The sequence below is a fragment of the Veillonella sp. T14073-2 genome (assembly GCF_002959875.1).
GTDB lineage: Bacteria > Bacillota > Negativicutes > Veillonellales > Veillonellaceae > Veillonella > Veillonella infantium.
The window spans coordinates 749730-807400 of the sequence record NZ_PPDC01000006.1; the positions used below are offsets into that span (position 1 = coordinate 749730).

Sequence of the window (57671 nt, forward strand, 5' to 3'; positions counted from 1 at the left end):
CATCATTTGTACTATCTGCTAAAGCTTCGGCATTGTGGAAGAATGTAATGCGATCCTTGTATGGTTGACAAGGTTCTACGCAATGACATGCACAGTTACCACATTCATTACAGCTTTGATCAATATGGATAATCAATTTAGCATCATTTACAGTAACGACTTCATTACATCTATTAGGACATACGCGAACACAAGAGCCACATGTTACACGGCAGTGATAGTCAGAACTACGTGTACCTGGGAAGGATGGCATTGTTTCACGTTTTTTCTTCATTGCCTCGCTCTTCTTGAAGATTTTATTTTCACTAATATCTTTAGCAAGTTTAGCGATTAAATCTTTATGTACTTTCAAAGCAGCGTTGTAATCAGTAGATTCTACTTCATCGGCTAAACCTTTAAATGTATTGTAGCCTTCACCTTGAAGAAGAATTGTACATACTGTTACAGGCCAGATACCACAATCAAAGATAGCTTTGATATTTTGTTTTACAGCGCCACCGCTGTAAGACATTGGTAAGCGTTCGCCGAATTGAGCACTTAAGAGCTCAGCTACACCAATTGTTACAGGTAACAAGGATTTACCAGACATGTACATTTGCTCACCTGGCAATTCATTGTTGTGAATTTGTACAGGGAATGTATTTGTCAATTTAACGCCAAAGATCTTGTTGTGTTTTTCACCAAGAGCGATAAGACGTTCTAACATTGGAACAGCTTTATCAAATTGAAGGTCAACTTCGAATTGGTGATCTTCAAAATCAATGTATTCAAAGCCTGCATTATCTAATAACTCTCTAATGCGTTTTGGACCTAACAATGTAGGATTGCATTTCAAGTATAAGTGAAGGCCTTTTTCACTGATAAGGTAAGAACAAATGGATTCTATTTCTTCAGCTGGGCAACCGTGCATTGTGGACAATGTGATTGCTTGGCAAAGTTCATCGCTAATGGAGTTGATGAATTCAGCATCGATATGTTCAAATTCATCTACATGATCAAGACACCATTGTTTGCATTCATCCCACATAGGAGATTGAGATGCGCTGCGCATTGTGTTGATGAATTTATCAACCATTGGGCTCTTAATACCAGCCAAGTTGTAACCAACACTCATAATGAATAAGAAGCCATCTGGATCGCCTAAGCCTAATTCTTTAGAGATTAATTTTAATGCGAACCAAGCTTTGATGTATTCATCAGCAGCTTCATCACAGCTATATTCAGAAGACCACTCTACGTTGTATGCTTCGTCTACAGAGTAGATACAAGGTCTAGGAATACCTAATTCTTCACCGTACATAATTTGTACAGTTTTTAATTCGATGCAACGAGCACCAGCTACATAAGATGCCACAATGTTTTGTGCCAACTGTGTATTAGGGCCAGCTGCAGGACCTACAGGGTTTTCAATGGATTTACCAAAGATAGATAAGCGTTGATCATGATTAGTACGATGAATTTTATTTACATTGTAAATACGATTGTACATCTTGTACTCAGTCATAATGTGGTTCATCAAATTTCCGAAACTTACCGGATACATAATGTCACTCATAATGTCACACTCCTTTAAAGCGCTTGCGTTATGGGTTTAGTCGTTTCCATAAACCTTTAGATGTTGCTAAAACTTCATTCATTACTTCAGCTTTGTCGATGCCTTGTAACTTACGATCGATCATACGTGGTACACCATCACTAATAGTTGTTACCACATACATACCATTAGCACCGAATAATAAGTGACCATTGATGTTATTTTCATCAAGTGGCGTTGGTGCTGCGTAATCAAGAACGATTACGTCAGCGGCGGCACCTTTTTTTAGGATGCCAACTGTAGTATCGAAGAATTCATTCGCCATTTTACGGTTGTTTTCAAATAGCATATGAGGAACTTCGCCCCAACCTACATATGGTTTATGTTGCTCATGTTTTACAAGGCAGTTTGCCACTTTGTAAGATTCGAGCATATCATTTGTATAACCATCTGTACCTAGACCAACTGTGATACCTGCACCTAATAGTTTTAAGATATCTGTTGTGCCTACTGCATTACCCATGTTACTTTCTGGATTATGTACAACCTTGGCTTGAGATTCTTTCAATAATTCCACATCTTGATCAGTTACATGTACGCAGTGACCTGCAATACTCTTAGGACCTAAAATTCCTGCCTCTACAAGTCGTCTCACAGGTGTCATGCCATATTTTTCTTTACTATCTGCCACATCTTCAGGGCCTTCAGCAACATGAACGTGATAACCTAACTTGTCTTCATTTTGTGCTTTTACATAATCTAATGTGTCAGAACTTAACGTGAAGGATGCATGTAAGCCCATCATAGCAGCGAGTCTAGATGGATCTTTTTTCGCTTCTTTACCAAAACGTACATTTTCTGCAACAGCTGCTTTCATTTTATCAACACCGTTACGATCAGATACTTCATAGCATAAGCAAGAACGAACACCAAACTGTTTAGCCACATCAGCAATTACAGATAAACTATTAGCGGTTTCTCCATAACTTGCATGATGATCGAAGATAGTAGTGACGCCGTTTTCGATACATCCTAAGTATGTAAGCAATGCACTAGCCTTCACATCTGGAGCTGTTAATTTATTATCTAAATAGAACCATAAGCCTTCTAAAATTTCACCAAAATTAGTTGGTGCTGGTCCTGGCAAGGATAAACCGCGTGCAAGAGCGGAATAAATATGGTGATGTGCGTTGATAAAACCTGGCATAATCAAGCCGTTATGAGCGTCAATAATTTCTGCATTTGTGTAAGTTTTACATAACTCATCATATGTTCCGATATCAATAATTTGAGTTCCATCAATAGCAACGGCACCATCATAAATGATAGGTCTATCAGTGTCGCGAGTAATTACAGTACCTTTTCCTAATATAATCATACGGGCACCTCCCCAACGAATCGTTGGATGTATACTTATAAATCTATATATTATTATAATACGATACGCGTACCTGTTTTTCCTGCTATACCATCCTTAGATTTTTCTAATAATGTAATAATGGAAACACGGCCTTTTTTAGATTCTGCAAAGGCAATAGCTGCTTCTACCTTAGGTTTCATAGAACCTTCTGCAAATTCGCCTGCTGCTGCATATTTTTTCGCATCTGCCACGGTTATTTCATCTAGCCATTTTTCATTTTCTTTACCAAAATTAATAGCTACTTTTTCAACAGCTGTTAAGATAACGAGAACATCTGCATCAATTTCTTGTGCCAATAAACTACTTGTCCAGTCTTTATCAATAACGGCTGCTGCACCATGAAGTTCATTACCTTCTCTAGTAACAGGGATACCGCCACCACCACAAGCAACGATTAGTTGTTTACCTACTAAGCCTTTAATGGCTTCAATTTCGATAATCTCTTGAGGTGCTGGAGATGCTACTACACGACGATAACCACGACCTGAGTCTTCTTTTACAACGTAATCGTAATTTTTTTCTGCATATTCAGCTTCTTCTTTAGTCATAAAGTGACCGATTGGTTTTGTTGGATTTTGGAATCCAGGGTCATTCTGGTCAACTAATACTTGCGTAACCATTGTCATAGTTGGTAAATGTTCAATACCACGATTCAACAACTCTTCGTGAAGGGCATTTTGTAAGTCATACCCGATATATGCTTGGCTCATGGCCACACATACGGACAATGGTGTATTAGGTTGTCCTTCTACTTCTCGTGTCAATGCAGCCATCGCATTGTTGATCATACCAATTTGAGGGCCATTGCCATGAGTTACTACCACATCACAATCAGCTTCTACTAAATCAATAATAGTTTTAGCTGTACTTTTTACTGCAATTTTTTGTTCCGGAAGGGAATTACCTAATGCATTCCCGCCTAACGCTACTACAACTCTTTTTTTCATGTTATGCCTCATAACAAACTATTAAGAATAAAAAGGAGCCATCAACACGGATGGCCCCTAAAGTTTACTTTACGGTTGAACTCGGTCAGTTCCCTTCCGTTCTAATTCTTTTAAGGTTTCTACAGGATTCTTAAATTTGCTTAAGAAGATCATAGCTGCAATAACATATGGTTTGTAGCTTGCTTCTTTATAAAGAGGTACGCGATAGCGATCGAATACTGTTGCGTCTACTTCGCCTTCTTCACAACTTACACCTGTAATATCTGCTGGTAAGCAATGTAAGTAAAGAGCTTTACCGTCTTTAGTGAGACTCATCATCTCTTCAGTACATGCCCAATCTTTATGTTTACCATTTTCTTCAAGAAGAACTTTTTCTAATGCTTTAATGCCTTCATGGTCGTTTTCGCCATACAATTTCGTACGTTTTTCCATTGCACCAAATGGAGCCCAGCTCTTAGGATATACGATATCTGCATCTTTGAAAGCATCCTTCATGTCGTTAGTTCTACGGAAGGAACCGCCGCTTTCTTCAGCTTGTTTCTTAGCAATTTCTTCAACTTCTGGCATTACTTCATAGCCTTCAGGATGTGCTAATACAACTTCCATACCTAAACGAGTGAATAAACCAATAGCACCTTGAGGTACGGATAAAGGTTTACCATAAGATGGAGAGTAAGCCCAAGTCATAGCAATTTTTTTGCCTTTAAGATTTTCTACACCACCGAATTCTTTGATGATATGAGCCGCATCAGCCATAATTTGTGTTGGATGGTCGATATCACATTGTAAGTTTACAAGTGTAGGACGTTGTTCTAATACGCCATCTTCATGACCTTCTTTAACTGCATCAGATACTTGATGCATGTAAGCATTACCTTTACCGATGTACATATCATCACGGATACCGATAACGTCAGCCATGAAGGAGATCATATTCGCTGTTTCACGAACTGTTTCACCGTGAGCAATTTGGGATTTACCTTCATCCAAATCTTGAACTTCAAGACCTAACAAGTTACAAGCGGAGGCGAAGGAGAAACGAGTTCTTGTAGAATTATCGCGGAATAAAGAAATACCAAGGCCACTGTCAAATACTTTAGTGGAAATATTGCGTTCTCTAAGAGCTCGTAATGCATCTGCTACTGCCCAAACACCTTTTAATTCATCTTCAGATTTTTCCCAGGTAAGGAAGAAATCTTCGCCGTACATTTTGCTAACGTCTAAGTCTTTTAAAGTTTCAATACTTTTATTGAAGTCTGTCATCTGTAAGTCCTCTCTTTCAATTCCCTAAAGGGCTACTTAGGATCTAACTTTATACGGTACCTCATCAAATGGTGAGGTACCATATTAAATTTGTAGTTATGAACTATGTTCTAGTGATTTCCGTTTTAAAGAGATCTAATTCAATGTATATGATATTAGTCTTTACAGTATACGGATGGCAATAATGCATATACAGCCGCACATGTTACAAGGTCTTGTTTCCATGTAATTTCGTTAGGAGCATGTGCTTGTGCTTCTGCGCCAGGACCGAAGCCGATGCAAGGGATGCCGTTACGACCCATGATGGATACACCATTTGTGGAGAATGTCCATTTATCAGTCAATGGGCGAGCTTTACGCATTTCAACTGTATCTTCGGCGCCGATACGTTCGTTACCATATAAGCTAGTGTATGCTTCTTCCAAAGCTTCTGTTACTTTGTGATCTTTAGGAATTACCCAAGTTGGGAAGTAACATTCGATTGGATATGTCAAACCAGTCCAGGATGGACGAGCATATTCGTACATGGATACTTTTGCACCATATTCTTTAACATGTGGTAAAGCTTCAATTTCTGCCAAGCAGGATTGCCATGTTTCGCCAGCTGTCATACGACGGTCCAAAGAAACGGCGCAAGAGTCAGCTACTGCACAACGGCTTGGAGAAGTGTAGAAGATTTGGGAAGTAGTTACTGTACCGCGACCTAAGAAGCGAGCTTCTTCGTAGTGGTCTGGGTTGAATTTAGGATCAAGCATTTTTACAAGGCCTTTAATTGCTGTGCTTTCATCAGCAGAGTTAGCATTCAAGTCACGAATATCTTGAAGAATATCTGCCATTTTGTAAATTGCGTTGTCACCGCGTTCAGGAGCGGAGCCATGGCAAGATACGCCTTGTACGTCAACGCGGATTTCCATACGACCACGTTGGCCACGGTAGATACCGCCGTCAGTTGGTTCAGTGGATACTACGAATTCAGGACGAATATTGCGTTCTTTAATCATGTATTCCCAGCAAAGACCATCGCAGTCTTCTTCTTGAACTGTACCTACAACAAGTACGCGATATTTATCACTTAAAAGACCTAAGTCTTTCATGATTTTAGCGCCGTATACAGCGGATACGATACCACCTAATTGGTCGGATACACCACGACCACCGATTTTAGTTTCATCTTCGAAACCTTCATAAGGATCGAAATTCCAGTTATCGCGATTACCAATACCTACTGTATCGATATGAGCGTCGAAGGCAATAAGTGTTTTACCAGTACCCATGTAACCAAGAATGTTACCCATTGGGTCTACTTCAACTTCGTCGAAGCCAAGATCTTTCATTTCTTTTTCAATGCGTTGAACGTGCTCTTTTTCTTCTGCACTTTCACCAGGGAATGCTACGATTTCACGTAAGAACTTGGTCATCGCTGGTCCATAAGTTGCTGCTGCTTGTTTAATTGCTTGTAAATCCATAATTAATGCCTCCTAACGATCTTCACCATACCACATAATGTTTTTATATCTTTCAGGGTCTGTATCACCTTCAGTGGAGAAGCAGAGCACCTTTGAAGACGCATCTAATTCTAATTCCTTGCGTAAGTCTTCATATTCTGGCATTGTCATAATTGCCGTTACAAGACCTAGTGGAACTGCACCAGATTCACCTGTAGTGATTGGTGTATCACCTTTAATCGGTGCACCACCAACGCGCATCCCAAGTCTTGCTACCCAATCAGGAGCAGATACGAATACATCCGCATGGTTTCTCAAAATATCCCATGAAACTGTATTTGGTTCACCACATGCAAGTCCAGCCATGATTGTTTCTAAATCACCCTCAACGATACGAGGATTACCATCATCAGCTACAGCCCCTTTATATAAGCAAGCTGCTGCTTCAGCTTCTACAACCACTAATTTAGATTTCTTAGCTGCATTGCTGTATAAATTAGTGAAATAACCTACTACAGCACCTGCTAGGGAACCTACACCAGCTTGTACAAATACATGAGTTGGTACCTTACAGTTTTCAGATTCTAACTGATTTGCCGTTTCCATAGCCATTGTGCCATAGCCTTGCATGATCCAGTTTGGAATTTCTTCATAACCTTCCCATGCTGTATCTTGAACTACAACACCATTTGGAACTTCTTTAGATTTTTTAGTTGCTAACCGTACACATTCATCGTAGTTGAATTCTTCGATTGTTACGGTAGCACCTTCATTTTCAATTTGTTTTCTACGATATTCTGTAGAGCCTTTAGGCATGAACACTACTGCTTTTTGACCTAATTTATTAGCAGCCCAGGCTACGCCACGTCCGTGGTTACCATCAGTAGCTGTAAAGAATGTAGCTTGTCCGAATTCTTCTTTTAATTGTGGAGAAGTTAATACATCATATGGTACATCTTCAACATTTTTACCAGTTTGTTGAGCTACATATTTTGCCATTGCATAAGAGCCGCCTAATACCTTAAACGCATTTAAGCCAAAGCGGTAAGATTCATCTTTTACAAAGAGAGAATTAACACCGATATAATCTGCTAATTTTTCTAGCGATACTAGTGGAGTTACACTATACTGTGGAAAACTTTCATGAAACGCTTTTGCTTTCTTAATTTCTCTAACATCCATAACGGACAAAAACTTGTCACTAGATGGTGCCATCGTATTACGTTTCCACTGAATTCGGTCCATATTTGCCTCCTAGGATTCTTCCTTTACAGTATTTAAATCACTATAAAGAGTAAACTTAGAAATATTGAAATACTCCGCAATCTTTTCTGAAGATTTAGAGATAAGAAAAGCCCCTTTTTCATTTAAGTAGCTAATAGCTTTTAGTCGCTCTACTTTATTCATGAGTGGTCCAGGTTTGCCAACTAATCGTTCTGCTTCTAGTAGTAAATCATCTAATAGTTCCGATACACTTGTAGTAATTTTTTCAACAGTGCCATTCTCTGCTTGGCCTATCCCTATAAGACTTTCAAGTGATCGATGCATCATAACAAACTCTGTGATATCCTGATTAATTCCTAATAGGTAATCAATATTGCCATTATCATCACGGATATACATTGTAGAAGATTTTAATATTCGTCCATCCTTAGTTTTTGTTAGATACCCAAATCTACCTTCACTACCATCATCATAGTTGAGTACATCTAAAACCACATGTGATGGACCATCACCAACATGACGATTTGTTATCGTACCATTTTCTATATATACAAGTGATGTATCGAGATCTCCTTGTAAGTCATGTATTAGTACTTCACAAGATGGTCCGAATTGTATGGCCAATCCATGGGCTATTACTTTTAGCCGTTCCAATGTACTCATTGAGATAACCTCCCTCTCATCGGTATCGGTTAACTTTATGGTCTAAATAACTTCAGTCCGCTTACATAGTTAGCATTATGAGAATAATTCTAACTATTTTTGTATCAACCTAATTTTTTGTTAGGTTCCTTACTTAAATTATAGGTCTATGTATACAAAAATGCAACGCTATTATGCATTAAAGTTATCAATAATTATTCAACCATATACGTGTACTGATATAAACACATATAAACACTATGATTTTTATCACATTATTTTATTGTTATAAAAAATTTTGATGACCTATTCATCATCATATCTACATAAATAAATATAGTAAAATTCTATAGAGACATGCAGACTTATAATTAATACCAATACAAACAAAAAAGGCTGTAATAACGAATTACCGTTATTACAGCCTTTATATACTGTTAACTGTTAGGATTTATGTTAATGGTTAAGCGTAAATTATGCGTTTGCTAATGTTTTACCCAATTCTTCACATTGTGCTTTGCCATCATCATCAGGTTCACCCAAGATAGCTACACCATCAGCTACTAATTCACCGCCAGCATCTTTAATTCGAGTGCCCCAGTCTTCTAACCAAGTACCACCCCAACCATAGGAGCCAAAGATTGCTACTTTTTTACCACCCAATTTGGATTCTAATTCAGTATAGAATGGTTCAAATTCGCCTTCTTCTAATTGTTCTGCACCCATATCAGCACAGCCAAGAGCTAATTTTTCGTAAGCTGCTGCGTCATCTACGGATACTTCAGAAACAGATTTTACTTCTACATCTTGACCTGCAGCTTTGATACCTTCAGCTACTGCTTGAGCCATTTGTTCTGTATTGCCTGTACCGGACCAATAAATTACACCAATCATCTTGTACCTCCTAGGCCGTTCTTGCGACCAATGAACTAAATGTTTTTCCCAACATCAATTGAGTTTGACAAAATTCACGACATGCTTTGTAACATAAGAAAGAGCGCTTAGCATCTACCACGTCATGGTAAACTTTCCATTCCCCACACATACGATATCCACTGCCACGACGGGAAATAAAGTATTTCACATCATTCAATGGATAGCCTAGAAATACGCCGATTTCATGTGGAAAATCAATGCTTGCCTCCATACGGTATCGTAGATGTTCTAGCATCTCCATAATGCTCATACGATCATGATAACCGTAGGCTTTCAAAAATGTCATTACCGCAGGTTGCCGTACATAGTCTCTTAATTGCTTCTCACGGAATACCAATAACAGTCTACGCGCTTTACAGCGACATAATTCAAAGAAGAACAAACCTTTTTCATTGAACGCTTTATTATATTCTGTCAATACAAATTGGATTTGTTCATTCATGTCCCGTGGAATAGAAACCAAATTCGAAAGCTTAATCCCTCGAATTGCCGGTGCACAATGATATCCAATGATATGGTCAATTGAATTCATCATAATAGTACCTGCCTGTTGCATATCGTTAGAACCACCCCTAATGAGAATAATTCCTATATGCACATAGTACTCTTGATGAGAAAAATTGTCAAGAATAATTGATATATATTTTCAATAATTATTTATTTTTTAGCTGTTAGCAAAGACTTAACTTTAGGGAATATCGCAGCATCATTAGCTTCATCTATAGCGATAAAGCGTGCATTAGGGCCAGTGTACTTATTGTCAGACAAACTAATATGTAATACTTCATTATAAGAATTATTATTAGCTATACTTTTATATTTTAATGTTCCTTCATATACATTACCTTGTTTAGATAATGGCGTCACTACTGTGAAAGTACCAAGAATTGGGCTATCACCCTTATTAATAGCAGATGCAAGTGCACCTAGTGCAGATGGATCTGAGTTAACATGCTTTGTTTCACTAATCTGACCAGATAATTGTTTACCTAATACTACATCACCATATACAGCATAATTCATTTCATTTTCGTTTTTAATGTTTAGCGTATATACATTGGCAGATGTAGCACCGGCTTCGATAAATACAGATTTTATATCCTTTTTAGCATCTCCTGCGAAAAGCGCTTTAGGATTATTTGGATACATAGTAACGCCTTCAGGTAATTTAACACCTTGATATGTTACTGTTTGGCTTCTATTCAAAATGGACTTAATATTTGCTGCAGAGCCCATCGCCGGAACAGATACTAATACAGCTGCTACAGTAGCAAGTAATACTAATTTTTTCATATATCTCCTCGAATAAAACGTTAATGTCACAAACTCTCAACATTATGTCTAGTAACAACACAGTAGTAAAGAACCGCCCTTAACGGAGCGGTTCTTTATCATTATCTTAACAATGTAGGATACATTATTTCTTTTGTGCCTTAGCCCAACTATCACGTAAACCAACGATACGGTTCATTACGATATGATCTGGTGTGCTATCTTTATCAGTTACAAAATAACCTTGACGCAAGAATTGGAAATGGTCTCCTGGTACAGTTGTACCGAGACATGCTTCCCCTTTACTGTGGAATACTTGTAAGGACTCATGATTAAAGTCACCTAAGAAGTCTTTACCGTCAGAATCTTCTTTTAGTAAGTAGTCATATAAGCGAGATTCAATATCTACTGCAGTAGATGCTTCAACCCAATGCAATGTACCTTTTACCTTACGTGTACAACCGCTACCGCTCTTAGTTTCTGGATCATATGTACAGTGAATTTCTGTAATATTGCCATTTTCGTCTTTAATAACATCAGTACATGTAATGAAGTATGCACCTTTTAAGCGTACCTCTTTACCTGGTGCCAAGCGGAAGAATTTCTTAACTGGCTCTTCCATAAAGTCATTGCGTTCGATGTAAATTTCACGACCAAATACAACTTCACGGTTACCCAACTCTTCATTTTCTGGGTTATTTTCAACGGTACAAAGTTCAGTTTGACCTTCTGGATAGTTTGTAATAACAACTTTCACAGGATCAATAACAACCATAGGACGTGTAGCTTTGAGTTTCAAATCTTCACGGATACAGAACTCTAGCAAAGCAATGTCAACAACACTGTCAGCCTTAGCTACGCCAATACGGTCACAGAAATCACGAATAGCCTCTGGAGTATAACCACGACGACGTAAGCCAGAAATAGTAGGCATACGAGGATCATCCCAGCCAGCTACAAGGCCTGCCTCAACAAGAGCACGCAATTTACGTTTAGACATAACCATTTTAGTTACGTTCAAGCGCGCAAACTCAATTTGTTGTGGAATTTCAGTGTCATCCCAGTCTTCAAGTACCCAATCATACAACGGACGGTGAACTTCAAATTCCAAAGTACAGATGGAATGTGTAATACGTTCGATAGCATCTTCAATAGGATGAGCAAAATCATACATAGGATAGATTTTCCACTCATTACCTGTATTATGATGTTCTGCATTTACAATACGATAGATAACAGGGTCACGCATAACGATATTAGGATGTGCCATGTCGATTTTCGCACGCAATACCTTTTCACCATCAGCGTATTTACCATCCTTCATTTCTTCAAAGAGTTTCAAGTTTTCTTCTACGCTACGGTCACGGTATGGACTATTGGTACCAGGTGTAGAGAAATCGCCACGTGTTTGTTTAATTTCATCTGCTGTTTGATCATCTACATAAGCCTTGCCAAGAGTGATTAATTTCTTAGCATATTCGTACATTTGACCGAAATAATCAGATGCATAGCGAGGCTCTCCAGCCCAATCAAAGCCGAGCCATTTTACATCTTCCATAATGGAGTTTACGTATTCAACGTCTTCTTTTGCTGGGTTTGTATCATCAAAACGAAGGTTTGTTAAGCCATTATATTGCTTGCCAATACCAAAGTTAAGGCAGATAGATTTAGCATGCCCAATGTGTAAGTAACCATTTGGTTCTGGCGGGAAACGAGTTAATACGCGTCCGCCGTATTTACCAGTTTCATTATCTTTGTTAATGATAGCTTCGATAAAGTTAACGGATACAACTTCTTCAGGAGCTACAGTTTTTTCAATATCTTTATGTTCCAACGTTCTAACCTCCATAGGATAAATATTCTTTTATTTTACCATATTTTGCATAATATCGCATATCTTTTGAGGTCTTGTGATATTAGTCGAAATCAGCTAAATCAACTCCTGCCTTTTTAAGCTCTTCTAAAGCAGATTCAACATCCATTTCTGTTTTTTTATAGTTAACCTCTTCATTAACACAAGTTTTTAATGGTTTCTTATGAACACCAGCAATAATATTATCGGCTGTCAAAATAGACATATCATAACGCGTGCGGTCAGTATAGGAACCAATATGTGGTACGATAAGACAGTTTTCAACACTTAATAGTGGGTGATCTGCTGGTAATGGTTCTGGATCAGTTACATCGAGTGCCGCATAATCAATTTCACCTGTTTGTAAGGCATTAATGAGAGCATCTGTATCAACGATAGGTCCACGGCCTACATTTACAAATAAAGCGGTATTTTTCATCTTCTTGAAGAATGCTTCATCACACATGTGATAGGTTTCATCTGTTAATGGAGCCATTACACAAACTACATCACTAGTAGCCAAAAGATCATCTAACTCCATATAAGTTGTTTTATAAATTTTATCATCTATACGCTGGTTGCGATTATGGTATACAACGGTCATCCCAAAGGCACGAGCGCGACGTGAAATAGATACACCGATAGCACCCATTCCGATAATACCAAGAGTGCGGCGACTTAAATCAAAGCCTTTAATATTAGAAGGTCTTTGAGCCCAACGCCCTTCTTTTACAAAATTAGCATTTTCTAAAATACGGCGACTAGCTGTGGCGATTAATGTAAAAGCAAGTTCTGCTACAGTTTCGTTGAGAACACCCGGCGTATTGCCATAAGGAATACCTGCTGCCGTTAATTCATCAATTTTTACATTATCATAACCCACAGCTGCTTGAGCAATAACCTTTAAATTAGGTGCATTTTTTACAAGATCACCGTCTACATCTAAAGGGCGAACACACCACAAACCATCCGCATCAACGAGCCATTCCTTTAATGTCTCACGAGGCATTACAGTCTTTTCAGTCCATTGGCGCACATCTACGTGCTCTTTTAAATAAGCAATTGCATCTTTACGGACTAAACCGTTTACAACAACTAGAGGTTTTTTTTCCATATGTATAAGTCCTCCAAAAACGTCTTATAATACACGCCCAAGAATTTCGCGTTAAAGTTAATATCATATATTTCTATTATATACTTATATTTTATACTAGAAAGCTGGCGTAATACAACAAAAAGGAGTAAGGCCTAGGCCTTACTCCTTTTATGTAGCTTTAAATTTGAATTATTTCAAATCTGCTGTACAGTTAGGACATTTAACTGCATCAATGTGAATTTCTGTTTTACAGAATTGACATTCTTTAGTTGTAGGTGCTTCAGCAGCTTCTTCTTCTTTCGCACTTTTCATCATTTTAGCTAATGCGCGAACCATCAAGAATACAACGAACGCCAAGATTAAGAATTGAATCAAATCAGTAATGAATGTACCGTATGGCAATACAGAACCAACTGCACGAGCTGTATTAATATCAGCACCAGCCATGAATGCATCTTTAGATGCAGCATTTAATGGCAAGTACAAGTTACTGAAATCAATACCTCCTGTGAACAAGCTGATAATAGGCATGAACAAGTTGCTTACAACGGAGTTAACCAACGCTGTGAAAGCAGCCCCAATAATCATACCAATAGCTAGGTCCATCATGTTACCTTTGAATGCAAAAGCTTTAAAATCGTTCAAAAATTCTTTCATTTCTCACTACTCCTAGATACACTTAATTGAGAATGCGTTAATAACTGTACTAATCATAAAGTAAAGATGAAGAGATGTCAATATTTTTCGATGTAGTTTTTCGAATTTATTTAATATAGTTTTTCATAGGTCAATCTAAAATTGTAATAAATCAGTATTTATGCGTACTTTTCGCACCATGTTAAAAGGTGCCAATCACGAATGTGATTAGCACCTCTACTGTCATACAACATCTATTATTGTATAGATTCGACAATTATTTAATTTTATCCTCTATAACCTTTCCTTCTTGTAAAGGTCCACTTTGTTCTTTGAGGCGAGCCAACATAACAGAAGATACGAACATCGCCACACCAGCGCCTATCGTTTCAATAGATAAGCTTTCACCAAAGAACAAGAAGCCATAGAAGGAACTGATGAATACACCAACATATTGTAAGAATTGTGCCACTACAGCGTTAGTTGTAACAAAGGCACCAGTCAAGAAGAACTGAGCCACTACACTAATACCACCAATCGCCAAGATGATAAGCCAATCTGTTCCCTGCGGCATAACGAGCTTATCAGTTGTAACGAGCCCTGCAATCATCCCTGTAATCATGAAATAAGCCATAATTTCGAAATTGCTATGTTTCCCTCGTTTAGATATAAGGCGAATGGTCGTATACGCAGCTGCAGATAGAGCAGCCCCTAAAATAGCCACCAAGGCAAACCAAGTAAAGCCAGTAAAACTAAATGGATTTACCATAACCATAACGGCTACAAAGATCAAGAGTAGCCATTTTCCTGCCCCTTTAGGCACTCGTTCTTTAAGAAATAAGGCACTAAAAATCAGTACGAATATACCTGATGTTTGAAATAAAATCGTCGCATCGGATAACTTTAAATGCACTAGGGCAATAAAGTTACATACCATGCCAAAGCCGCCATATAAGCCACGCATAACAAGATGTCCTCTATCCTCTTTCGAGAATCGGATACCTCGGGTATACATAACGATGAGAACAGCAATGGTTCCAAATAAACCACGGAAAAAGGCAATTTCCCCAGATGGAATATTAGAGCCGAGCATCTTTACAAATAAATTCATCGTACTCAACAAGAGTGCCGACAATAGTGCATACATAAGGCCTTTTCTAGCCATACTACCTCCCTATACACTTTTACCATAGTATAACTAAATAGTTACTACCCCTGTATTATCTATATGAGCAATCTAATATACAGGAGATACGGAATATATAAAATCAAAATATATGCCGCCCTTCTAGCGAAAGGCGGCACCGTATTATTTAGAGAATGTATCTACAAAATCAAGAATTTCTTGTTTCATATTCTCTTTATCGATTGCTTTTGTGAAACGCAATGGTTTAGATTTCAATGCTTCCAATTGTTTAGGGAATGCTACACCCGTTACAGCAGAAATATTATCTAAGCTTTCATATGGTGTATCACCAACTTTAATATCTAAAGCTTCACAAATAGCTGTAGGGAATTTAAATGGATGTGCAGTAGATGCAATAATTGTATGACGCGCACCATCTTCTGGGTGTTTCTCTAATTCCTTCATGTATGCACCCATAGCTACCGCAGTATGAGGGTCCATTACATAACCATAGGAATTGTACACTTGCTCAATGATGACTTTTGTTTCTTCATCATCAACATAAGCACCTGCAAAATTAGCTTTAACACGACTGAACTCTTCTTCATTTACAGTCAATTTACCTGTTGCTTTAAGATCTTTCATCCAACCAGCGGTACGTTCACTATCTTCACCAGAGATATAGTACAAGAAACGTTCAAAGTTGGAGGATTCAAGAATATCCATAGATGGAGAAATCGTTGTATAGAATGGACGATTCATATCGTATGTGCCAGTTTCAAAGAACTCAGTGAGCACATTGTTTTGGTTGGATGCACAAATCAATTTACCAATAGGAATACCCATTTTTTTAGCATAGTAAGCAGCCAAGATATTACCAAAGTTACCTGTTGGCACTACTACATTGAAAGCTTCGTCTTCGTGAATAGCACCTTGTGCTACAAGCTCAGCATAGGCATTTACATAGTACACCACTTGAGGTGCTAAGCGGCCGATGTTAATGGAGTTCGCACTGGAGAACATCACACCTTTTTCCGCAACCTCTTCTGCTGTAGCCTTATCAACGAATAAGCGTTTCAAGAATTGTTGAGCATCATCAAAGTTACCATGAATAGCCGTTACGTTAACGTTATTTCCTTCTTGCTTTTGCATTTGCTCAGCTTGCATAGGACTTACACCATCTGTTGGGTAGAAAACTTGGATATGTGTACCAGGTACATCTTTAAAGCCTTCCAGTGCGGCTTTACCAGTATCACCAGATGTAGCCGTTAAGATAAGAACCTCTTTTTTCTCACCTTCTGCTTCTTTTGCCGCCACCAATAGATATGGGAATAAGGACAATGCCATATCTTTGAAAGCTTGTGTACGGCCGTGGAATAATTCCAATACAGAAACCTTTTCTAATAAGGAATGTAATGGTGCAATATCACGAGTACTGAAATTAGCATCAGAGTATGCAGAATTGATCATTTCATTTAAATGAGCTTCGGAGAAGCATGGGAACAACTTAGCTAATACAACAGCTGCTACCTCTTGATAGTTTTTATCTTTCACATCATTGTAAGTTAAGCAGTTCGTAGGGAATAAAGATGGTACATATAGACCACCATCCTCTGCTAAGCCGTGCAACAATGCATATGTTTCATTTACCGCAACGGTACCGCGGGTGCTAGTATAATTCATGGAATACCTCATTCATAACTACAATGGATTTTACGAGTTTAATAGATTTATTATAGCATAAAAGCGCCCCCAAAAGGAGCGCTTCTATAGAATTTATATGATATTTTCACTCAACTTATATGATATTTTACTCAAATTATATGCTGCTAACAAAACTGAGCATCACAAACCATATAAATCATGCATAAACTAGCTATGCGGATTATAACTCACCTTCTGCAATAGCATCCAATGTATCAAGGGATGGAATGAAGAAGAGCATGCCTGTAATAGGTTTGGAATAATCAAGCAATTTATCATTTTGCGTAAACATATTAGTAAGCATAGTTTTAGTTACATCCCAGTAACGAGCATAGCCAATAAAGTATGTACCACGTACACCTTGGCCTGGTTGTGCAAACGGCACATTCATGCGCACGATTTTATGTTCTTTATCATCCCGATTATCTTGAGCCACTACATTATGAGCTGCTGGATCTTTTTCATCATCTTCTAACTCAATATCGCTGAATTTACGACGGCCAATGAACTTTTCTTGCATTTCTGTAGGAAGAGCACGCCACGCATCAAGATCGTGTTCATATTTTTGAGCAAATGCATAAGAACCATTAGTGAATTCAGGATCTTCATCACCAATAGCGCCCCACTCTACAGCTTCTTGACCAACAGGGTTTTCAGTACCATCTACGAAATCAATGATGGCGCGACCTTGTTCATAATGGAAGCCATGAGTTTCATCTACTACAGATGTAATAGGACGTAAGAACTCCATAATTTGATCCACTACAGTATATGTAACGGACTCATCATTGGAACGTACATGTAAGAATAAATCAGCTGCTACAGCTGGTACGTCTTGTTTATCACCTTTAATACCTTGGAAGTCTTCTAACTCTTTTGGTATAGGTGCATTAGGGAATAAATAATCCCATGCTTTACGGCTGAAACCAAAAGCAATGCCCAAACCTGCACCATTTGCACGAATACTTACAGAACGTTTAATGGCTTGAATACGGTCCGCCATATCTTGAATTACTTCTAGCTCTGCATCACGATCTTTACGATTTAATAATAATGTTGTAAAGTTTACACTTTGTCCAGCATCTTTATACACATCTTGTGTTCTAGAAACATCTACTGCCATTCGTTACCTCCTAATGAGAAAAATTATTATATAGCAATCATAAGCTATTAAGCCCGTATTGTCTATAAGATATAAAACATTCCATATCTAATAAACTCATCTCAGCTATTACAAACCTTTCAGAAAAGGAGAAAACTAAAAGCTTAAAATATCAATTGGTCATATATTCTTTTGGTATTTGTTCTATAGGCTTATTATTTACCTATATTTCTACATATTTTTTAATAAAATGATGTCAAAATGATGTCATATATAATATATTCATTATATAGAACGATCCTTTTCTTCCCCGTATAGCCTTTCCATCCCTTGACGGGTTACAAGCCACATTTTACCCGACTTTCTAGCTTCATCATCGGAAAACTGTTTGTTTGCATATCGCTTTAAGCAGCATTGCTTAATAGAATCAGCTGGTACATTCCATCTTTCACCAGCCTCTTGTGTTGTCATTACATCATCTAATTTCATGTCAGTACTCCTAATATTACTAATAAATTATAAACGGATAATATAAATGCAATAACAAGAAAAACCCGCACTACTGTGCGGGTTTATTTGGTGGACCACCAGGGGTTCGAACCCTGGACACCCTGATTAAGAGTTTACTTATATACTGCTGACAAACCCTACAAATACAGTATTTTACTGTATTTTATACTTTCTTATTTGTCTATATTTCTACATATTTTTTAATAAAATGATGTCAAAATGATGTCAAACACAAAAAGCCCCAGGTAGTATTTACCTGGGGCTTGCCTTACGTCCACCCTCGCAAGGCTAGGGAGATAATTGGATCACCTCTTTACCGATGAATCACTACTCCGATTACTGCTCCCGCTCCCACCATCTGAGATAGGTTGCGCTGCATCCGTAGTCGTTTGATTGTTCTCTTGTCGTTGTCGATTTGCCCTTTCAATTCGGTCAATGAGTTCTGCATTTCTGACAAGGTAACCTCTTGCTTCATGGATAGCATTTTGGCTTTCATCAATTCTGTTTCCAATGTCGATATTGTATTGTGTGCTTCGTTCAATTCTTCCCTTTGCTTCATGACCAAGCTTTGAGCTTCGGTCAATGGAAGACTGGATGTCTCGATTAAGCTCAAGGCTTTCTCGTTGTTGGCTTTCAATTCGTTCCACTGTGTTAAGGGAATCGTGATTGTTGCTTCCACTTGGCTCGTGGAAGATGTACCAGCAGCAAAAGACGGAGAGGAGCACAATACCACAGATAGCAGCATGGCGGTAACTAAGGTTATTAAGTAAAACTTTGATTTTGTCATACATTATACCCCTCCTGCGTAGTCAGTAATCCCCCTAGCAATAGCGCGAACGATAGTATCAAGGTCGTTAGATAACATAGTATGATCTTCTTCGTTATCGATGAACGCCATTTCAACTAATACTGCTGTTGCATCTGTACCATTAAGCACCCAAAGGTCATCACGTTTCTTAACGCCTCGGTCTACTGTATTAATGCTGCGGATAATTTGGCTTTGAATGTCATTCGCTAGGCGTTGTCCGTTAAAGGACTTATACAGTGTTTCAGTTCCTCGAGCTTCCGTGTTAAACGCATTACAATGAAGCGATACGAAGATATCTGCGCCCCAAGAATCAGATTCAGAACATACTAGGCCTAAATCATCATCTTGTAACGTACGAACTTCACATCCTGCTGTTTCCAAATAGCGAGCTAACATCTTACCCGCATCACGGGCCACATCACATTCACGTGTCCCATATACAGGATTGACTGCGCCACTATCTAAGTTAATATCGTGGCCCGGATTAATAAATACTTTCATCGTTTATCCTCCTCTTCTAATCTATCAGGAATGCCATTGTTGTTTTGGTCTATCCAAAGCCCTAAGAACCCTACAATAGCCGTTAAAACACTAGGTATGAATATGTGGTCAATAATATTGATGCCGACATTAATCAGCTTATTCGCATCGTCCGATACATATCCGCTAATAAACGACATAATATATTGAGTGACCACCAATAAAATAGGCACTAGCATTGTTAGTACTAGCGCCCTTGTTGCCCACATCCCTGTTGGATGAATATTTGCTATCTTTATAGAATTGTATGATTTTTTAATTGAATTAATGAGCTTTGGCGGTATGTTCATGAAGTTCTTCCTTTATATCATCAACACGCACTTCTAATGCTTCAACCTTTGCAGATAGTAATACTTGCTTGCTTTCTGCTTTAATTCTCTCTGCACGTGATAATTTAATTTCGTCCTTTAAATCTTTAAGAGTGTCAGTAAGAACACCCCATTTTTCTTGAAAGATAAGATTATCTTGCATCCGTTGTGAGTCTAATTGCTGTAGTAATGGAATAATCAATAATCTATATCCTGCACCTGCAACCACCCCTACAATTGTAAGAGTGGTTAATATATCATTCAGTTCGAATTGCCATGTCCACATCCCTTTACGCTTTCCTCCAATATCCGATAATATCAATAATATAACGTGTGTTCGCTGGTACACCCCAACCCTTAATTATACGGCTGTTTCGTTCAACATAAATACTATTGTTGTTTACATCAACGCTTCTTTCTATTAGTCTTACTGCAACTGGTGCATTCGGCGGAAGTGATGCGACCATATTGCCATTACCAGAAGGGGTTTTCAATTTAAAATCAAAATGCAAGTATCCCCAGCCTGTTAATGGGTCAAATGCTAAGTAACCTCTATCAGCACCTGGATTGCTGGCTATAGCGTTTCCCCAAACCACTTCATATATTTCAATAGGTTGTGAAGTTGCTTGTCCACCACCGCTTCCATGGTCTCCTTTAGGGCCTTTTAACGCTTGAAGTTGTTCCTCCGTAAAATCAGAATATCTAAAGGGTTCGCCTTTATCACCCTTTGGCCCTTTAAGTGCGTTAAGTTGTTCCTGTGTAAAGTCGCTATATCTAAATGGCTCACCTTTAGGGCCTTGTGGCCCTCTTAATTTTTCAAGCTGTTCTGGAGTAAGTTGTACATTAGATGCTGAAGTATACTGATTAATTTCAGATTTTTTAACATAGTTATCTAATTCAGTCTTTTTGCTATATTTAGTTTCAGCATCGGTTTTTAGTAAATAACTAGTTAACTCTGTTTTGTATGCATACTTGGGGTCGCCTAACATTGTTAGATAGCTTCTTAAATCTACTTTCTTTAAATAAAGATTATCAGCATCTGTCTTTGTTGTATATCCACTAAGGTCTACATTAGCACCAGTACCAGGAGGACCTGGTTCACCTTTATCTCCTTTAGGGCCTTTAAGTAATGCTAATTGCTCAGCAGTAAAATCGGAATATTTGAACGGTTCACCTTTAGTTCCGTCTCTTCCTGGTGGCCCAGGAGGACCTTGCAAGCCTTGTTCACCTTTTGCTCCGTTAACTCCGTCCTTACCAGGAGGTCCTGGTGGCCCTTGAATACCTCGCTCGCCATTTACACCATCAACACCATTTTTACCAGGTTCACCTGGAGGACCTGGAGGTCCTGGAGGTCCTTGTAGTCCAGGGTCTCCTTTTGGTCCTTGCAATTTAATAATTTGGGTATTATCTTTGACAATGATTTTATCATCATCATTAGACTTTATATGAATATTTTCATCACTCATATTATTTCCCCCTATTGCTGATGCCTTCAGCTATTGTTATTTCACCTTTTATCAGACATTTAATAGGCTTTTCGCCACTCCACAGGAATAAATCCCAATAGTACTTGCCATAGTTCAATGTGTTGGTATCCAATGATAAGATGATTTTACTTAACTCATCACCTTCTAATCCATCTTGTGATACTGCCACATCAAACTTTGCCTTGTACTCATCATCCGTTGGATATTTTCTGACACATGCAAATAGGCTTTCACTATCTACTGCATTTGTATATCCCACATTTAGAGTGATTGTTTCTCCTTTAATGACATTAAAGTTGTGTTGGACTGGTAACATCCGCATCATCCTCTTCCAAATCCATTAGATCATTATGAATACAACCCTCTGTAGGGCAAGTGCCATCTTCGTTTAATGTTGCGTAGCAAAATTCACAGAATTTCATAACAGGAACATCACTTTTAATTTCGAACGCTTCCATTATTTCACCGCCTTAATTTTTAATAACATTTCTTGATTTAATTTCTTAAACTGTTCTTGCAAGTCGGCAATATCGCCGTTAATCAATCGCCGTCTTAACACCATTTGTTCTAGCGTTTCAAATCGTTTATCATAGTAATTTTTAATTTCTGCAATTTGTTCAGCCTTAGTTGGTGCTTTTGGTTGTGGTACAACAAACTCACCATTTACATATAACTTGCCAGCCATAAATTCATCTAGCATACTATCGCCGTCTGCAGAGTAAATATAATCCGCTGCATCTGGCCATTCTTTTTTAGCATGATCTAGTAATTCATCTTTACTAATCATATTATCCACAAAGGATGTAATTCTTTCGCCCATTTCGTTTAATACAAATACATATTGGTTCATGTGTTTTCTCCTTCTATTATGCCATTCCTAATGCAAACCAGTAATATGATGCTGCATATCTATCGCTTGCTGTAAATACTGCTTTTGCATTGTTGCTTTCATTGACAGAATTTGCAAAATATCTAGGTGTATCGGAACCGCTCCAATATGCATCAATAGCATTAGCCATGAATAAAGTTGTAAATCTAATTGGGAAGGTTACCTCTGTCTTAGTTACGTTGTCTTGTCCGCCTACTCCCCATTGAATAGTAAACCCATTCGCAAATTTAACATACCCACCATTCCCAGTTAGTTTAGAAGCAACTATAGCACCTTGCCCTAGTAAGTTTTTAATTGTAACAAGCGTACTTGCTGGGGAGTCTTTCCAGTTAGCACTGCCGAGGATTGCTTTGATTTGGTCTGTGATAGGAGCGTGCGCACTTGTGTCACGGCTATGGGCCTCTAATGCACCTCTAGTTAGATATGCCGCATCAATCTTCTTAACGGTTACATTTGTTGAGTTGCCAATTACAACATCTAAGGAGAATACTTTAGAATTAATCGGTGTCTCCTTAGACGGAATATAGGATGCGTAGTTACCGCCATTACTATATGCAATTAATCTAGCAGCGGAATCAGATTCACCTTCTAAATTGGCATATACGCCTAATTCCCTAGCGAAGAATCCATTGGTTACTGTACTATTGCCTACTGCAAATTCAATTCTAAATTGACCATCTCCAACGAATTCACCATTAGAGGTAAACGGACACTCCAATTTTGGAGCTATTACAGAGGTCATAGTATCGATATTTTGATTATCGAGCTGTCCATCCCCAGTTACTAATTTAATGTACTGCAACTTCTTACCAGTTGCTTGCGATCTTGCGATTAACTCACGGCCATAATTGGTTAATCGTGTATTTGGATAAATAGAAGCCATGTGTTCTCCTTATACTTTAATTGTTTCTAATACGTCGAAGCTCATGCCTATATTAATGTCAGAGCCTACTTTGAAGTCAAACTTATCTAATGCCGCCCCGACATGGAAGGATTCATATACATCGGAGATAGCGCCGATGTATATTTCGCCATTAAGGTTTGTAGTACTTTTAGTTTTGATGATTAGGTTCTTAGGAATTAAAGGCTCAACATAATCAATGATATTGTTGAGTTGTGTTTCAAACCCATCTACTACATCTAGCCAGTACTCATACCTATCAGATACAACAGAGTGCTCTACTACGTGATTACCGAATTTAAAATTAAGCATTTCTTGTACTTTAGGCATAGTAAAAGGACGCTGTCCGATTAATACCGATAGTATTTCGCTTCTGCGTCCTTCTGTATCCGTTAAATCCGGAGGATTGATGCCTAATATTTGTTCCCATGCTTCAAGTCCGTAATCTGATGCGGTATAGATGTATTCTTCCTTAAAGATATCTAGCATGATATCCCATAGTAGTTGTAATTCAGCCGATTCCACTCGATACACTTCTTGGATATCCCGAGAATCTCGAGTTAACGGAACGGCGAATTGTGAGATATCAATATCTCGCTTAAAAATACCGAAATCTGTAATCATACTGCCACCAAAGTAATCGTCCCTAATACTGGGATTTGATTATCCTTCAATTCAAGTTTTGATACAGCTGCACCGTTTACAGTAATTCTGCCTACATCAAGAACGTTAGGAAGTTCAACCATCAGAGCTGTTACAAGGCTAGACCGAAGAATAACATGATCCTTCTCGTCTTGATTACACCATTCTTTAGCGCGAATAAGTAATCGTTGCTTGATAGCGTTTTCTGCAAGTGTTTGAATTTCGTTAACGTTATGCCCGCTCATCATAGTTACTTCAATTCGGTAGTTGACTGTCACAGGTTCTGCCTTTTCGATTGTTACAGTATGACCGATAGGAGCGAGCCCATAGCCTTTGCCTTTCGGTGCGGGGTCTATAACATTTTCTACTTCCTTAATCAGTTCATCTGCCGCCGGCTTGTAGTCACTATTTAAGACGACTAACTTAACTGTACCGCCTCCATTCCAACAGCGGTATACTTTAACACCACCTACACCAGGGATAGCTAATACCTTTTCCTTGTAATCAGCACCGTTGCCACCATAAGCTTTTGATTTCAAAGCATCAAAGTATCGTTTTCTAAATACTTCTGTATCTTCTTCATCTTCACCCGGCGTGATATTTTTCAATATCTTAGCAGAGGTAAGGCCATTAATACCTTGAATTGGCGTAATATCACCTGTAGTCGCATTAGGAGTGCGTCCGTACTGTTCGCATTTGAGCTTGTACTTATGTTCCGTGTCGTCGATTAACTCTATTACAACAAAGTTGTATTCATTGTAATTAAACCTGGAGCCAATCGGTACTTCCATATTGAACTGGGCTTCAAATTCGCCTTGCGTGGCTGGTTCCGGGTAAATATTAAACTCTGCTGCACGAAGTATCAAGAATTCACGGTCTGCCGTAGTTGCAAACGCTTGTTTCAAAATAACATCTGCCAGGATATAGAGTTCTGCAAACTCAACACTTGCCGGAGCTGTAGCATCGTATATAACACTACCTTCACGCCTATCGAATTCATCTTTAACTCTATCGAGCATTCGTTTTTCAATTCGATTGGCCGTCATATGCTCATACAATACCTTTCACCCCTTTCTTGATTTTTTGTAGCGTACCATAGATGGTATCTACGTCAAACTCAACCATGACGTCACCACCTTCGTGGCTAAAATCAAAGTTGTATACTTTAGTGATTCTATCGTCAGCCAGTAATGCCTCTTCTATGCGACGCTGTAACTCAGCGTACACATACGGAATTGGCTGTCCGAATAAGTCTTGTAGCTCGATGCCGTAATTCCAACTGTAAATAATATATTGGTACCGCTCCGTATTGATAATTTTATAAATCGCTTGCTCCATAGCTCGCAACTTATCCGCATATCCTCTAATTTGGCTATCCGTTCTAAAATCAACGTCATACGTATGCGACGGTTCAATATAATTTACTGTATCAGGAATAAGGGCATCGTTATTTTGTTTTGGTAATAGTAAATTATCTGCCATTACTTAGTCGTGCACCCCCTGTTCGGGTTATACCAACGGTCTAACGCTATGTAACGCTGTCCGCCGGTCTCTTTTAACATAATGACTTTGTCGCCCATTACTAATTGGTTATGAACGAGATACTTCTTACGCCCTTTATAGTCATGGTTATGGCTTGCATATTCAGCCATGCCGCCTCCACCTGCTCGGTTTTCTGTAACATGATCAACACTCATCTCCATAGTCCATTCACAGGTGTTTTTAGTAAGAATAATATTTTCTTCAGGTACGGTTAACTTAGGGTCAATCTTAATAGCAAGCGGTGATACACTAACAACTTCGCCGACGATCACTTCCATAGGTTCGCCATTCGATATAACGGTGCTCGCTATTTCTTTAATCGTATTAACGATTTTCATGTACTCGCTATCCATTATTTAGCCCCCATTCGAATAATCTTAGTTGGCGCTTCATCATTGTGCCATGCATAATTTGCGTTACCATATTTCATAGCATAGCCGCGTTTAGATGAATTGCCGAAGCATCCGCCTGCACCATCTGCAATAACAACGTGTTCATCATCACCATAAATCAACAAATCGCCTTTATTAGCGTATCCGTTGAATTGTTCCGTTGTATAACCTTTAGCCTCGAGATTTTGGCGAAGCGTATCAACTCTTGCCGTACCTTTGTTGTACTCATCTTTCAAATCAGAATTGTACCAAGACCCAGTAGCGCATACTGTGTCAGCACAGCCCTGACTACCATATTGAGATACTCGGCCGTCATTGGCGCTGAATGCGGTATCGACTTGGCCTGCTGTACCGCCTGCCCCAGTAGTGACTGCAGAGCCTTTGGTTTTCTTAGCAGCTTCAATCTTCTTAACCGCTTCCGCATCTTCGTCTTTTGCAACTTCATAGGCTGCGTCATTATCAACGTATCGTAAATCTAAATCCATTCCGTGAAATCCTGTTTTAAACGTATGAGTAACAGATGTTACCATCATGTAATTATTAACAATCATATCGCCAAAGTTTCGATTGATGTACACCAAGGATCCACCGCGTACACGCACATCACCAATGACATTTTTGAGTTTAATTTCACGGCTTTTCTTGTTTTTGTGAGCCATGATTGCCTTGGCTTGCGCTACTGCGTTGATGTCCTTCTCTTTAGGAATGAGCAGATACTGTAATCTGCCCCATTTCTCGATGTTCTTATCGTCCTTAGCTATGAAAGTGTTCTCCAACTTACTTGATGCGCCGTTTGGAACTGTGCGGACGATTTTAACATAGTTGTATGTTTCCTTGTCTATGGAAGTTGTGTATTGCACATCTTCCATGCACTCATCATCAATGTAAATATCTGTCTTCATAGTCTCAAACGATGCTAGCCGTAACTCGCCCGCATCATCGTACAAATGGTAGAACGCATGATTAGGCGTGTATATAGCCGTTTTATCGAGCAGTTGGCATATCATTTCTTGCAGTGACTTATCTTTGAATATGGTTTGCGGTTTCTCCGGAGTTTTCCATACGGTGTCATCCATATAACCACATTTCAATCCAAAGTCATCGGCCACCATTTTGATGAACTCAGTCGCCGTCATAGCTCCGATAACATAGCAGTCTTTATTCTTGAGATAACGTATCTGATCATAGCAAGTAACTGATATCGAATTCTTGCCGTCACGCTGTTTCTCAAAGACGTACCCAAAGAATACCGCCCCTCCGTTTAACGTGAACTTGGCGGTATCGCCTTCTTCAAAATTGAGGTTAGGGTCTTTAGGCACTTTGAAAGTCATCTTACTTGGAACGCAATCAACTGCTCTCGTAATTTGTACGCTATCTTCAGGTTCTATGAGCCACAAATCACCAGTGCTTTTATTTCTGATGGTTAGCTCATAGTGAAGTTGATTAGGCATGGGTAACGGAATGATAGTGCCATTGATTTGAGATTTCTCGACTGTTTTCTTTTCATCTATAGCCATTCGTTATTACCCTCACGTTTAAGCTGGACTACTTGGCCAACTCCCAAGATAGCCGGTACAGCGATTTTGTTAAGTGCTGCAATTTGAAATAGGTTATCCGTATTGCCTAATTGCTTCTTAACAATTTGCTGTAAAGTCTGCCCTTTGGATACTTTAGCAGTAGATGCCGCCACCTTGCCGTTCGTTGGTCTGTCCGACTTAACGCTACCTTTAGCAGTACCGTCCTTATCGGTTTTTACCTCAATCCGTTTAGCGCCCCAATCTTTCCATTGTTTCAACGTTACGTTAGCATACGAGTCAAAGCCATTGTCTGCATCTTCTTCAATGACGTAGTTTTCGAGCGTACATTTCATGTTAGTCATGGCTAACATCTGTCCGCCTGGTTTCATTCGAACTACGATAAATTGGAAGATCGTCTTTGTAGTTTTAAGCTTTTCGAGTTCATCGATGTAGTACTTAGCCTTCTTAGACTTAAAGAGCAAGGACTCATTAAATGGATAATCAGAGTTAGGCAACAAGAATTTAAAAGCAATGTCAGTAAGCCCTGCAGGCTTAATAACATTAACTTCACCCTTTCCTAATAACTCCATTGTTTCGTTCTTGCCATTGATAGTAGTGGTTAATTCTTTAGGGGGAATCGGTATCTGCATCGCCCCCATATAGAAGTAATACATTTAGATTCCCTCCCTTTGAATTGCGAATGCATCTTTCAAGCCTTTCGAGATTTGACTTGTAAAGCCATCTAGGTCAGTGCCGTTATTGATTTCCACATCGTTATTCATTTGGATGTGAATTACATTGGCATCTTGCCATTTCTTCAAGGACTTATCGATAGCACTTTCACGGAGTGCCTTGATTTCCTCATTTGTCATGTCGATAGACTTGGCAATCTTGCCTGTGTTTTTGGCAGTCTTACCTGTGTTTTTCTTAGTCTTATCGGCCGCATCATGATCAGCACCTGGAGTAATTTTGCTAGCGTCAAACTCTTGAGGAGTTTTAACACCAGGCATGCTAGGCATCAAATCACCAAGGCTAAGGTTAGCCCCAATGTTATAGCCTTCGCCGAAAGCTCCTGTAACGCTAGAATAATCCATCTTGCCCATGACAGTAGTTTCACCGCCGGCAATCTCAAATCGTTCTATTACGCCAGTAGACCCGCCTACCTTATCGATATTTACGCCTGGGATTTTATTAATCGCATCGATAATATCGTTAATTCTAGCTTTCACGAATTGCCAAATACCATTCCATATATCGATAAACAAGTTAGCGACTGCATGTAATGGGTCTTTAAATACGTTGGCCAAGAAATTAACAAATGCTGCGATAATGTTCCATCCCAATGCGAACACATTGAAAATAGCGGAACCGAACGCCCAAAAAGCACCAACTACGATTCCTAGTACGCTAATATTCGCATCACAGAAATAGTTAATAGCTTCTACAGCTAAGTAGATTATGACTATAACTGCAACAATCAAGCCGATTACCCATGTTAATGGACACGCATATAATGCAGCGTTCAATCCTTCTTGAGCTACAATCATTGCTAACAAGGCAGCAGTTTCCGCCCAATCCGCTACGGCCTTAATCGCCATAGCACCTGCAGCGAGAATCGTTCTTCCGGCTGCTATACCGGCTTGAATTGCATAGAACGCCATAACGCCACCCAGTATTATCATTGCTGTATACATGATAGACGAGTGCTGTCTAACAAAGTTAGATAACGCGTTAAACGCCCATACTGCGGTATTAATCGTTTCGCCTATAACGCCTACGAGCCAATAGAATACAGGTGCTACTGTTTGGATAGCTCCAGTTACGTTGTCTACTAACTCACGGACGCCCTCGCTATTAGCAAGGTCAGATATTCGTTGGAACACAGGCTCAAACGCTCGAATAGCTTTATTCTTAATCGACTGCATATGATCGCCCCAAGTTTTAGGAAGTGACTCAAACTGCTTTTCAATCTCAGGCAAGTTATTCATAATAGCGTTTTTAATGACTTCAGCAGTAATCTTACCTTCCGAAGCTAGCTTTTTAAGTTCGCCACGAGATACGCCCATTGATTTAGCAATGATGTTTTCAATCATAGGCGCATTTTCAGCAATAGACCTGAATTCGTCACCTTGTAATTGCCCACTTGCTAAACCTTGCGTTAACTGAAGCATGGCGTTCTTTTGTGCTTCTTTCGATGCACCGCCAATGGCGAATACTTTTTGAATACCTTCCATGAACTCTACAGCTTTTCTTGGGTCCGGGAACGCATCATGCGCGGATTGAGATACCTGGATTACAGCGTCAGCCATTTCTAAGTACCCGCCTCTTGCACGCTGCGCGGATTCAAATATCTGCTTGTTCAGATAAATAGCATTTTCCTGGCTTCCGGCTACCAATTTAAGGCGAGCTTGCACCTGTGCCCATTCAGTAGCAGTATCTTGAATTGATTCGATAGCACCTTTTATAGCGCCAATACCGTTCATTACCGTACTAGCCAACAGATTACCTGCAAAGCTGTTCATGATACCACCCATGCTAGCTTTCAGCGTTTCACTAGCACTCGATACACCGTTCATCTTATTATGTAGCGTGTTCATGGATTGATAGGCTTTAGTTGTTGCGTTTGCGGCTGCGTTCATAGCATTAGGAATATTAGTAGAGAGGCTTATATAGTTAGAAAGTGTAGCCATTCATTACCCCCTTTTTGCCTTATTCATTTCATCTTGCTCGTCTTTGGCATGTTGCTGAATAAAGGCAATTACTACAGCCTTTTCATTCATGTCCATATCCGCAAAAACAGAAGGTCGCATATGGTATTTAACAAATGCCAAATATGCGAACATCGTTTCTGTTTCATTGGATTCTAGGAGTTTTTTACTTCTTTTACCTTATCTTCCATGCCTACGTCATAGCCTTGGGCTTCTGTTACTGCTGCCAAAAGGTCAGCGTATTCACCTGGTGTGAGCATTGCTTTTACGAGCTCAACCGGTTCAGTTACGCCCCAGCTATCTTGAAGTTCCGCATCATAAAGATTAGGGTAAGTGATTGCCTTAGATAGCACATCTTCGTTGTATGCAGTCGCATCAAAGCGTTCTTCAGATTGACGAGTGATGCGGTCAGTAATACGTTTAGTGTATTTCTTACGCATTTTTTCAGTTTCATCTGTTGCCAATGTTTTGATTTTCCATGCAACAGGCTCGCCATTCACTTTGATACGTTTAGATGCTACGTATTCTGTTTCATTGACTACATCAACGTTTTGTTTAAGGAATGCGCTCAAATTTTCAGCCATTATAAAAACCTCCTAAAAAAAGGGAGCAAGCACTAGGCTTGCATCCCGTCTAATTCATTAAAGTGTTGAACGTATTTAACACCTTCGTAGGTGAAGTTGTGTTCTTGTTCGATGTATTTGCCTTCAGCGTCGAACTCAGCTGCTGTTAATTCATCAAGGTTCACGCCTTTTAGAATTACAGAACGGCGACCAGCTTTAGAAGTTGGATCGTTGTTAACTACTTGCATATCAAAGTATGTATCCACACCCGTTTTCAAGTATTTTTCAACCATCTTATCGAATAAAGCTGTGTTGTGGTAAATGGTTAAGCTACCGCTGTATTCTACGGAGGTAGACTTATTGCCCGCACCGATACGGCCCAAAATTGCCACTTTTTCTTTATTCTTTTTGATTTTTGCGCTGAGTTTCTTCGCTTGAAACAGTAAGTATCTGTTCCCGTTCTCTACGATATAGCAAGACGCTAATTTAGAAGAAACAACGTCAGCTGCATCCATCGTTTTCAATGCATCTAAAATTTCATTTTCCATACGTTATCCTCCTAGGCCACTACAACAGTCATGTACAATTTTTCCATAGCCACAGTTGGCTGTAATTGTACGTTAACCAATACATCTTCCTTGTTATCGCCTTGTGTAGGTACTGGGATATCCTTATCATCGAAGTTTTGGATAGCACGTACTTTTTGGTACTGTTCAGCAAGGTATACAAGGTCGCCCCATAAGGACTCACGACCAGCTTGGTCATTAGGGGATTTATCAAGATGTGTTTTATTAAACAATCTAGCGCCGTCAACTGCCCAGTTATCCAATACACGAATGACTTGGTTAAGGGAGAAGTCGCGGTTTTTAGTTTTGCTGAATTCTGTAAATGTGTTGATGTCTTTCAATACGCGAACGTCGCCTTGGATATTACCACCAACGGAGTCAGTAACATTGTGGAACATAAACATACCATCTTTGATAGCTTGTTCAAGTTCGAACTGTTTGTACTTAACGTTGACTGTGTATTCACCATCATAAACCATGTTGCCTACTGTAGCATTGATATTGCAAGATGCTTCTCGACCTAATGTCCAGTACACCAAAGAGCCTTTTTCAGCGCCTTCGTCGGTTACGTCATTAAGGATGGAGATAACACCTTCATAGTTGACCTTAGTCTTACCATGAATCACTAATTGGATTTTAGCACCACTTTGTTCACGACAGCGTTTAGTAAATGCAATAAGCAAGTTCTTAATTGTGTCGTCCGCACCTGCGTAACCTAATGTATTGAAGTAGTAAGGTTCAAGCATATCGATGCCGTCTTGGTAGTTTTTAACGGTAATTGTGGAACCATTAGTACCACCGGATAGTGCAGTATAAGCTGTAGTAGTTAATGCGCCAGTTTTAGTGAATACGATATAATCGTTATCTTGTAATTCTGTTGCATCTTTCAAGTTCTTTTGAGTGTCTACTACTTTACGAACATCGCCAGTAGTAAGGTAAGTAGTTACGATAAATTTACCTGTATTGTCCGGATCAGCTTGAACAGATACACCCAAATCGTTACCACGAATGCCCTTATATTTAGCTTTGCCGATTGTGCCTGTAGCTTGCGCACCATCAGAATTTAAGCGGTAGAAGTAGCCAGTTTTCAAGCCACGGAACAAGTCACGTAAGCCCTTCATTTTGTCATGGCCGTAGTCATAACCAAAGTATTTTTGGCAATCCTTTTGGAATGTGTCGTTATCTACACGGAACACTTCACCACTTGGGCCCCAATCAAAGGAGAGCAGCATCGCACCAAAGCCGCGGTCAGATACTTCTGCATATGCTCGGTCTTTGGATACGAAGTTAATATAAGTACCTGGCAATACTTTATTGTGGAATAAGAATGTGCCACCACCTAATGCCATATTTCACTAACCTTTCACAGGCGTTGTTAATGCCTGATTTAAAATTCTATCAATGTCGCTTTCCGTATACATTTCATCTTCGTTAAGAAGGCAAGTGAGTAAATCACGATACCGTCTATATTTGTCAGATGCAATGATAGCGTAAGCATCAAATTGTTGTTCAGTCGTTACTTCGACTGTTTCTTTTTCATCTGCCATCTTTTACCCTTTCTGTTAATTCCATGTGCTTCATCCGCTCGACAGGTTTGGCCACTCTCCGGAGTATGTTTTCATACGTCACGAAGAAGTGCAGCACACCGTCTGAAATCTTGTATTTCATGCCGGTGCCCATAATTGTACGTTCCCTAACTTGTACAAATTCGAGTAATAGATACAGCACGCTAGGAATATCAATGAGTTTTCGCGTATCAGTAACCACATCAAGATTATTGGCGTAATACATGATGTCTAAATCCAAAGAAGTGTTATAAAGATCACCGACATGTCTGCCCATACTAGGCTCAATCACCTTGATATATGCACAAGGGAATGTCATATTGTTTTCTTTGAATTCTAGGTATATAGGCACCTTAAGTGCCGTATGTACGGCTTTAGATACAGCTGTTAATACATCAGAATCCACCATGCTTTTCAATCCATTTCTTCAATGTAATTTCCATAATACGTTTAGCGTTTTTACTGAGTGCCTTTTCGGCTTTTTCGTGCATGTACGCACCGTCTACCCAAGGCTTTTTCAGTCTACCGCCTTGCATAACTCCGCCTTTAGATTGACCTATCCACTGAAGAAATCTCCCAACTTCTTGCCGATGGCCATCATTAAGGAACGAGGCGTAAGAGGATGTGTTAAATACCTCAATCCGTCCGGTTTTTTCGTTCAGTTGATATCTACCAACACTCCACGATTGGCGGGTATGCTCACTATCAAAGTACTTTGTTTGTACTTTGCCGTTTTGCATGAATTTAACCGATCGTTTACCGACTGGTGTATTCAATTTAGCTTCACGCACATACACATTGGCCAATTCCTTCACAACTTGTTTGTTGAAATTCTGAAGACTACCTGACTGACTCAGTTTAACCAAGCTGCGATTAAATTCAGCAAATTCGTCCATATCAAATTCAACGCCCATGTCAATGCACCTCTAAATTTTCGAGTTGCACCTCTTGATGGGTGTCATATCGTGCCGAAATCGATGCACTGCGAAAAAGTTGCTTCGTATTTCGCCCTATAAGCTCGATTCGAGCCCCTTTGGGTATGATTACATCCGGAGCGGTGAAAAGTACCGTGGTGGTACTAAATTTCGCAATCTCAGCGTTTTGACCTGTAGAGAGAGTTTTATAGCTAATTCTACAAGCAAAAGGACCCTCTCTACTGGCAGTTTTACTCATAATTCCAGTATCGGGGTCCATTGCATCCACTTCGGAGATAACATAACACGTACAATCGTACAATCGTTCTAACTGCTTTCTAGCAGCATCTACCATCTTAGCCGTCGGAAGCATGCTAGGTCACCCCTTCCATATCCACTCAAAGCGGTGGCCAATTCTTGGAGACGAGATGCCTTGTCGGGTCCTTTAAACTGAACTTCAGTGTCGCCCATTTTAATGGAGCTCGCCATTTCTCCGTCAGTTTCAATCAATTTATTTTTGTTTGTGGTGATATAGCTGCCAATTACACGATATACGAGAACGTGCTGTAATTCGCTAGGCAATTCTTTCTGATTGATATCATTGAGGATATGTTGTGTTTCCGCACCAATCATATACTCAATGATATTTACATCAGAAATTGCATCATACCCGAGCCACGATTCAAGAATTTGTAAAACTGTCTCTTTCGTGGTCATACTATTCACCTACTATTTTTTGAATGTAGCTTTTACAACTTTGGATTGGTTAGTCAATGCAACAGTATAGTGTTCGTTAGCAACGATTTTGTCTAAACCTTTTTCAGGAACACGATCAGCTTCAATCATAACGTCGCGTTTAATGTAAATTGTTACAGCAGGTAATACAGGTGTACCATCTTCCACTTCTGCAGTTACACCAACGATGAAGTTATCAACAGTTGCGCCTGTGTCATTGATGCGGCGAGATGTTACAACACGACAGCCTGCAATCATACCGATTTCACCTGTCATCATAACGTCGTTACCGTATTTTGTTTTATCAATGAAGTTAGCGTCTTTACGAAGAGCAGTAATTTGAGAAGGTGCTACGAACAAATATTTTTCAACGTAGTCTTCTTCGTTCAATTTATCTACTGCGTTGACTACACCTTCATAAGAAATAACTTTAGTATCAGTTACAGTAAGAGTAGCACCGCCAAGAGCTGTTACTACGTCTTGGTCGATTTTAGATGCCAAGGACAGACGTAATTGATGAGTAGCTTCACCTACTGGGTCGCCATAACCGGACAATTTAGCTTCGTCTGTGATATCAACGCGTTTCATTGCTTTTTTAATCTTAGCTTTAGTGACGGATGTGGACATTTGAGTTGCAAGTACTTCTACGCCTTCTGCAATGTCTTCCGCATCACCAATGTAGCCCCATGCTGGGATAGTGATTTCGTTACCAGGTACGCCAGCCAATGTGTTATCGATTTTAGCGATTGGAGTAAATTTAATAGCTTTAGGTAAGCCTGCGGATACCATGTCCGCCATTACTTGAGGGTTAACTACATTAGCAACTTGCGTAGGACCTGCTGCGAATGTTTGTAAATTAAAAGAGAATTGTTTATTCATTAGCGTTTCCTCCTGTTAATGAATGGTAAAGTTCAACATCGTTTGCGAATAACTCCGCCCGTTGAGAGTACGTCATTTTAGCGAAGTCTTCTTTAGTTATTGCGCCACTTGGTGTTTTACCGCCAGGGTTACCGGGGGCTACACCTTTAGGGGCGGACGCTTCCCCAAATAAATAAGGATTAGCTTTGGCAACTTCAGCAAGTTGTTCATCTAACCCTTTGATTTTGCCGTCCTTCACTTTTGCATCGGTTAAATCCAATAGCGCACGGACTGCAACGTTGTTTTTAGCTTTTGCGTTGGACAATGCTACGTTCACAATATTGTCGATTTCAAGTTGTGCGATTTTGCCCTCGTATTCAGCTTTACGAGTTTCGGCATCAGCTTTCATCGTTTCAATTTGTTTCGCAAGCTCCGCATTATCTGCATTAGATTTTTTGAGGTTATCAATCTCACTGTTAAGAGTCGTGAGTTCCCCTTTTACGGATTTGAGTTCCTCGTTCTTAGCATTGAATTGATCCTTAGACACATAATTCTTACCATAGTCTTCAACGACCTTAGCAGTCTGTTCTTCAGTTAATCCTAGTGCTAACAATTCTTCCTTAGTCATAGTGACCTCCTTAAAAAATACCCATTTCGCTTTATTTTCGTGAGCCACACCTCACGGCTACGGTCTTGTTAGTTATCGCCCAACAATACTAAAATGGCAATAAAAAAGCAGCGTTTCCGCTGCTAATTGATATATTCTTTTTCCCATTCCTCGTAGGTAATCGCTCCGTCAAAATCAGTACTCTTGTCATTCTGATTTCTACCTGTGCGAGTTCCTCCTTCGAGTCCTGGGATATATGGAATTGTAGTGGACCGGCAATAGCAATGGAATGGCGGAACAGTTACACCTGGTTTAGCATCGACGAGACGAACACGTTTACGATCCATGTGTCTGCAGATGGAAGAAGTATGACTATCGAGTGTAGCCAGTATCTCTAACTCCTCGACATCTAGGTCTTTCATGCTATCAAGAAACCCTTGCTCGTGCACCCTTGCCGTCTCAGTTTCGATTAATCGCTTAGCGTTACTGTATGATGTCTTCATCCGCTTATGCAGATTATCTGCCATCGTGTCCGCCCCTTGCCCGATAATAAGGGCTTGGGTGAAATCATTCTGCAAGTTAGCTACTAACTTACTTGTATCTCCCCAAATCCTACTGCTGAAGTCCTTGCCATCACTCGCCCATTGACTGTGAACCACGCTATCAACGCGCTTGCTATCAATCGTATTAATAGGTGAATATTCTCCGCGTTGTGTCTGCACGGTATATGCGGACTTATACGCGGAGGACTGATACACATCCTTCAATAAATCATTAAGCGAAATACTCTGCTTTTGAGCCAGTATTTCAAGCTCATGAACCACATTGATATACAGCATCTGCTCACGGCTTAATCGTTCACGAATGGACGCATTTGATAGCATTTGTTGATGTTCTTCTGATACACCGAGTTTCTTAGCTTCTGCCTTAAACTCAGCCAAATCCATTTTAAAGGCTTTCATCTCGTAGGCGTTCAGTAGTTTCCTTGCTTCGGCCAATTGGATGCCGTTTTCTGTAGCAAATCTACGATACCAATCGTTGATAGCCTTTTCTATCCGACGTAACGCCCTGACGTAGTTAGCTTTGATTTCCGCATCAGTGAGATTCGCTTTTTGAAACGATTCATCTAGTAACCGCTCATACCGTTTCTCCCAGTAATCATTCGCCATCTGCCTCACCGCCGTTCGGTACAACAAAATCTGCTGTTACTTCGGACTGCTCCTTTTTAACTTTTGCGAGTTCTTCCGCAGCATCAGTTGTCCACGGATGATTTGCGATAATGGTTTCATTAGAGATGATACCAACGGAGTTTTTACAGTTGTTGATTGTATCGCCTTCATTGATAGGCAAGTCACGATTGAAGATGAAGTCCACTTCTTCAACTGCATTTTGATTAGTTAAGCCACGATACGTGTTAACGAACCACATCAAATCGTGCAAGCTAGATTTGAACTCCAGCTCCATTTCATTGGCATCTAAATCAATATCAGAGTACATCGACATGATGTTCATCTGATTAGGATTGTTGGCCATACGATCGTCCTTAGCATCAAAGCCCCGGCCGTTCTCGATAATAGCTTTACGCAAAATATTAATAAGTAATTGGTAATTGTCGCTATTCACCTCTATTTTTAAGGCCTTAACATCGCCGTTAACACCATCTACTGTACGAACCTTGATTGCCCCATACGAAGCAAGATTTTGACGGAACTCAGCGAGATTTTCACCGTCATAGTTTTGCAAAATCAAAATTGTGCTGCGGATATCCTCTTCCATATTATCTTGGAAGTTGGATAGTAACCGGTTAAGTGCATCCTGCAAGGATTTAACCTTAACGATAAGTGGTTGCTCAAATTCATTCGCACGGAACATAATGAGAGGAATACGTTCCCAGTTATACGGTTTATCAGCAATAGCAAAATTGGCAGTATTTTCTTTATCCGGATCAGGAAGTAAACGTTCCATATCCCATATGTAATACTGAATACCATTCGGTGTGTAGTATTCCACTTTGTGAATGGTCTTAGTTTCTAGTCCTGTGTAGTACTCAATGTCGTACAAGTAAAGGAACGCATCTAGTTGTGTGTGCTCCTCATCTGCCCAAAATGGTAAAACCTGATGCGGTTTCATCAACTTAAACTTTAGCGTACCATCGATGCCTATGTAAGGGTGTATATACGCCTTGCCGGCCATTGTTGCGAATTTACCAACTGACTTTAATAAGCGTTGGAACTGAATACCAAACATCTTATCGAGCTCGTCATCATCGGTGTTAATATCTAATGGCTTAGACAATAAGTAGTTAACCTTTTGGTCTACTAAATCATCAAATCGGTTATCCACAATCTGATTATTAGGAACGCCCTGTAACGCTATTCGCGTATTGCCTTCACCTACAACGTATCGTTGCTTATTCAAAATGTCATGTTTACCGTCGTAATAATCAATAGCAGTACACATCGTTTTCCGCTGCTCACTACCTAGAAAATTACGCAGTTGAACTTGCAGGAACTCTCGTTCCGACATAGTCGCTGAACCTTTTATGATGCGGTCCCATAGCTGAGATAATATCAATCAAACGACCACCTTTCTACATTAATATCTTCTAAACCATACCGCATAGCATCCATAGCATGGTTGTTTTCGTCTTCAGGTTTCCCTGTGTATTTCTCAAATCGGTCTTTGGCCCATTGGTACGTGGATAATTCACGCAGCACGTTAACGCATCTTGGGTGAACGATTAATTCGTAGTCTTGAATCCTCTGAATGCCGTTTAATATGCTGTCCTTACCTTTACGTGCCCTGGTTATCCCTTTTAATCCTGCTTGGTACAATTCCTCAATAGATTTAGGCTCGGCGCTATCAGCCCTTATCTTTTCTTTTGCGTACCCCATATCCGTGATACGAGATGCTAATTGTTGATTCGTAAGCCCTGTTTCATACAGCTCATCGAATATGTAGATTCTCTTATTAGCCATATCGACTAGCATACACACTAAGGCTGTAGGGTCTACTGTATAACCAAAATCAAGGCCAAACGCGGACTTGATACCGGTTTGACCTCTAATTTCATCAACACTAAATTCTTGTTCTTTCCAGTTTTCGTAAACCAGGCCTTCAACAACGCCCCAGTTACCGAGCCCCGCTACCTGGTACCGCTTAGGGTTCTTCTTCATTTCTTCGAATAACACTAAGTCCGATTCACTCAGGAACTCGTTACACAGGTAATTCGTAGTCATGGCCAATACGTTTTCGCTGGATTCATCAAAAAAGCGTTTCTTTAACCAGTGCCTATCAGACCACGGGTTAAACGTAAGCACTACCTGGTGATACATGCCGTCGGGTAACTGGCCACGAATAGATTCATCCAGTCTGTTGAATGCGTCTTCACTCATAATCTCGTAAGCTTCTTCAATCCATAGCCTGCACAGTGCACCAACTTCTACAGTAATGGATGTAACCTTCAAAGGATCATCGAGTCCACGAAATAGAATCTTCTGCCCTGTTGGAATATACGTTATCTCAAGTGGCGATACGGAACATTTAAAGTACCGCTCCACCTTCAACTGGCGCATAGCCCATTTAAGCTGCGCGAAACAACTGTCACGCAAAGTCCGTTCTGTCTTACGAACGACTAACCAGTTTATACAAGGGTTCTCCATTATCTCTATAATGACTTTCAGAGACTGCGTAGATGACTTCTTACTGGCACGACTGCCCTTGACTACTTTATAACGCCCTTTAAAACGCCAAAAAGCACCGTATCCCTTGCCTACGATATCAGGCAAGTACACTCTGTTAGTCTGCAATATCGTCACCACCTACGATGAGTACAGGCTTAATATCGATAGTCGTATCACCGCTGAGTATTCTATGGCGTTTAGCCATAAGCTCCAGGGCTTTCAACCTAGATTTCTCGTCCGGCGGTTTATCGATAATTCGAGCTTCGGAACATCCTTCCCCTGTGCCCTCGATAACCACTTGTTTTTCATTTGAGAGCCCCAGGGCAATTCTTGTTAACTCATACTCAACCTGTTGAGCCGTCATGATGTTTTCATTGAAGTAGGCGTCGCGGAGCTCGGCAACCCGTTTTTTAACCTTGTCATTCCTTAACAGTCTTGAGGATTGCGACTCAGCAGATTTCTCAGAGTAACCAGTTCGAATAGCAGCCTGTTTCGCATTCATATCCTTGATGTACTCATGACAAAATTTTTCATGTCGTTTATTTGCTAATGCAGCCACTACCTCACCTCCTGGCTATCTTAATACATCACGGCTGTTTCTCTTAAATCGGCCGTGCGAACGAGTGCATAATCCACAATTACTTTTGTGTGCGTGGTCATGTGTGATATACGTTTGACACAGGCCGTCGTATTCAATTAGTTTTGCTGTGCAAACGCCGTTCTTGTTATTCAGGCATTTACGTTTAATACATTTGACTTCTGTGCTCATACCTTATCACCTTTAATACGTTTGTACGCTCAAATCCGATGACTAGTTGGTTGTTGTTAGGCTATATAGTTATTGGAGGACTACTAGTTCTAGTCATCAGATGTCAGCGTACAACGATACAGGGCGAGCTCATAATGTATAAGCTTTGAAATGTATGTGGACATATTCGGCTCGCCCTGGTTTCATTGTGCAGTAAATTTCATTTTTACATATTCCCTCTCCTTAGCTTACGCGATCGCCTACATCATAAATACGGGCCCCTGTATTTACAATGCTACATACAACAAAAAAGCACGGTCTTCGTCACCGTGCTTTTTTGTTGAGTTGTGTATAAGAGAGGATTTGTGTTAGTGACTAATGACACCTTTCACAACTACATTATACTATGTCAAGTCGGTTCATTTAAGTCCAAAATACTCCAAAACACTCCAAAGTACTCCACTATGAAAGGAGTTCCCCTAATTCGTTCAACGCTTTATTTTTTAAATTGAAGTAACTGCTCTTTTCGTAATATATCATCGCTTGTACTTTCTTAGGGAATGCCCCGTTAATGTACTCTTGCGCTAATATAATACGCCCTGGTATACATTCTATCTTTTCAATTAAAGCCCTTGCTTCTTCCCTTTTAGCAATAAGCTTTGCTATCTCCCGTTTTTTGGTGTCCACTGTATCTACGAGTCTTGCCACATCGCCTTCAAGACCTACTGGAGTACCGCCCCCGGATACTCGGTCTTTGGAATAATCAATCGCCGATAAGGTGATGATATCATACTGCAGTTTGCGAATATCTTGCCGTAGCGATTGGATACGTATGGCTATCATCTTTATATCTTGCAGATACGCCGATGCCTTTTCTTTATAGTCACTCATGCCGCATTACCTCATTGATATACCGGTCTAAGTACCACCGTGCTTTTTTTAGGTCTTCGAGTTTGTCACCCTTATACCCTGCTCGTGCGATGTACTTGATAACATTACCTAGATGGTATGGAAGCTGTTGATCCTCGATAAAATCGATAACCTCAATCTTACCTCGTGTATAGTGTGAAGGATGATTGATAACATCTTCAGTCTTAGGCTCAGAAATAGCTTGCGTTACCTTTTCTGCAATAGCCTGCATTACCTCTTCCTCGATAGTTTGCTCTACCGGTTCCGCGGTCACTTCCTTCTTCTTAGGCACCTTAGAGTATTTAGGCAAACACTCTGGGCAATATTTAGGCCAACGACCTTGCGCTTTTTCTTTTTTGTGAATAAAGGTTGTACCACATCCTTCACACGTTAGCTCTTTACTATAGCCCGCACCAGGCGGCGTCATTACTTTTTCACACTCAGGGCAGTAATCCTCGTGTGTTTTTACTGTAAATGTGTCTCCACATCGTCTACATTTCTTTTGCATTATTCATCCTCCTTGATATTTCCGCCAAATCCGAGGCAGCTTTTCGTTCTTCTTGTTTCAAGTAGTTTAAATAAAGTTGACGGAACTCGTCGTCTGTCATTATTCGGCACACATCTACGTCTATTGCCTCATATTGCCCCGCATTAACCATTACTGCCCCGAGCTCAAGGTCAAATATATCCCCATACAAAGCAATCCACTTTCTACTGGCTATGCTCACAAGTACTTCTTCTATTGCCATTCGCTCAAGCGCATATGTTGTATATGCATCCTCCTCTTTAGGAGGGCCAAAAGCGATATCAACTATGTGATACCCGCTGTAGTCCACGTAATTATCATCTGCTTTACTTCTAATGTTAATATTCATTATAGCTTTCATGTTTTCACCCCTTATACAATTCTTTACGATATTTAATAGCTTCTAATAGTGCATCTTGCCCAGCTTCTTTACGTTCTAAGGCTTTCATAACCTGCTCGTCCATTGTCCCTTTTGTTACTAGGTGGTGGATAATCACAGGTTGTGTTTGCCCCTGTCTATGAAGTCGTGCATTCGCTTGTTGATACTGTTCAAGACTCCAAGTTAACCCATACCATACGATGATATTGCCACCGGCTTGAAGGTTTAAGCCGTACCCTGCTGATGCGGGATGCGCCAGTAACATTTGTATCTTGCCCTTGTTCCACTCGGCTACATCATCATCGGTCTTTAGCTCAACGGCTTTCGGGAAAGCCTCTTTAATCGATTGAAGGTCATGTTTGAAGTTATAGAACACTAACATCGGTTTTCCTTCATTCGTTTCTACCAATTCTTTCAGTCGTTCAATCTTCTCGTTATGGACGACTACGATTTCACCTTCATCGTTATAAATGGATCCATTCGCCAGTTGTAACAATTTACCGGCTAGTGCTGCTGCATTAAGTGCACTCACATCGTCATCACTGGCTAAGCTAAGCACGTGCTCACGTTCCATCTGTTTATAGAGTTCCCACTCTTTCGGGTTCATCTCTACCGTGATGACATTCTCGATACGTTCAGGTAGTGTAAGATAGTCCTTCGCTTTTAGGCTCATGCAGATATCTTGCATCTTGCTGAATATCACCTTATCCCCTCCAGGCAGTAGTCGGTAGCTATACACGACGTGTCCGTTTGTTTTGTCCGGCGTAAAATACCGAGTGCGATATTCGGTAATCGTCTTACCTAATCGTTCGCCACCATCTAAGAGATACATTTGAGCCCAAATATCAAGTAACGTATTCGGTGCTGGTGTGCCAGTTAGTATGACAATCCGTTTAAACAATGGACGGAGTTTTCGTATTGCCTTAAACCGTTTAGCCTGTGGGTTCTTAAACGAAGAACTCTCATCGATCACTAACATATCGAAAGGGAATGATTTCTTCTTATAGTAGTACTCATATAACCATTGCACGTTTTCACGATTTATCACATAAATGTCAGATTCACTCTCTAAGGCCTGTATACGTTCCTTCTCGGAACCTAACACCTTAGCCACCGTTAAACGTCTTGTAGCATTCCATTTTTGCGATTCTTGGGCCCATGTAGATTCTGCTACCTTCTTGGGTGCAATGAGTAATACTTTTTTAATATCAAAGTAATCATACATAAGCCGTTCAATCGCAATAAGGGTAGATATGGTCTTACCTAAGCCCATATCCAGTAACAATCCGTAATGGGTATTATCAATGATTCGTTGTATTGCAATGCTTTGGTACTCGTGTGGATGAAAGTCCATGTATCGCCCTTTCCATATCTTCAACAAATAACTTGGCATCAGACATCCCAGTTACCACAAACACCAAAGCGCCTTGCTTTCGTAATCGTGAAATCTGTACTCGTTGGTTAGCCATTAGCTTCCCTGTTGTATCCTTTAACTCGACGAATAGGACACCGCCTCCTGGAAGTACAATAATCCGATCAGGTACACCATCATTTCCAGGTGACACGAATTTCATATATATGCACCCCAGTTTTTTGAGTTGATTTCCTAACCATCGTTCAATGTCTTTTTCTATCGTTCTCACCTCATTCTCAATAAATAATCGGCAACAGGCCTCAGCCCATATAAAATATGGCTTCATCGGGGTTGTGTTGCCGATGTTGGCGTTTTTTTTCTCATATATATATATATATATATATACGCGTATTTGCGTTTTTTACGTGTATACGTATACAAGCACTTATTCATATATTTATTATTTTTAATTAAAAGTAAATATTTGGAAACATCGGCAACAAATTGTATTTAAGATAGACACCAACTACGCTATTCGTGTTGCCGATTTTGTTGCCACACGTGTTGCCGTTGCCGATTTTTTAGCATATATCAAAGTTTATCGATGTATAGGCTTGCATAAAAATTATTTCGATAAATATCAATATATAAAAATTAGCTAATCGGCAACAAAAATCGGCAACACGGCTATTTACGATTTTTAACTATCGTTTTAGCCTTATTTTGGAGTGAGCTAGTGTCTCTAACAAACGCTCTTTGCACACCGTACATTTTCCCAAAACGCATCTTCCCAACGCTCTTAGAGTAAGGACTCCACCCTTTAATAGATTGCAAGATGTCAATAATTTCTCTTGCTTTTGCGTTCTGCAGGTTCTTCCTGTCGCCCTCCATCACTTCACACCATATCTCAAGGGCACAAACCCGCTCCCGCTGCACTGAACCGCAATAATCGTCATCGCCATAATTGCGGATATACTCCCTGCGATCGTAGATGTCTTTAGACTCCCAATCTTCAGGTAGTTCCATCTCTAGGTATTCCTCAATGAGCCCTACGAGTTCACCGCCTTCAGTGTGTGATAATTGAATTCTAAGGGCTTCTTCTTCAAGTGCACCCTCTAATACAAGCGGTTCTCCTTCAGACCAATACATGAACGCTTCTGCCCATAATTGGTCAATTTCATCCTTTGACAAGTCCCAGGAGTTCTTTGTTTTACGGTCCTTGTCACCAGTAATTGGCCAAAATCGGCGGTTACCGGTGCGGTCTTTTAGGAACATAAGATTATTAGTGGAACCAGCGAATACACACTGGCGAGGGTACTCTTCCGTCCGTCTACCGTAAGGTGAGCGGAACCGGTCAGAGGTACGGCTGATAAAGGCTTTAACGATTTCGTTATCGTTCTTATAGGTCGGTGCGAGTTCCGCAAGCTCGTTGATCCATGAGCCCTGAATTTGTTCAAGGGCGTCTTTGGTTTTGATATCAACGAGTGAGTTGTTAAACCATTTACGGCCTAACCGCTCCAAGATAAGGGACTTACCTAAACCTTGTGCACCATATAATACGATTGCCGTATCAAACTTAACGCCAGGTTCCATTACTCGTGCGATGGCACCGCACATCCATTTACGTGTAACCGCTCGGATGTATTCGGTATCCTCCGCTCCGATGTAATCGATAAAGAGAGTATCGACTCTACATTCACCGTCCCAAGTTAAGCCTGTTAAGTACTGACGTACCGGATGGAACTTGTTATCTTGCGTTACTTCTTGCAAGGCATCGTCGATAATACCTTTACCTTTAATAAGGTATTTAGTAGCGAAGTAATTACGTAGGCACGCATCGTCTGTATCCGTCCAGTAAGGGGTTTCGTCCTTACCACGCCACGGCAAATCGTCAATGACGACTAAGCGGTGTGCGAATTCATCAAGACGAATTTTACCTTTTAATGCAGGGTCCTGTTTAAGGACTAACAAGCAGTTGAAAACATCCGACTCAGGAGTACCGTTTTTATCACGTTTTAGCTTAGATAAAAAGTCTTCATCGTCCTCCGTGATATCCTCAAAGTCCATATCCGCCATACGTTCTTTGTCGAGCAGAACAGGTGCGGCACCATCTTCGTTGACGAAGTCCATCATAGCTTTGTAGCTTGGTAGTTTAGTAACGGCGGTCTCATCGGCTGGGTCCTTGTCTCCGAATAAGTGGATCCGGACAAGGTCAAACGCATTAACAAGTTTACCGCTGATAGGGCCAGTTGCATGGTTGGAGTAAGCAAAGGTATCGTTATCGTAGATAACTAAACCACCTACTGAGCTACCTGCTACATACGTGTATCGGTCTTCAACTTGTGTCGGCTCATACACACCAGGGAGAAACTTATGTATCGCTTCCGTGATACTGTAGCATCTACAAAAAGCACCGATAAGTCCTTTTTTCTCTAATGGGTTACCTTGCTTCTTGGCCGCATCAAGGCGAATTTGTGATTCCTTATCAGATGTTGGCCAAAGACTCGTATCCCGCCAGTCTCTGTAGGTACTCAAATAGGTGTCTACTGAAACTAGAGAGCCTTCGCTGTGTAGGTAAACGTACTCCACATCCTTAGGATGACTAGGCCAATACATAAGGCGTTCAGCTTGGTGCGTTGACGGGTCGAAGAACTCAATCCCGATGTTATCAGCAATCCGTCTTGAGACTGCCTGGTACTCATCTGGCTTCATCGCTCTATCGGTAGGAATAATAACACGGTAACGAGGATTATCAGCCGTGTGGCTGTGCGTACTGTAGAGTACATACTCCATTCCACCTAATTCCATATCTAGGTCTACGATGAAATCCTCACCAGGGTTATCCGCATCAAGGGTAATCAAATACCGCTCTTCAACAGAGCCTCTTACCCGTCTACCATTTTTAGGAATATAGCCACCAACAAAACCGCCGACGTCTTTCTTTTGGCCTTGATCAGCTTTAGACATCTTGGCGTATTCAGCAGCCGTTTCATTCGTTACAGTAGGCTCGGCCAATTTACTGACCAAAGCACTCCAAGTCATTTTGTCAGACTTCCAGCTACGGGCGGAGCGACTTCTGCCCGTAGCTATGATGATATTAGTATCCATATTACATCGCTCCTCCCTTCGCAAATTGGATATCCCGTACATACGCCGGAACGCTTAATCCGTGAGAGGTAATCCACTGACTAACTGCTCCATTGATATCGTGGTCTTCATATACGCCACGATTATTTTTTAGTTTAGCCTGGTGTATCTCTACGAAGTTATCCGTATCACTATTCGGATTAACCTCGATACACGCTACCGGCTCGTTACATTTATAGACACCTACGATAGCACACGTTTCAGCTTTTACTTTTTTGATATAGGAGCTTACGCAGTTGTTAAGCTGAATACCCATATCAATGATGCCGTGAGTAGAACCAATCGCCGTGAATCGATAGCCGTTAACCATATCGGCTAGCACGCGATGTGCTTTCCGTTGCTGTACGATTTCGTCTTCTACTTTGTCGAACTTTTGCATTCTCGAGATTGTGTCGTGTAGGTTACGCACCTGGATGCGACTGCTCCATACCTCTTTACGGCGACTTCTCGATAACTCGAAATACATACTAGCCGTATCTCTTATATCGTGATAGGACGGCGCATTCCGAATGAATAAGAACGCCTGGCGCTCGCCGTATTGATGGCTAAGGATGTTAACAAATTTACGAATGATAGATAAATCACGGTCATCACGCCATAATGGCCAAGACTGAATATAACTTGTATTATCGGCGTTATTCTTGATGACATCGACCATAGCCTTTTGGTAATCTTTGTTCTTAAATAACGTAGCCATAACTTTAATGATCTTCGTATAGAAGAATGGCCTATCGTGTAATAACCTCCTAACCCATCTAGCATCCGGTAAGTTATGAGCCTTGATTAGGGCCTTTACAAAGGAAACACCTTTTGTCGTTAACTCTAATACGTTATCCATACCCAGTGTCTCATTGGGGAATTTCCGATTATAAAAGTCATCATAGTCTCGTTTAAGACTATCATTGATAGCTGGTGCATCAGGAGCTTGTAATTTCCATACTAAGTTATGAAGTAGGTTATCGAAGGCTCCGTAATTGTTAGACACCTGTACGCCTTGTCTAATAGATTTAACTTTATACCCTACTGCCTTTGAAAGCTTCTCGAAGAACACTTCTTTTAACACCTTAGCGAAACGTTTTAGCTCATCTTGATGGTTATGTAGCCTGCAGTCAGGTGTTGCTACAAACCAAGCTAAGGATAAAGGGCTATTTCCTAAACGCGTAGGGGAAACCGTCGATTCTTCGACGACGTCGCTGCGTGAGCGCTTCTTAAGTATGATAAAGGTTTTTCTTTGTTTAAAGTCAAACCGCACCACATCGATTACATGAGATTTATAGCCTTTGTAAATCATCCCATTATCTCCGTCGGCGTATACCGTGTCGTACTCAAATTGCACGTCCAGTTTATCGCCCCTATCTATAATTGATAAGTCTAGGGATAAAGGAACGGTGGCGCTATATCCAACTTCTGCAGTAAACCCTTTAGCGTTGATCCGCTCACCACATTTTGGACAATAGAACTCATATGATTCTCGGCAAGGCACTATTCCAAATCCGTTAGACTCCATAGGCCATAGGTTAGCGAAGGAGTGTTCGCAAGGTACATGGTAATAACTTGCAGGGTTAAAAGGTGATACTTGATTGCGCCGTACCAGGTCGTACAGCCTTTGTACTTGTAGATTGAATAAGACCTTCATAAGGCGCTATCCTTTCTTATAACAAATCGTCTAAATCATCTTCTTCAGGAGTTTCCTCAACTGCTGGAGCTTCTACTTCTTTCTTTTTAGTAGTACGTTTTCGTTTTGGCTTTTCTTCGGGTTTCTCTTCTACTTTTGGAGTAGCTTCAGGTTCTTCCACCTTAGGAGCTTCTACTTTCTTGCCGTTTAATATCTTAAGCGCGAGGTCGCAAGCAGCAATACATCCTTCGCAGTACGCCATAGCGGAGTCTTTACGTTCGCTAGCTGGTGCATCTTTTACGAGTTCATATAAGCCGTCGATTGCTTCGCGTTGTTGTTGAATTTGTTGTTTTGAGAGTTTCATAAGAATTGTCCTCCTAATCCTTCATGTAGTAAGGGTTCTCAAACCCTGCTGCGTTTAATATGAGCCCTTCATTCCAGGGTTCAGGTTCACACATAATATCTATAACTTCTTCTAAACTACCTTCGCCTATAGGCGCTTCGATAACCACTTCGTCGTGGATATGGGCAACGATTTTGTAACCTGCTTTTGCTAGTCTTAACATCGCTGCTGCTAAACAATCTCTTGCTACGGCTTGTACAATGTTTTCGACGAGCTTTCCGCCGTAGGTCTCAACTCTGCCCCATGTATTCTTAACCTGATCCATTCCGTCATACTCAATCGATTCACTACCGAACCGATTAAGTCCGAGTCTAGGTCTTGCATAGGCAAGTCTACGACCGGATGGTAATTCGATGAACAGGAAGCCTTTCGATTTAAAGAATTTAATATTGCCTTGTCTAATTCGTACGGGTTCTCCTGTTCTCACTACTTGCTTTGCTGCGCTGTCTGCATCTTTCCAAAATCTCGTAATTCGTGGACTTGCTTGTCGCCAAGCTTCGATGATACCAGGTAGCTCCTTCTCCGGAATTTCACCCTTTGTATCCATCGCTTTCATAGCTCCTACACCGCCGCCATACCCTAGCGCTAATTCAGCTACCTTTCCTTTTTGCCGTAGGTGCCCATTAACACCGTGCTTCTCAACTGGTACGTGGAACATGCTAGATGCTGATGCACAGTAGATGTCTCCACCTTGCGCAAATACATCCTGGCGCCATTTCTCGTGAGCAAGCCAAGCGATAACACGTGCTTCAATAGCACTGAAATCGGCTACAATAAATCGGTGCCCGTCCTCTGCTACAAGAGCAGTACGGATAAGTTGCTTAATCACATCGCCTGGGTTTCCGTAGAGTAGGTCTAGCATTTCTACGTCTCTACTTTTAAGAACTTCCCTAGCTGTGTCTAAATCTTCTAAGTAGTTACGAGGGAGGTTCTGTAGTTGTACTACACGACCCGCCCATCGTCCACTACGCATCGCCCCATAAAACTGAAGCATTCCGTGAATACGACCATCTGAGCACACGGCATTTTTCATGGCCAAGTATTTTTTGATGGAGGAGTTACCGAGCACCTGTCTATTTTGTAGTACCTTGCGAACATCAGAGGGGATATCCTGTGCTAAGAGGTTTGATACATCGTCTTTTCGCATTGTTTCTAGATCATATCCTAGTCTTACTGTTAACCACTCTTTAAGTTGCATGGTACTATTCGGATTCTCTAATCCTGCTAATATCTTGGATGACTCGGTAGCTTCTTCCACAATTTCGTCGTTGCAGGCAAGCGCTGCATCGACGAGTTCCATATCTACTTTCACGCCTCTCCAGTTGATATCTTGGTCGAGTAACCAGTACTCGTGCTCGGTAGCAGGTGGCTTTAGTGAAAGTAAGCGTTTACGAATTGCCTTTTCTACCACCACGTCCTGGCGGTTGTACTCAATGTATTCCGCCCATTTCTCAGGCGCATCCTCCGGCATATTACGTGTCTTAGGATTCGACTTAGTTGGTTTTCGTGGCACAGAGAAGAACTGAATAAGGCGTTTGCCTCGTGAATCTTTGGCTTCACCTAATTTCAAAGCCTTTGATACATTATCAAGGCTCGCAGGCAAGCTACAGTACAAGGCAAGTACAGAGGTACATTCCCAGTTCGTATAATCTGCATCAGGGTAATACTTTTTAAGACAAAGCATTTCGAATGCTGCGTTGAATGCGGTCTTTGTAATTTCCTTGTTATATAAGGCATCCACTACCCTTTCAGGTAGTGGATCCTTTGTCATATCGATTACTTCGACCGGTTCGTCATCGAAGCTGTAGGCAAAGAGCAGTATTTCAAATGTCTTATCATCAACGTATCGCTGGGCCCCATATTTAATAGGGCAGTCAGAATACGTTTCCACATCAATACTAAGCTCCATATTTGCCTCCTTAGATTAAATCGTCATCGTCTAGGTCGCCTAAATCGTCGTCACCAAAGTCGCTAGCAGATACGTGAACACCACCGAGGCGGTCACCATCTTTAACTTTACGAACACCATTTAGACCAAAACCTACGCCTTTCTTGCCATTGAAGTTGTAAGCGAATACAGAAAGTGCTACCTGCGCATATACACCGGAGTAGATTTCTTCTTCGATATCGAATTGGTCCATCTTGATTTTGTCCCGAGTGAATACGATAGGTTGTTTATCACTGTTAGCGTTGATGAAGAATTTACCAGCGTATGTTTCAGGTTGGTCAGCTACTGCTTCGTCTGTATCGCCATCACGCAAGTTCAATTTAAGGTATGCTGCTTTACCTTCTACCTTAGCTACTGCTTTTGGATCCGCTTTAAGTTCTTCAATCGCACGTTCAAAAGCTTTGATTGTTTTCTTATCTGTTTTATCAATAATGATTTGGGAACTATATTTTGCTTTGCCGTCGTCGTTTTTACGAGGTTGAGCGATGTTTGCATAGGAAAGTCTTACGATACCAGTTGTTAATTTAGCCATTGTTACGGTCTCCTTCTTTAAATGAATTATTTGTTAGCTTCTACTTCAGACATTAATTTGTTTACGAGTGCTTCAAGTTTGCTGATGCGGCTTTGTGCATCTTTAGCTTCTGCTACATAGTCAGAACCTTTACCAGTTTTGAATGCTACGTTTACGGTGTATTGGTTCTCACCGCCTAAAGTAGCACCAAAGCCAAGCATGATACGTTCATTAGGTCTAGCGAATACGCCGAGCGCTACTGCATTACTGTTACGGTAATGGCCGTAACTTACGGCGTAGCTGACTTTGTCATTTCTGTTGAAATCGAGTGGATGCAATCCTGCAAGTGCTGCGGAACTTGCGCCTAACTTATTAACACGTTGGCCAAGATTGTTGACTTTGTTGTTAATGTCATTAGCTAAGCCCAAAGAACGATTTTCTAAAGTTGTGATACGCCCTTCGTGATTGTCTGCCACATGTTCAAGGCTTCTGATATCCGCTGTATTAGCAGTTACCTTTTGGCCAAGGGATGTAATAGCAGATGTATTACCATTGATGCGGCTAGTGTTGCTGGCGATTGCAGTAGTATTACCTGTGATAGCTTGCTCATGATCGTTCACTACATCGCCAAGCATGTTTAACCCGATTGCCACATCTTTAATGTTTTGCTTGTTTTTGTTAATTTGTTTAGCGTTTGTTTCGATTTCATCAATAGCAGCGTATAATTGGCTACCATTGATAGCGTCTAATGAATCAGCGGCGATTTGGCCAGCGCTAACATTCGTAAGTTGGCGGTTGTACTGAGTTACTCCGCCTGCACCTGCACGGGCTTTAGAACCAAAGGACACTACGCTTGCTGGTTGTTCACCAGCAAATACGTGGCGAGTACCATTAATTGTGATACCATCAACGCCAACGGCGCTATCTGTAACGCTGTTAGTACCGATTGCCACCGCATTCGCTTGGTCAGCAATCGTGTTGTTACCAAATGCAACGGCGTCAGTGGCTAAGGATTTGGCATGGGTGCCAAATGTAAGAGCACCTTGACCATTAGATTCAGAATTAGAACCGAACACTAATTGCTCTTTGTCTGCGCCAATTTTATTATTGTAGCCAACTACGGCGGATTGCCCACCAGCCACTGTGCCATTGTTAGCGCCGACAACCACAGTGTCAGCACCTGTAACATTATTAGTTCTGCCTAATACTACAGAAGATTCACCGGATACGAAGGCACCGTTACCGATAGCCACACTATCATAGCTAGAAACACGGGCTTGATTGCCGATTGCCACAGTGTACTCAACTAGGCTTTCAGCATGGGAACCGAATGCGAAGCTATTACGACCTGCTGCAGTAGCGTTATTACCGCCGGCGAAACCGTTTTCACCAGTTACAGTATTATTTGTACCGAACGCTAATGCATTATTAGCGTCGATGTTGTTTTGGAAGCCCCATACTGCGGAGCTTGTAGATGTTGCGGAGATAGTATTATCTGTACCGCCTACTGTGTTATTACTAGTTGCGCCAACTACGTTTACTGCTAACGCGGAAATTGCTAGTGCTGTTGTTAATGTTTTATTCATCTCTTATACCTCATCTTCAAATTCATTCATCATTGTTTCAACTGTATTGATTGCCGGGCGTTTATCGCTTTCCGGTACAAGCGTAGGCTTGCCCTCCGGTTTATCGATATAGGATTCTAGGTATTCGGCAACGCCCTTTTTACCGAGTACCTTTTGTAAGTTCGTGATACCTTCGAGTTCTCGAGGCTTGAAGATTTGCTCTTCCTTGTAGCCATTATCGAGTAATGTTTTAGCAGCGGCGTCTGGATCCGTAATTGTACGTCTTGATGTACCTTCCACTAATTTATATCCAGGCCATTGCTTTTCACCCGATAATGCCTTCTCATATGCAAAGTCGTAAACACCTTTAATCCACTTTGTGATTAAATCTTTCATCGCTAGAATGTCGGATACTTCGCTGTCAGTAAGTAATTGATTGAGCTTACCACCATTCTTATAGAATGTATCAAGGCAAGTATCTGCTAATGCTCGGCAGGTGTGCCGTGCTTTACAGAAGTTGCAGTAATCGCAAGGTGTACATTCGCCGATACCGTCCCAGGCACGTTGTGCGATTGGTTTGATATCTTCGCCCCAATCAAGAAGTTCTTCAAGTGACATTTCGTCGGTAGACACACTATCAAGTCTTGGTTGAACGATCGTCATACGAACCGTTTTTACATCATACAAGAACTCGTTAACGTCATAAGCACCTAATGCGTAGAGTCGCATCTGTGTGTTTTCGACGGCACTAACCGGAACGCCTTTACCATACTTCAGGTCAATCACTTCCAGGATGCCATCGGCTACGATTACCATGTCACCGGTGCCGAAGCCCTCAGGTACCCAACGAGAGAAGTCGAGCCGTGCTTCAATCATGGCTTCCGCATCAGCGGAACGGGCACGTGCTTCGTTCACCTTTTCTTCGCAAATATCGACATATCGATTAACCGCTTCTACCATTTCAGCGGAGTAATCGTCTAGCTTAGGGGCTTTTTTGCCTTCAAGCTTATGCCGGAGAATTGCTTCTGCCAGGTCATGTGCTACAGTACCTTCCGCAGCGTAGGGCGATTGTTCATCAGGGAACATCGCTTCTAGTCTTGCTGAAGGAGTACATACTAACCACCTGGCACTACTGGATGCACCTAGTAAGGCGTGTTTCTTAGCCACGACTAGCCACCCAATCCATAATTTGAATACGTTGTTCATCGGTAGCAGATGTTACCTTTTCAGCGCCGATGCTATCTAAGAAGGCTTTGAATTCGCCTTTAGCTTTCGTTTTATCAGTAGCTTTCGCCATTACGTCTTTTACTGCTTCACGAGTTGCTTCAAGGCTTGGTACTTCTTTTTCAGGTTCTACTGTAGGCGCGGGTTCTTCTTCCTTAGGAGCTGGTGCTTCTTTAACAGGTTCAGAAGCTTCTTCTTTAACAGGTTCAGGAGCTTCCTTCTTAGCAGGTGTTTCTTCTTTAACCGGAGCGCCTACGATGGATTGGTATAGGTCTTTCACTTCTTGTTCTAATTCAACTGCTTTATCAACTGTAATCTTTAACTCGATCATTGTTCTATCCCCTTTCGGTTTAACTATGTGATATACTTTAAATGGATATTTTTCTATGCGCCCTTTAGCATTGCCGTGCTTTGGGGTGCTTTTTTTGTGCCCAGGTGCTCGCACTCATCAGGAATGCAGTAATCTCTATTAGGGCACGTTGTACAGTCTCGCAATGTCCTCACCTCCTTTCACTAGGCACGTTTGGATAAACGTGTTATTCTATTTACACACGGGTGTATGTCTTTGCAGTTATCGCACACTATACGAGGCTTGCCGGTTAGATACGACCAATTTGTGTAAGGACTTTTAATCCTTTTATTACAGAAGGAGCATCGTTTATCGTTCATACTCTTTTAGCTCCTCAATCCAGTAACCAGTGAGTAACCAAAGAGTGATACCTAGTAACCCCTGGCACATACCAGTCCACAAATCTATGCGGTCTATTTCGATAGAACCGACAGTTCCTACTACTAATATGGCTGCAATAATGCGAAGCGCATAAACTACTTTCATCATGTCTACTCTCCTATTCGTGCCTGGCATCGTTTAGCAAGCCAAGCATTAAACGAATCAACGTGGATAAGGCGTTTACCTCCACGCTTACCGATTTTCATGGACGGAAAGTCAAAATCTTGCGCCCATTCTCGGATAACGGCTTGCGGTACGCTGGCAAGTTCTGCAGCTTCCGCTACTGTGATACACATCTTATTCATAGGTACCTCCTAGAATGCTAGAAGCACCAGGGATAACATCACGAATAAACTTATACCTGCGGACAAGCCGAGCGCTAAAATCCATAAGCAACAACTAGCTAGTTCTAATAATTGTTTTTTATTCATAGCTACCTCCTATCTAATTTAGGGTTGTAGTAATCGGTTTCCCAAAAGTCGTGACTTTCAGTATCATCGACACACAACGCATAGCAGATACCAACGACTGTCGACATTTGCACTGACTTTCCTTTGATAGCTCGGTTTAATGTATCCATCGAAATTTCAGCTTGTTTGATCAGCGCCGTCTTAGTCATGCCTAACTCGTTCATGCGTTCCGTAATGGATTCGCCGAACATTCTGATTACGAATTCTTTCATAACCTATCCTCCGTAACGGTTTAACCGTAACCAACTATAAAAAAATAATGTCGTCATACGATACACCAAATACTTCTTGTATCTTTTTTATGTGAGGAACATCAGGGAAAGAGCGTTTGCGCTCCCAATTTCCCCAAGTATCAACAGACACTCCAATCGCTTTAGATGCCGTAAGTTGAGACCAGTTTTTTGAAGCCCTTAACATCTTTAATGTATACTTCATAAGCTACCTCCTTTCTCGATACTCACATCTTGTTTACAGTCATCATTCTACTACGGTTTATCCGTAATGTCCATAAACTAAACTTAAACTATAGTAAAATTTCCGTAAAATATTGATTTTATTACGAAAATATCGTAATATATAGGTGTATTAATTAATATATTCCATATTTTGAGAGGTTCTTATGAGTGATTTAGGCAACAAGGCTATTATGGCTGAGAATATTCAACGACTAATGGATAGCCGAGGAATTGATCGCAATAAAATATGTGCTGATTTAGGGTTAAAATACACTACGTTTACCGATTGGGTAAAGGGAAATACATATCCTAGAATCGATAAAATTGAGTTATTGGCAAACTATTTTGGCGTTCCTAAATCTGAACTAGTAGAGAAATATACAGACGGCTATTACACCGACCGTGAGGCAGCCGAATTTGCTGAATACCTACGCACACGTCCAGGGGCTCGTATGCTCTTCTCTGCTGCTAAAGATATCACTAAAGAGGAGATGGAAGAAACAGTCAAATACATAGAGTTCTTAAAATCTAAACATAAGTAATACACACAAGGGAGAGTGGTAGTATTGGTTATTAACCTTATCTATTGTGACTTACCAAATGCTAAAGCAGTTTCTGAGGAATCAGAAGATGTAGACACTCATAATATCTACATTAATAAAAATCTTCCCCATGAACGCATGAGGGAGGAAATAAAGCATGAGTTAAGTCATATTATTCGTGATGACTTTTATGTAGATCATCACGTTAATTTAGTCGAACGTATGGTTAGAATGTCTCAGATTGAAGATGGAGACATTAACGGAATCGACTTTTATCATCATATTATTTAACACAGGGAGATGTTATCATGAAAAAGACTTTATTAATTACTGCTATGTTCGCCTTAGTTACAGTTACAGGATTTGCTAGAACTGAGGTATCTCACGATGAATTTAAGGCTTTAGACGGTCCAAAGGTGCTAGTGCATTACGATGACGGGAGCACCGAATTACTTGATGAACAGGAATATCTTGAACGCACTATTAGTATGACACAAAAAGAAATGGACGATTTACACAAAGTCGATGAGGGCACTAAAAATGCACTAGCAAAATGGCAAGCTGATCATGAGATACACCAGGCACCATCTGAAGAAGTGCAACAGCCTAAAAAGAAAAAGCACTGGTATGATAACGTACTAGATTCTGTATTTTAGATAAAAAAAATAAGCCCTCACCGCAGTGAGGGCCACTAAAAACTACATACCTTAGAGGTATTTCATTTTTACTCCAATACCATTATATCACATAAAACCTCTAAGGCTTATTTCTTATACCCAAATTTAAGCCAAGGAGGTTATTTTTATGGCTAAAAAACGAGCCGATGGACGCTACCAGGTATCAAAGCTGATAAACGGTAAGCGTAGATACTTTTACGGCACTACCAAGAAAGCTGCTATTGCCGAACGTGATGCTTACGTTGAATCACTAGCGCAATGTGCTAACTACGATAACACGATTACAATCGAGAGATGGTGTGAGTATTGGATCCGACTTAAAACGGATACGGTTTCACAGAATACCATATCCTCTTACCAATATATTATTAAAACCTATATTGTGCCTTTCATAGGCTCGATACGATTAGTGGAGCTGTCAGCATTAAACGTAAGAGCACTTATGGATAGCATGGGCCACTTATCAGCACGGACTATCAGTTACACGCTAACCGTTCTTAGAGCTATCCTAAAACAGGCGGTCATGGATGAGAT

The 57671-nt window shown here is 40.5% G+C and carries 68 protein-coding genes (2 of these 68 cut by a window edge); 4 read left to right on the forward strand and 64 right to left on the reverse strand.

The genetic code is table 11. The annotated features are described in order from the left end of the window. From VCHSUH04_RS07065 to VCHSUH04_RS07380, 64 genes are all read right to left on the reverse strand, one after another. A protein-coding gene (locus VCHSUH04_RS07065) for a selenate reductase (RefSeq protein ID WP_105085930.1) crosses the window boundary here: on the reverse strand, positions 1-1555 show its 5' portion. It extends 137 nt beyond the left edge of the window; the window shows 1555 of its 1692 coding nt (coding positions 1-1555); its start codon is at positions 1553-1555; its stop codon lies off the left edge, out of view. Positions 1556-1583: 28 nt separating this feature from the next. Beyond that, positions 1584-2912: a putative aminohydrolase SsnA gene (gene ssnA, locus VCHSUH04_RS07070; RefSeq protein WP_105085931.1), complete on the reverse strand. Its 1329-nt coding sequence runs from the start codon at positions 2910-2912 to the stop codon at positions 1584-1586. 53 nt (positions 2913-2965) lie between these two features. Beyond that, positions 2966-3901, reverse strand: a complete 936-nt coding sequence (gene arcC, locus VCHSUH04_RS07075) for a carbamate kinase (RefSeq protein ID WP_105085932.1) — start codon at positions 3899-3901, stop codon at positions 2966-2968. Positions 3902-3970: 69 nt separating this feature from the next. Beyond that, entirely contained in the window at positions 3971-5164 is a 1194-nt protein-coding gene (gene ygeW / locus VCHSUH04_RS07080) for a knotted carbamoyltransferase YgeW (RefSeq protein WP_024065750.1), read from the reverse strand. A 155-nt stretch (positions 5165-5319) separates the two neighbouring features. After that, positions 5320-6630, reverse strand: coding sequence for a YgeY family selenium metabolism-linked hydrolase (locus VCHSUH04_RS07085; RefSeq protein ID WP_060924011.1), 1311 nt, complete (start codon positions 6628-6630; stop codon positions 5320-5322). A gap of 12 nt (positions 6631-6642) precedes the next feature. Further along, positions 6643-7854 carry a diaminopropionate ammonia-lyase gene (gene dpaL, locus VCHSUH04_RS07090; RefSeq protein WP_105085933.1) on the reverse strand — a complete coding sequence of 404 codons (1212 nt, stop codon included), beginning with the start codon at positions 7852-7854 and terminating at the stop codon, positions 6643-6645. 9 nt (positions 7855-7863) lie between these two features. Beyond that, positions 7864-8496, reverse strand: coding sequence for a transcriptional regulator (locus tag VCHSUH04_RS07095; RefSeq protein ID WP_105085934.1), 633 nt, complete (start codon positions 8494-8496; stop codon positions 7864-7866). Between the two features lie 453 nt (positions 8497-8949). After that, the gene (locus VCHSUH04_RS07100; RefSeq protein ID WP_105085935.1) at positions 8950-9369 is read right to left on the reverse strand and encodes a flavodoxin; all 420 of its coding nucleotides are present in this window, start codon (positions 9367-9369) and stop codon (positions 8950-8952) included. 10 nt (positions 9370-9379) lie between these two features. Then, entirely contained in the window at positions 9380-9967 is a 588-nt protein-coding gene (locus VCHSUH04_RS07105; RefSeq protein WP_105085936.1) for a DUF3793 family protein, read from the reverse strand. Between the two features lie 101 nt (positions 9968-10068). Further along, on the reverse strand, positions 10069-10704 hold the full coding sequence (locus VCHSUH04_RS07110; protein WP_105085937.1) for a hypothetical protein: 636 nt from the start codon (positions 10702-10704) through the stop codon (positions 10069-10071). A 124-nt stretch (positions 10705-10828) separates the two neighbouring features. Then, the gene (locus tag VCHSUH04_RS07115) at positions 10829-12517 is read right to left on the reverse strand and encodes a glutamine--tRNA ligase/YqeY domain fusion protein (protein WP_105085938.1); all 1689 of its coding nucleotides are present in this window, start codon (positions 12515-12517) and stop codon (positions 10829-10831) included. Between the two features lie 82 nt (positions 12518-12599). After that, positions 12600-13649, reverse strand: coding sequence for a D-glycerate dehydrogenase (locus tag VCHSUH04_RS07120; protein ID WP_105085939.1), 1050 nt, complete (start codon positions 13647-13649; stop codon positions 12600-12602). 171 nt (positions 13650-13820) lie between these two features. Next, complete coding sequence (mscL, locus tag VCHSUH04_RS07125; protein WP_105085940.1) at positions 13821-14288, reverse strand: large conductance mechanosensitive channel protein MscL; 468 nt, start codon at positions 14286-14288, stop codon at positions 13821-13823. A gap of 256 nt (positions 14289-14544) precedes the next feature. Further along, a complete protein-coding gene (locus tag VCHSUH04_RS07130) occupies positions 14545-15432 on the reverse strand; it encodes a DMT family transporter (RefSeq protein WP_105085941.1) in 888 nt (295 codons plus the stop codon). A 144-nt stretch (positions 15433-15576) separates the two neighbouring features. Beyond that, positions 15577-17076, reverse strand: coding sequence for a threonine synthase (thrC, locus tag VCHSUH04_RS07135; protein WP_105085942.1), 1500 nt, complete (start codon positions 17074-17076; stop codon positions 15577-15579). A gap of 202 nt (positions 17077-17278) precedes the next feature. Beyond that, positions 17279-18220, reverse strand: coding sequence for a Dyp-type peroxidase (locus tag VCHSUH04_RS07140; RefSeq protein WP_105085943.1), 942 nt, complete (start codon positions 18218-18220; stop codon positions 17279-17281). A 264-nt stretch (positions 18221-18484) separates the two neighbouring features. Beyond that, positions 18485-18688, reverse strand: coding sequence for a helix-turn-helix domain-containing protein (locus tag VCHSUH04_RS07145; protein ID WP_105085944.1), 204 nt, complete (start codon positions 18686-18688; stop codon positions 18485-18487). Positions 18689-19022: 334 nt separating this feature from the next. Next, complete coding sequence (locus tag VCHSUH04_RS07150) at positions 19023-19496, reverse strand: hypothetical protein (RefSeq protein ID WP_105085945.1); 474 nt, start codon at positions 19494-19496, stop codon at positions 19023-19025. Positions 19497-19499: 3 nt separating this feature from the next. After that, positions 19500-20018 (reverse strand): N-acetylmuramoyl-L-alanine amidase, encoded by a 519-nt coding sequence (locus VCHSUH04_RS07155; protein ID WP_105085946.1) that lies wholly within the window; start codon positions 20016-20018, stop codon positions 19500-19502. Next, positions 20015-20347, reverse strand: coding sequence for a hypothetical protein (locus tag VCHSUH04_RS07160; RefSeq protein WP_105085947.1), 333 nt, complete (start codon positions 20345-20347; stop codon positions 20015-20017). Before VCHSUH04_RS07160 ends, VCHSUH04_RS07155 begins: the two co-directional genes overlap by 4 nt. Beyond that, positions 20322-20651 (reverse strand): hypothetical protein, encoded by a 330-nt coding sequence (locus VCHSUH04_RS07165; protein WP_105085948.1) that lies wholly within the window; start codon positions 20649-20651, stop codon positions 20322-20324. The genes VCHSUH04_RS07160 and VCHSUH04_RS07165 overlap by 26 nt, the downstream gene beginning before the upstream one ends. A gap of 4 nt (positions 20652-20655) precedes the next feature. Continuing rightward, positions 20656-21831 (reverse strand): hypothetical protein, encoded by a 1176-nt coding sequence (locus VCHSUH04_RS10270; protein ID WP_199176436.1) that lies wholly within the window; start codon positions 21829-21831, stop codon positions 20656-20658. Position 21832: 1 nt separating this feature from the next. Continuing rightward, complete coding sequence (locus tag VCHSUH04_RS07175) at positions 21833-22168, reverse strand: hypothetical protein (protein ID WP_105085949.1); 336 nt, start codon at positions 22166-22168, stop codon at positions 21833-21835. Then, complete coding sequence (locus tag VCHSUH04_RS10275; RefSeq protein WP_199176437.1) at positions 22143-22310, reverse strand: hypothetical protein; 168 nt, start codon at positions 22308-22310, stop codon at positions 22143-22145. The genes VCHSUH04_RS07175 and VCHSUH04_RS10275 overlap by 26 nt, the downstream gene beginning before the upstream one ends. Then, on the reverse strand, positions 22310-22702 hold the full coding sequence (locus tag VCHSUH04_RS07180) for a hypothetical protein (protein WP_105085950.1): 393 nt from the start codon (positions 22700-22702) through the stop codon (positions 22310-22312). Before VCHSUH04_RS07180 ends, VCHSUH04_RS10275 begins: the two co-directional genes overlap by 1 nt. 16 nt (positions 22703-22718) lie before the next feature. Next, the gene (locus tag VCHSUH04_RS07185) at positions 22719-23624 is read right to left on the reverse strand and encodes a hypothetical protein (protein WP_105085951.1); all 906 of its coding nucleotides are present in this window, start codon (positions 23622-23624) and stop codon (positions 22719-22721) included. Between the two features lie 9 nt (positions 23625-23633). Then, the gene (locus VCHSUH04_RS07190) at positions 23634-24266 is read right to left on the reverse strand and encodes a putative phage tail protein (RefSeq protein WP_105085952.1); all 633 of its coding nucleotides are present in this window, start codon (positions 24264-24266) and stop codon (positions 23634-23636) included. After that, positions 24263-25342, reverse strand: a complete 1080-nt coding sequence (locus VCHSUH04_RS07195; protein ID WP_233188315.1) for a baseplate J/gp47 family protein — start codon at positions 25340-25342, stop codon at positions 24263-24265. The genes VCHSUH04_RS07190 and VCHSUH04_RS07195 overlap by 4 nt, the downstream gene beginning before the upstream one ends. Continuing rightward, the gene (locus VCHSUH04_RS07200) at positions 25335-25766 is read right to left on the reverse strand and encodes a DUF2634 domain-containing protein (RefSeq protein WP_105085953.1); all 432 of its coding nucleotides are present in this window, start codon (positions 25764-25766) and stop codon (positions 25335-25337) included. The genes VCHSUH04_RS07195 and VCHSUH04_RS07200 overlap by 8 nt, the downstream gene beginning before the upstream one ends. Further along, positions 25766-26179: a DUF2577 domain-containing protein gene (locus VCHSUH04_RS07205; protein WP_105085954.1), complete on the reverse strand. Its 414-nt coding sequence runs from the start codon at positions 26177-26179 to the stop codon at positions 25766-25768. The genes VCHSUH04_RS07200 and VCHSUH04_RS07205 overlap by 1 nt, the downstream gene beginning before the upstream one ends. Beyond that, a complete protein-coding gene (locus VCHSUH04_RS07210) occupies positions 26179-27735 on the reverse strand; it encodes a hypothetical protein (protein WP_105085955.1) in 1557 nt (518 codons plus the stop codon). The genes VCHSUH04_RS07205 and VCHSUH04_RS07210 overlap by 1 nt, the downstream gene beginning before the upstream one ends. Then, positions 27726-28409 carry a peptidoglycan-binding protein gene (locus VCHSUH04_RS07215; protein WP_105085956.1) on the reverse strand — a complete coding sequence of 228 codons (684 nt, stop codon included), beginning with the start codon at positions 28407-28409 and terminating at the stop codon, positions 27726-27728. The genes VCHSUH04_RS07210 and VCHSUH04_RS07215 overlap by 10 nt, the downstream gene beginning before the upstream one ends. Continuing rightward, positions 28410-30425 carry a tape measure protein gene (locus tag VCHSUH04_RS07220; RefSeq protein ID WP_105085957.1) on the reverse strand — a complete coding sequence of 672 codons (2016 nt, stop codon included), beginning with the start codon at positions 30423-30425 and terminating at the stop codon, positions 28410-28412. It lies immediately after the preceding gene. A gap of 3 nt (positions 30426-30428) precedes the next feature. After that, positions 30429-30578 (reverse strand): hypothetical protein, encoded by a 150-nt coding sequence (locus VCHSUH04_RS10330; protein ID WP_005385918.1) that lies wholly within the window; start codon positions 30576-30578, stop codon positions 30429-30431. Positions 30579-30598: 20 nt separating this feature from the next. Beyond that, the gene (locus tag VCHSUH04_RS07225; protein WP_005385917.1) at positions 30599-31027 is read right to left on the reverse strand and encodes a hypothetical protein; all 429 of its coding nucleotides are present in this window, start codon (positions 31025-31027) and stop codon (positions 30599-30601) included. Positions 31028-31059: 32 nt separating this feature from the next. After that, positions 31060-31554: a phage tail tube protein gene (locus tag VCHSUH04_RS07230; RefSeq protein WP_005385916.1), complete on the reverse strand. Its 495-nt coding sequence runs from the start codon at positions 31552-31554 to the stop codon at positions 31060-31062. Between the two features lie 11 nt (positions 31555-31565). Continuing rightward, complete coding sequence (locus VCHSUH04_RS07235) at positions 31566-32921, reverse strand: phage tail sheath subtilisin-like domain-containing protein (protein ID WP_105085958.1); 1356 nt, start codon at positions 32919-32921, stop codon at positions 31566-31568. 6 nt (positions 32922-32927) lie between these two features. After that, positions 32928-33119, reverse strand: a complete 192-nt coding sequence (locus tag VCHSUH04_RS07240; RefSeq protein WP_105085959.1) for a hypothetical protein — start codon at positions 33117-33119, stop codon at positions 32928-32930. Then, positions 33109-33546 (reverse strand): DUF6838 family protein, encoded by a 438-nt coding sequence (locus VCHSUH04_RS07245; RefSeq protein WP_105085960.1) that lies wholly within the window; start codon positions 33544-33546, stop codon positions 33109-33111. Before VCHSUH04_RS07245 ends, VCHSUH04_RS07240 begins: the two co-directional genes overlap by 11 nt. Continuing rightward, entirely contained in the window at positions 33533-34051 is a 519-nt protein-coding gene (locus VCHSUH04_RS07250; RefSeq protein WP_105085961.1) for an HK97 gp10 family phage protein, read from the reverse strand. Before VCHSUH04_RS07250 ends, VCHSUH04_RS07245 begins: the two co-directional genes overlap by 14 nt. 348 nt (positions 34052-34399) lie before the next feature. After that, positions 34400-34768, reverse strand: a complete 369-nt coding sequence (locus VCHSUH04_RS07260) for a hypothetical protein (protein WP_105085963.1) — start codon at positions 34766-34768, stop codon at positions 34400-34402. A 12-nt stretch (positions 34769-34780) separates the two neighbouring features. Continuing rightward, positions 34781-35665, reverse strand: a complete 885-nt coding sequence (locus VCHSUH04_RS07265; protein WP_105085964.1) for a N4-gp56 family major capsid protein — start codon at positions 35663-35665, stop codon at positions 34781-34783. Next, a complete protein-coding gene (locus tag VCHSUH04_RS07270; RefSeq protein ID WP_105085965.1) occupies positions 35658-36272 on the reverse strand; it encodes a phage scaffolding protein in 615 nt (204 codons plus the stop codon). The genes VCHSUH04_RS07265 and VCHSUH04_RS07270 overlap by 8 nt, the downstream gene beginning before the upstream one ends. 122 nt (positions 36273-36394) lie before the next feature. Next, positions 36395-37420: a minor capsid protein gene (locus VCHSUH04_RS07275; RefSeq protein ID WP_105085966.1), complete on the reverse strand. Its 1026-nt coding sequence runs from the start codon at positions 37418-37420 to the stop codon at positions 36395-36397. Then, positions 37410-38825: a phage portal protein gene (locus VCHSUH04_RS07280; protein WP_105085967.1), complete on the reverse strand. Its 1416-nt coding sequence runs from the start codon at positions 38823-38825 to the stop codon at positions 37410-37412. The genes VCHSUH04_RS07275 and VCHSUH04_RS07280 overlap by 11 nt, the downstream gene beginning before the upstream one ends. Further along, the gene (locus VCHSUH04_RS07285; protein ID WP_369819988.1) at positions 38822-40072 is read right to left on the reverse strand and encodes a PBSX family phage terminase large subunit; all 1251 of its coding nucleotides are present in this window, start codon (positions 40070-40072) and stop codon (positions 38822-38824) included. Before VCHSUH04_RS07285 ends, VCHSUH04_RS07280 begins: the two co-directional genes overlap by 4 nt. After that, positions 40050-40493, reverse strand: coding sequence for a terminase small subunit (locus VCHSUH04_RS07290; RefSeq protein WP_105085969.1), 444 nt, complete (start codon positions 40491-40493; stop codon positions 40050-40052). Before VCHSUH04_RS07290 ends, VCHSUH04_RS07285 begins: the two co-directional genes overlap by 23 nt. 651 nt (positions 40494-41144) lie before the next feature. Continuing rightward, complete coding sequence (locus VCHSUH04_RS07295; RefSeq protein ID WP_105085970.1) at positions 41145-41573, reverse strand: DUF1492 domain-containing protein; 429 nt, start codon at positions 41571-41573, stop codon at positions 41145-41147. Further along, entirely contained in the window at positions 41566-42099 is a 534-nt protein-coding gene (locus VCHSUH04_RS10335) for a DUF3310 domain-containing protein (RefSeq protein WP_233188317.1), read from the reverse strand. Before VCHSUH04_RS10335 ends, VCHSUH04_RS07295 begins: the two co-directional genes overlap by 8 nt. Further along, the gene (locus VCHSUH04_RS07305; protein WP_105085971.1) at positions 42083-42478 is read right to left on the reverse strand and encodes a hypothetical protein; all 396 of its coding nucleotides are present in this window, start codon (positions 42476-42478) and stop codon (positions 42083-42085) included. The genes VCHSUH04_RS10335 and VCHSUH04_RS07305 overlap by 17 nt, the downstream gene beginning before the upstream one ends. 4 nt (positions 42479-42482) lie before the next feature. Beyond that, entirely contained in the window at positions 42483-43850 is a 1368-nt protein-coding gene (locus tag VCHSUH04_RS07310) for a DEAD/DEAH box helicase (RefSeq protein ID WP_105085972.1), read from the reverse strand. Next, a complete protein-coding gene (locus tag VCHSUH04_RS07315; protein ID WP_199176438.1) occupies positions 43798-44070 on the reverse strand; it encodes a VRR-NUC domain-containing protein in 273 nt (90 codons plus the stop codon). The genes VCHSUH04_RS07310 and VCHSUH04_RS07315 overlap by 53 nt, the downstream gene beginning before the upstream one ends. A 467-nt stretch (positions 44071-44537) precedes the next feature. After that, on the reverse strand, positions 44538-46958 hold the full coding sequence (locus VCHSUH04_RS07325) for a virulence-associated E family protein (protein WP_105085974.1): 2421 nt from the start codon (positions 46956-46958) through the stop codon (positions 44538-44540). A 1-nt stretch (position 46959) separates the two neighbouring features. After that, entirely contained in the window at positions 46960-48633 is a 1674-nt protein-coding gene (locus VCHSUH04_RS07330; RefSeq protein WP_105085975.1) for a PcfJ domain-containing protein, read from the reverse strand. A gap of 16 nt (positions 48634-48649) precedes the next feature. Further along, positions 48650-48976, reverse strand: a complete 327-nt coding sequence (locus tag VCHSUH04_RS07335; RefSeq protein ID WP_105085976.1) for a hypothetical protein — start codon at positions 48974-48976, stop codon at positions 48650-48652. Positions 48977-48989: 13 nt separating this feature from the next. Continuing rightward, positions 48990-50924 (reverse strand): DNA polymerase, encoded by a 1935-nt coding sequence (locus VCHSUH04_RS07340; RefSeq protein ID WP_105085977.1) that lies wholly within the window; start codon positions 50922-50924, stop codon positions 48990-48992. 10 nt (positions 50925-50934) lie between these two features. Then, positions 50935-51495 carry a DUF2815 family protein gene (locus VCHSUH04_RS07345; RefSeq protein WP_105085978.1) on the reverse strand — a complete coding sequence of 187 codons (561 nt, stop codon included), beginning with the start codon at positions 51493-51495 and terminating at the stop codon, positions 50935-50937. A gap of 26 nt (positions 51496-51521) precedes the next feature. After that, complete coding sequence (locus VCHSUH04_RS07350; protein ID WP_105085979.1) at positions 51522-53060, reverse strand: YadA-like family protein; 1539 nt, start codon at positions 53058-53060, stop codon at positions 51522-51524. 3 nt (positions 53061-53063) lie between these two features. Continuing rightward, positions 53064-54245, reverse strand: a complete 1182-nt coding sequence (locus VCHSUH04_RS07355; RefSeq protein WP_233188319.1) for a DUF2800 domain-containing protein — start codon at positions 54243-54245, stop codon at positions 53064-53066. Beyond that, positions 54199-54594: a hypothetical protein gene (locus VCHSUH04_RS07360; protein ID WP_105085981.1), complete on the reverse strand. Its 396-nt coding sequence runs from the start codon at positions 54592-54594 to the stop codon at positions 54199-54201. Before VCHSUH04_RS07360 ends, VCHSUH04_RS07355 begins: the two co-directional genes overlap by 47 nt. A gap of 327 nt (positions 54595-54921) precedes the next feature. After that, on the reverse strand, positions 54922-55101 hold the full coding sequence (locus VCHSUH04_RS07365) for a hypothetical protein (protein ID WP_105085982.1): 180 nt from the start codon (positions 55099-55101) through the stop codon (positions 54922-54924). Between the two features lie 2 nt (positions 55102-55103). Continuing rightward, positions 55104-55298, reverse strand: a complete 195-nt coding sequence (locus tag VCHSUH04_RS07370; protein ID WP_105085983.1) for a helix-turn-helix domain-containing protein — start codon at positions 55296-55298, stop codon at positions 55104-55106. 128 nt (positions 55299-55426) lie between these two features. After that, positions 55427-55675, reverse strand: a complete 249-nt coding sequence (locus VCHSUH04_RS07375; protein ID WP_005385876.1) for a helix-turn-helix transcriptional regulator — start codon at positions 55673-55675, stop codon at positions 55427-55429. Between the two features lie 34 nt (positions 55676-55709). After that, the gene (locus VCHSUH04_RS07380) at positions 55710-55898 is read right to left on the reverse strand and encodes a helix-turn-helix transcriptional regulator (protein ID WP_105085984.1); all 189 of its coding nucleotides are present in this window, start codon (positions 55896-55898) and stop codon (positions 55710-55712) included. Positions 55899-56082: 184 nt separating this feature from the next. Between VCHSUH04_RS07380 and VCHSUH04_RS07385 the strand changes: the two genes are divergently transcribed. From VCHSUH04_RS07385 to VCHSUH04_RS07400, 4 genes are all read left to right on the forward strand, one after another. Continuing rightward, positions 56083-56460: a helix-turn-helix transcriptional regulator gene (locus tag VCHSUH04_RS07385; RefSeq protein ID WP_060924563.1), complete on the forward strand. Its 378-nt coding sequence runs from the start codon at positions 56083-56085 to the stop codon at positions 56458-56460. A gap of 15 nt (positions 56461-56475) precedes the next feature. After that, positions 56476-56751, forward strand: coding sequence for an ImmA/IrrE family metallo-endopeptidase (locus tag VCHSUH04_RS07390; RefSeq protein ID WP_105085985.1), 276 nt, complete (start codon positions 56476-56478; stop codon positions 56749-56751). A 17-nt stretch (positions 56752-56768) separates the two neighbouring features. Then, positions 56769-57116, forward strand: coding sequence for a hypothetical protein (locus VCHSUH04_RS07395; RefSeq protein WP_105085986.1), 348 nt, complete (start codon positions 56769-56771; stop codon positions 57114-57116). 148 nt (positions 57117-57264) lie between these two features. Beyond that, positions 57265-57671: the beginning of a site-specific integrase gene (locus VCHSUH04_RS07400; RefSeq protein WP_105085987.1), read on the forward strand. The gene runs 667 nt beyond the window's last position; the window shows 407 of its 1074 coding nt (coding positions 1-407); the start codon lies at positions 57265-57267; its stop codon lies off the right edge, out of view.

Excerpts from the sequence above, each read along its gene's own strand:
- ssnA (WP_105085931.1), bottom strand. The coding sequence starts at position 2,912 with ATGATTATATTAGGAAAAGGTACTGTAATTACTCGCGACACTGATAGA.
- arcC (WP_105085932.1), bottom strand. The coding sequence starts at position 3,901 with ATGAAAAAAAGAGTTGTAGTAGCGTTAGGCGGGAATGCATTAGGTAAT.
- ygeW (WP_024065750.1), bottom strand. The coding sequence starts at position 5,164 with ATGACAGACTTCAATAAAAGTATTGAAACTTTAAAAGACTTAGACGTT.
- VCHSUH04_RS07085 (WP_060924011.1), bottom strand. The coding sequence starts at position 6,630 with ATGGATTTACAAGCAATTAAACAAGCAGCAGCAACTTATGGACCAGCG.
- dpaL (WP_105085933.1), bottom strand. The coding sequence starts at position 7,854 with ATGGACCGAATTCAGTGGAAACGTAATACGATGGCACCATCTAGTGAC.
- VCHSUH04_RS07095 (WP_105085934.1), bottom strand. The coding sequence starts at position 8,496 with ATGAGTACATTGGAACGGCTAAAAGTAATAGCCCATGGATTGGCCATA.
- VCHSUH04_RS07100 (WP_105085935.1), bottom strand. The coding sequence starts at position 9,369 with ATGATTGGTGTAATTTATTGGTCCGGTACAGGCAATACAGAACAAATG.
- VCHSUH04_RS07105 (WP_105085936.1), bottom strand. The coding sequence starts at position 9,967 with ATGCAACAGGCAGGTACTATTATGATGAATTCAATTGACCATATCATT.
- VCHSUH04_RS07110 (WP_105085937.1), bottom strand. The coding sequence starts at position 10,704 with ATGAAAAAATTAGTATTACTTGCTACTGTAGCAGCTGTATTAGTATCT.
- VCHSUH04_RS07120 (WP_105085939.1), bottom strand. The coding sequence starts at position 13,649 with ATGGAAAAAAAACCTCTAGTTGTTGTAAACGGTTTAGTCCGTAAAGAT.
- mscL (WP_105085940.1), bottom strand. The coding sequence starts at position 14,288 with ATGAAAGAATTTTTGAACGATTTTAAAGCTTTTGCATTCAAAGGTAAC.
- VCHSUH04_RS07130 (WP_105085941.1), bottom strand. The coding sequence starts at position 15,432 with ATGGCTAGAAAAGGCCTTATGTATGCACTATTGTCGGCACTCTTGTTG.
- thrC (WP_105085942.1), bottom strand. The coding sequence starts at position 17,076 with ATGAATTATACTAGCACCCGCGGTACCGTTGCGGTAAATGAAACATAT.
- VCHSUH04_RS07140 (WP_105085943.1), bottom strand. The coding sequence starts at position 18,220 with ATGGCAGTAGATGTTTCTAGAACACAAGATGTGTATAAAGATGCTGGA.
- VCHSUH04_RS07145 (WP_105085944.1), bottom strand. The coding sequence starts at position 18,688 with ATGAAATTAGATGATGTAATGACAACACAAGAGGCTGGTGAAAGATGG.
- VCHSUH04_RS07150 (WP_105085945.1), bottom strand. The coding sequence starts at position 19,496 with ATGACAAAATCAAAGTTTTACTTAATAACCTTAGTTACCGCCATGCTG.
- VCHSUH04_RS07155 (WP_105085946.1), bottom strand. The coding sequence starts at position 20,018 with ATGAAAGTATTTATTAATCCGGGCCACGATATTAACTTAGATAGTGGC.
- VCHSUH04_RS07160 (WP_105085947.1), bottom strand. The coding sequence starts at position 20,347 with ATGAACATACCGCCAAAGCTCATTAATTCAATTAAAAAATCATACAAT.
- VCHSUH04_RS07165 (WP_105085948.1), bottom strand. The coding sequence starts at position 20,651 with ATGTGGACATGGCAATTCGAACTGAATGATATATTAACCACTCTTACA.
- VCHSUH04_RS10270 (WP_199176436.1), bottom strand. The coding sequence starts at position 21,831 with ATGAGTGATGAAAATATTCATATAAAGTCTAATGATGATGATAAAATC.
- VCHSUH04_RS07175 (WP_105085949.1), bottom strand. The coding sequence starts at position 22,168 with ATGTTACCAGTCCAACACAACTTTAATGTCATTAAAGGAGAAACAATC.
- VCHSUH04_RS10275 (WP_199176437.1), bottom strand. The coding sequence starts at position 22,310 with ATGGAAGCGTTCGAAATTAAAAGTGATGTTCCTGTTATGAAATTCTGT.
- VCHSUH04_RS07180 (WP_105085950.1), bottom strand. The coding sequence starts at position 22,702 with ATGAACCAATATGTATTTGTATTAAACGAAATGGGCGAAAGAATTACA.
- VCHSUH04_RS07185 (WP_105085951.1), bottom strand. The coding sequence starts at position 23,624 with ATGGCTTCTATTTATCCAAATACACGATTAACCAATTATGGCCGTGAG.
- VCHSUH04_RS07190 (WP_105085952.1), bottom strand. The coding sequence starts at position 24,266 with ATGATTACAGATTTCGGTATTTTTAAGCGAGATATTGATATCTCACAA.
- VCHSUH04_RS07200 (WP_105085953.1), bottom strand. The coding sequence starts at position 25,766 with ATGGCAGATAATTTACTATTACCAAAACAAAATAACGATGCCCTTATT.
- VCHSUH04_RS07205 (WP_105085954.1), bottom strand. The coding sequence starts at position 26,179 with ATGGATAGCGAGTACATGAAAATCGTTAATACGATTAAAGAAATAGCG.
- VCHSUH04_RS07210 (WP_105085955.1), bottom strand. The coding sequence starts at position 27,735 with ATGGCTATAGATGAAAAGAAAACAGTCGAGAAATCTCAAATCAATGGC.
- VCHSUH04_RS07215 (WP_105085956.1), bottom strand. The coding sequence starts at position 28,409 with ATGTATTACTTCTATATGGGGGCGATGCAGATACCGATTCCCCCTAAA.
- VCHSUH04_RS07220 (WP_105085957.1), bottom strand. The coding sequence starts at position 30,425 with ATGGCTACACTTTCTAACTATATAAGCCTCTCTACTAATATTCCTAAT.
- VCHSUH04_RS10330 (WP_005385918.1), bottom strand. The coding sequence starts at position 30,578 with ATGTTCGCATATTTGGCATTTGTTAAATACCATATGCGACCTTCTGTT.
- VCHSUH04_RS07225 (WP_005385917.1), bottom strand. The coding sequence starts at position 31,027 with ATGGCTGAAAATTTGAGCGCATTCCTTAAACAAAACGTTGATGTAGTC.
- VCHSUH04_RS07230 (WP_005385916.1), bottom strand. The coding sequence starts at position 31,554 with ATGGAAAATGAAATTTTAGATGCATTGAAAACGATGGATGCAGCTGAC.
- VCHSUH04_RS07235 (WP_105085958.1), bottom strand. The coding sequence starts at position 32,921 with ATGGCATTAGGTGGTGGCACATTCTTATTCCACAATAAAGTATTGCCA.
- VCHSUH04_RS07240 (WP_105085959.1), bottom strand. The coding sequence starts at position 33,119 with ATGGCAGATGAAAAAGAAACAGTCGAAGTAACGACTGAACAACAATTT.
- VCHSUH04_RS07245 (WP_105085960.1), bottom strand. The coding sequence starts at position 33,546 with ATGGTGGATTCTGATGTATTAACAGCTGTATCTAAAGCCGTACATACG.
- VCHSUH04_RS07250 (WP_105085961.1), bottom strand. The coding sequence starts at position 34,051 with ATGGGCGTTGAATTTGATATGGACGAATTTGCTGAATTTAATCGCAGC.
- VCHSUH04_RS07260 (WP_105085963.1), bottom strand. The coding sequence starts at position 34,768 with ATGACCACGAAAGAGACAGTTTTACAAATTCTTGAATCGTGGCTCGGG.
- VCHSUH04_RS07265 (WP_105085964.1), bottom strand. The coding sequence starts at position 35,665 with ATGAATAAACAATTCTCTTTTAATTTACAAACATTCGCAGCAGGTCCT.
- VCHSUH04_RS07270 (WP_105085965.1), bottom strand. The coding sequence starts at position 36,272 with ATGACTAAGGAAGAATTGTTAGCACTAGGATTAACTGAAGAACAGACT.
- VCHSUH04_RS07275 (WP_105085966.1), bottom strand. The coding sequence starts at position 37,420 with ATGGCGAATGATTACTGGGAGAAACGGTATGAGCGGTTACTAGATGAA.
- VCHSUH04_RS07295 (WP_105085970.1), bottom strand. The coding sequence starts at position 41,573 with ATGAGTGACTATAAAGAAAAGGCATCGGCGTATCTGCAAGATATAAAG.
- VCHSUH04_RS10335 (WP_233188317.1), bottom strand. The coding sequence starts at position 42,099 with ATGCAAAAGAAATGTAGACGATGTGGAGACACATTTACAGTAAAAACA.
- VCHSUH04_RS07305 (WP_105085971.1), bottom strand. The coding sequence starts at position 42,478 with ATGAAAGCTATAATGAATATTAACATTAGAAGTAAAGCAGATGATAAT.
- VCHSUH04_RS07310 (WP_105085972.1), bottom strand. The coding sequence starts at position 43,850 with ATGGACTTTCATCCACACGAGTACCAAAGCATTGCAATACAACGAATC.
- VCHSUH04_RS07315 (WP_199176438.1), bottom strand. The coding sequence starts at position 44,070 with ATGAAATTCGTGTCACCTGGAAATGATGGTGTACCTGATCGGATTATT.
- VCHSUH04_RS07325 (WP_105085974.1), bottom strand. The coding sequence starts at position 46,958 with ATGGATACTAATATCATCATAGCTACGGGCAGAAGTCGCTCCGCCCGT.
- VCHSUH04_RS07330 (WP_105085975.1), bottom strand. The coding sequence starts at position 48,633 with ATGAAGGTCTTATTCAATCTACAAGTACAAAGGCTGTACGACCTGGTA.
- VCHSUH04_RS07335 (WP_105085976.1), bottom strand. The coding sequence starts at position 48,976 with ATGAAACTCTCAAAACAACAAATTCAACAACAACGCGAAGCAATCGAC.
- VCHSUH04_RS07340 (WP_105085977.1), bottom strand. The coding sequence starts at position 50,924 with ATGGAGCTTAGTATTGATGTGGAAACGTATTCTGACTGCCCTATTAAA.
- VCHSUH04_RS07345 (WP_105085978.1), bottom strand. The coding sequence starts at position 51,495 with ATGGCTAAATTAACAACTGGTATCGTAAGACTTTCCTATGCAAACATC.
- VCHSUH04_RS07350 (WP_105085979.1), bottom strand. The coding sequence starts at position 53,060 with ATGAATAAAACATTAACAACAGCACTAGCAATTTCCGCGTTAGCAGTA.
- VCHSUH04_RS07355 (WP_233188319.1), bottom strand. The coding sequence starts at position 54,245 with ATGAACAACGTATTCAAATTATGGATTGGGTGGCTAGTCGTGGCTAAG.
- VCHSUH04_RS07360 (WP_105085981.1), bottom strand. The coding sequence starts at position 54,594 with ATGATCGAGTTAAAGATTACAGTTGATAAAGCAGTTGAATTAGAACAA.
- VCHSUH04_RS07365 (WP_105085982.1), bottom strand. The coding sequence starts at position 55,101 with ATGATGAAAGTAGTTTATGCGCTTCGCATTATTGCAGCCATATTAGTA.
- VCHSUH04_RS07370 (WP_105085983.1), bottom strand. The coding sequence starts at position 55,298 with ATGAATAAGATGTGTATCACAGTAGCGGAAGCTGCAGAACTTGCCAGC.
- VCHSUH04_RS07375 (WP_005385876.1), bottom strand. The coding sequence starts at position 55,675 with ATGAAAGAATTCGTAATCAGAATGTTCGGCGAATCCATTACGGAACGC.
- VCHSUH04_RS07380 (WP_105085984.1), bottom strand. The coding sequence starts at position 55,898 with ATGAAGTATACATTAAAGATGTTAAGGGCTTCAAAAAACTGGTCTCAA.
- VCHSUH04_RS07385 (WP_060924563.1), top strand. The coding sequence starts at position 56,083 with ATGAGTGATTTAGGCAACAAGGCTATTATGGCTGAGAATATTCAACGA.
- VCHSUH04_RS07395 (WP_105085986.1), top strand. The coding sequence starts at position 56,769 with ATGAAAAAGACTTTATTAATTACTGCTATGTTCGCCTTAGTTACAGTT.